This is a genomic window from Rhizobium sp. SYY.PMSO (assembly GCF_046840415.1).
Lineage (GTDB): Bacteria > Pseudomonadota > Alphaproteobacteria > Rhizobiales > Rhizobiaceae > Rhizobium.
In genome coordinates, this window is record NZ_CP177349.1 from 2770001 (window position 1) to 2826472 (window position 56472).

Here is a 56472-nt window from a genome sequence, read left to right on the forward strand (position 1 = left end):
CGCGCTCGCCACCAATCGCCTCGCCAGCGAAAGCTATCCGCCTTTCGATCCCCTTGCGATCTTCTCCGCCGACGAGAACATACCGCCGCCGGCCAACAAGACCGGCGCGATCTACGGGTCCGACGTCGAATCCGAAGTCAGTCTCAAGACGGTTCCCTTTCCCGCCAAGGATATTCCCTTCCAGCTCGCCGGCTCCATGTCGCTCGAAGAGGTCGAGGAGAATGTCCGCTCCAACGGTTCGGTGCTCGCCGATGGCAATACCCAGCTTTCGGCGCTCTATTATGTCGACCCGCGCCGGTTCGCCAACGACGATTCCGATGTCGACCTGACGGCCGGCCTTGCCGCCCGCATCGTCGAGGAGAACATGTCCGTCTCGGCTTCGGAAGCCGTGACCGCGCAGACCGAGGAATTTGCCGACGATATCATAGCCGTTCGCCAGAACACGCCGATCGCCACGGCGCTGACGGGAGCCGGATACCTCAAGGCGGATGCAGACGACATCGCCGCAAAGATCCAGCCGCTCTTCGGCTCGGCCAACGTCGCCGCCGGCGACGTGCTGCGCATCGGCATCCTGCAGAAGGGCGAGCAGGCCAAGATCATCCGCGCCAGCATCTATCGCGGCACCAGCCATCTGCTCACCATCGCACAGAACGACCACGGCGACTTCGTTGCCGGCAGCGCTCCGCCGATGCTCGACGCCATTGCCACCGCCTTCGACAACGATGCCCCCGCCATCTCGGCCGGGCGCGATCTGCCGAGCGTCTATGACGGCATCTACCGCGCAGCACTTTCCTACGGCATGACCAAGGAGATGGTGGCGCAGATCGTCAAGCTGCTCGCCAGCAATGTCGATTTCCAGGCGCAGCTGAAACCGACGGATTCGCTGGAAGCCTTTTTCTCGGTTGCCGACGACAAGGGTCAGGCAACGGCCGATTCCGAACTGCTCTACGTCAATGCCAGGTTCGGCGATAACGTGACGCGCTTCTACCGCTTCGAGGACCCGGCCGATCACTCGATCGACTACTTCGACGAGAACGGCAAGAGCATCCGGCAATTCCTGCTGCGAAACCCCGTTCCCACCGGCATCTTCAAATCCGGCTTCGGCATGCGCCGCCACCCGATCCTCGGCTTCGCCCGCATGCATACCGGCGTCGACTGGGCAGCCCCCCGCGGCACGCCGATCATCGCGGCCGGCAATGGCATCGTCGAAAAGGCGGGCTGGGATTCGGGCGGCTTCGGCAACCAGACGCTCATCCGCCATGCGAACGGCTATGTCTCCTCCTACAATCACCAGAGCGCGATCGCCAAGGGCATCGTCCCGGGTGCCAAGGTGGTTCAGGGGCAGGTGATCGGCTTCATCGGCTCGACAGGTCTCGCGACCGGCCCGCATCTGCACTACGAGCTGATCGTCAACGGCACCAAGGTCGACCCCTTGCGCATTCGCCTCCCTGGCGGCAAGTCGCTCGAAGGCGATGCGCTCGCCAAGTTCCAGGAAGAGCGCAAGCGTATCGATGCGCTGCTCAGCGACGACAAGTCGAAGCAGATCGCCAGCAAGTAGCCGAAACGGCCTGCCGCTTTCGTGATAGTACCTCACCGCTTCGGCAAGAATGATATGTATTCTCAGGCGTCATGAGCCCGCGGGTCAGCGGCGAGGCCCCGCATCGCCACCGCCGACAGCAAAATGGCGGCCCGAAGGCCGCCATCCGCAATGCTATTTGGCCATTCCGGCTCAGGCCGCTTCGTTCACGGCCTGACGCGGGCGGAACAACAACCGGTCCGAGCCGCTGGTGACCCTCACGACGGAACCGTCCGGAATCTGCCCGGAAAGGATCTGCTCGGCGAGCGGATCCTGGACATATTTCTGGATCACCCGCTTCAGAGGCCTTGCGCCATAGACCGGATCGTACCCCTTGTTGGCGAGCCAGTTGCGCGCGTCTTCATCGAGCTCGAGCGTGATCTTGCGCTCCGACAGCAGCTTCAACAGCCGCTCCAGCTGGATATCGACGATCGCGCCCATCTCATCGCGCTTCAGGCGGTGGAACAGGATGATCTCATCGATACGGTTGAGGAATTCGGGCCGGAAATGCGACCGGACCACTTCCATCACCTGCTCGCGTACCTGATCGCTGTCATCGCCGTCCTTCAACTGCGTCAGATATTCGGCGCCCAGGTTGGAGGTCATGATGATCATCGTGTTGCGGAAGTCGACCGTGCGGCCCTGCCCGTCCGTCAAGCGTCCGTCGTCCAGAACCTGGAGCAGGATGTTGAAGACATCGGGATGCGCCTTCTCGATCTCGTCGAACAGCACGACCTGATAGGGCCGGCGGCGGACGGCTTCCGTCAGCGCACCGCCTTCCTCATAGCCGACATAGCCGGGAGGAGCACCGATCAGCCGGGCCACGGAATGCTTCTCCATGTACTCGGACATATCGATACGCACCATGGCCGTATCGTCGTCGAAGAGGAAGCGGGCAAGCGCCTTGGTCAGCTCCGTCTTGCCGACACCGGTCGGGCCGAGGAAGATGAACGAGCCGATCGGCCGGTTCGGATCCTGCAGGCCGGCGCGAGAGCGGCGAACGGCACGCGAGACCGCCTGAACGGCATCGCCCTGACCGACGACCGACTTTGCCAGCTCGTCTTCCATCCTGAGCAGCTTGTCGCGCTCGCCTTCCAGCATCTTGTCCACGGGAATTCCGGTCCAGCGGGAAACGACCTGGGCGATGTTGTCGGCGGTGACGACCTCCTGCACCATGGAATCGCGGGCATTGTCCTGCTCTTCCGCGGCGTGGAGCTCTTTCTCCAGATCGGGGATCACGCCATAGGCAAGCTCGCCGGCACGCTGGAATTCACCCTTGCGCTGGGCGATCGCCAATTCGTTGCGGGCATCGTCGAGCTGCTTCTTCAGATCGGCGGCAAGACCCAGCTTCTGCTTTTCGGCCTGCCAGCGCGCCGTCAGCGCATCGGCTTCCTCTTCCAGCGAGGTAAGTTCGGTCTCCAGCCGCTTCAGCCGATCGGCCGAGGCCTGATCGGTCTCCTTCTTCAACGCTTCGCGCTCGATCTTCAGCTGGATGATGCGGCGGTCGAGCTCATCGAGCTCTTCCGGCTTGGAATCCACCTGCATGCGCAGGCGCGCCGCGGCCTCGTCCATCAGGTCGATGGCCTTGTCCGGCAGGAAGCGGTCGGTGATGTAGCGGTTCGACAGCGTCGCGGCGGCCACCAGCGCCGCATCGGCGATGCGGACCTTGTGATGCTGCTCGTACTTTTCCTTCAGGCCACGCAGGATCGAGATCGTATCCTCGACCGTCGGCTCTTCGACCATGACGGGCTGGAAGCGGCGTGCGAGAGCGGGGTCCTTCTCGACATGCTTGCGGTATTCGTCGAGCGTGGTCGCGCCGACGCAGTGCAGCTCGCCGCGCGCAAGGGCAGGCTTCAGAAGGTTCGACGCATCCATGGCGCCATCGGCCTTGCCGGCACCGACCAGCGTGTGCATCTCATCGATGAACAGGATGATCTCGCCGTTTTCCGACTGCACTTCGTTGAGCACGGCCTTCAGCCGCTCTTCGAACTCGCCGCGGAACTTCGCGCCGGCAATCAGGGCGCCCATGTCGAGCGCCATCAGCTTCTTGTCCTTCAGCGATTCCGGCACGTCGCCATTGACGATGCGCAGCGCCAGGCCTTCGACGATCGCCGTCTTGCCGACGCCGGGCTCGCCGATGAGCACGGGATTGTTCTTGGTGCGGCGGGAGAGAACCTGGATCGTGCGGCGGATTTCGTCGTCGCGGCCGATCACAGGATCGAGCTTGCCTTCGCGAGCCTCGGCGGTGAGGTCACGGGCATATTTCTTCAGGGAATCGAAACCCTGCTCGGCATTGGCGGAGTCCGCCGTGCGGCCCTTGCGGATATCGTTGATGACCTGATTGAGGGCAACGGGCGTTACGCCTGCCTTCTTCAAGCTTGCCGAGGTGGAAGCGGTGGGCTCGATCGCCAAAGCCTGCAAGAGGCGTTCGACGGTGACGAAACTGTCCCCGGCCTTCTTCGCAGCGTCTTCGGCGGTGGCAAACACCTTGGCGAGCGGCTGCGAGAGATAGACCTGACCGTCACCCCCGGAAACCTTCGGCAGCTTGGCAAGAGCGGCATCGTTGGCAAGGCGGGCAGCCTTGGCATCGCCGCCGGCGCGCTCGATCAACGAGGAAGCCATGCCCTGATCGTCGTCCAGCAGCACCTTCAATACATGTTCGGGAGTAAACTGCTGATTGCCCTGTGCAAGCGCATTCGTCTGGGCGGATTGCAGGAAACCGCGCACCCGCTCGGAGTATTTTTCAATATTCATATCTATACCTCCATGAATCGTTCTGCCCTGACCGGCGCAGATCGATGTTCGAGATTGAGCCCCCTCAAGAGGCAGGCCCGCCTTTCCGCCATTGAGATTTGCGGCAAGGCAACTGAGGAGAATATGGGAGGGTATTTGGAGAGTTTAAAGGGCTGCGGAGGGGAAAAAGCGGCGATGATCGTCCCATTCGTATCCGCGGATTTTAGAGATCGCCGCCGCTCCGGAAACGCGACCATCGGTTCGGACAAAAAAAGAAAATGGCGGCATCAAGCCGCCATTTTCGCTACGGTGTCGTACAGGTTTAGCCGTTTCCTCGACGAGGAAGCGCAAAGCCTTATTCCGAGGCGGCTTCCGCCAGAGCCGGAGCCTGGTCCGAAGCGGCTTCGCCCTGACCTTCTCCATCGGCCGCGGCAGCATTGCGGCGCGGCTGGCGACGCGGACGGTTGCCGGTGCTGCGACGGCGCGGTTGGCGCTCCGTGGCAGCCACCGCAGGCGTCTCTTCTTCGATGGCGACTTCGGCCGGAATGCCTTCGATCACCGGCTGGGGGCCGGTTCCGTCGATGACTTCGGGCTCGGGAGCCGGTGCGGCGACGGCCGGCGCAGGCTGCGGGCGAGCCGCGGGCTGGGCCATCTGCGGCTGATCGTCGATCTCCTGCGCATCGATATCGTCGATGTCGCGGTCGGCAGCGTCGCGGTCATTGTAATTGTGGTGCTCGTCGCGCTGATAGCGCTCCTGCATCTGCGCCTGGGCGCTGGCAATGATCCGATTGTAATGCTCGGCATGCTGCAGGTAGTTTTCAGCCATGACGCGGTCGCCGGAGCTCTGCGCATCGCGAGCCAGGGCTGCGTATTTTTCGGCGATATGCTGCGCGGTTCCGCGGATCTTCACGTCGGGACCGGAGCTGTCGTAAGTCCTGGTCAGCGGGTTAGAGCCTTTGCGGTTGAAATTGTTGTTGTTATTTCCACCGCCGCCGCCGTTGTTGTTACCACGCCCCCGACCGCGCTTGTTTTGCTGTCCTGGCCTCATAGATCCTTCACCTGAATTCTCTTCGTTGGGATAAAATCATACACGACACCTGCCGCCGCGGTCTGGACACTCCAGAACCAGGGCCTGCGTGCCGCAAGCAAACTGCGCTTTGGCGCCGGTCTGCCGCTCGACTACGTCAGATTAAACTGATCACGCATTGGGTTATCTTCAACCTTTGACACTCTTACCAAAGAGCGGATCCCCGAGGCTGTCCAAGACAGGCGAATCGTTTCACCCATTCCCAGCCGCCCAACGCGTGAGGGCAACCTATATTGCTTCCTCGGGAAATCCAAGCTTTTTCTTTGCGATAACAACAGGGGTTCCACAAATCTGCTGCACAATGTCGCGTTAATGTTGAAATTCAAACACAAGGACCCGGTCGTTCTGGCCGTAGTCACGAACCGCTTCGACAAGGGAAAATCCTGCTCCTTCAAAAACGGAAGTCACCGTCTCACGCTGATCGTAACCGATCTCCACCCCTATCATGCCGCCCGGGTGCAGAAACCGCGTCGCATCCTTTGCGATCGCCCTATATGCATCCAGCCCATCAAGGCCTCCGTCAAGGGCCGCGGGAGGATCGAAATCCTTTACTTCTGGAGCGAGAGTGGAAATGACACTGGACGCAATATAGGGCGGATTTGAGACAATCACATGAAAACGTTCGTGGATGGCGTCAAACCAGCTGCCATGCGCCGTGCTGAACCGCGCCGCCAGGCCATTTCGCTCAGCGTTCCCGCGAGCAGTTTCCAGCGCCTCGCTGGAAATATCGGAACCGACACCCGTGGCTTGCGGACATTCGCGAAGCAGCGCAAGACAGATGGCTCCGGTTCCCGTTCCTAGATCCAGTATGTGGAGACTGCCAAGCCTCGTTTCAAGGCGCCGCACATGCGGCAGCATCGTATCGACGAGAATTTCGGTATCGGGCCGCGGCTCCAATGTCGCCGCCGAGAGGCGCAAGGGCAGGCCGTAGAACTCCCGCTCGCCAAGAATCCGGTGAACAGGCTCGTGGTCGAGCCGGCGGGCGATCGCGGCCCGCACCGCCGCCTCATCGCCCGGAGAGACAGGCTCGGAACCGCGCGTAACCAGCTCTGTGGAGGAAAGATGCAGGAGACCACAGGCGAGAATACGCGCCTCGGTCGCGGGATCGTCGAGATCGGCCTCGACAAAACGGGCACGCATCTCCTGCAGGAGTCCGGATACCGTCGGCCCCTGCCCGCCGCTCATGCCTGTTCGCCAAGCTGGGCAAGCTGGCTCGCCTGGTAATCCGCCAGGAGCGCATCGACCACCTCGTCGATCTCGCCGACCATCATCCGGTCGAGCTTGTAGAGCGTCAGGTTGATGCGGTGATCGGTGACACGGCCCTGCGGGAAATTGTAGGTGCGGATGCGCTCGGAGCGGTCGCCGGAGCCGACCTGGCTCTTGCGGTCGGCGGACCGCTCGCTGTCGGCGCGCTGGCGCTCCATGTCGAACAGGCGAGAACGCAGCACCTGCATTGCCTTCGCACGGTTCTGGTGCTGCGACTTTTCCGAACTCGTCACCACGATACCCGAGGGAATATGGGTGATGCGCACGGCCGAGTCCGTCGTATTGACGTGCTGGCCGCCGGCGCCCGAAGAGCGCATGGTGTCGATGCGGATATCCTCGGGCCGGATTTCGATATCGATTTCCTCGGCCTCCGGCAGCACGGCGACAGTTGCCGCAGAGGTATGGATACGGCCGCTGGCCTCGGTTTCCGGCACGCGCTGCACGCGATGCACGCCGGATTCGAATTTCAGCCGGGAAAACACACCCTTGCCGCTGATCGTGGCGATGATTTCCTTGAAACCGCCGGCTTCGCCCTCGCTGGCCGAAAGCACGTCCACCTTCCAGCCGTTGCTGGCGGCGAAACGCTCATACATGCGAAAAAGGTCGCCTGCGAAAAGGGCCGCTTCGGAGCCGCCCGTGCCGGCGCGGATTTCGAGGATCGCGCTCTTCTCGTCGGCGGCGTCCTTCGGCAGGAGCTCGATCTGGATATCCTTTTCCAGCGTCTCGATGCGCTCCTTGACCTCGGGCAGTTCCATCTCGGCAAGATCGCGCATCTCGCGGTCGACCGACTTGTCGGAAAGCATGGACTCGAGATCGGCCGCCTCGGCGACAGCCCGCTCGTAGTCGCGGATCCTGGTGACGACCGGCTGCAGTTCGGAATATTCGGAAGCAAGCTTCACATAGACATCCGCGGCCGGACCTGCGGACATGCGCGCCTCGATCTCGCCGAACCGGCGTTCCAACTCGCGCATTTTTTCAATGGGGAGCTTCGCCACCCTGAACTCCAATTCTTCTTATTATGTCTGATGTAGTGCGCATGATCCTGTCCGGAAACCGCTTCGTGTTCTTCGGGATCACGCGCTAAAGGGGAATATTGTGGCTTTCGGCAAAGCTTACAAGAATTTCGCGCATCGAGGCCGTCGGCTGCTTGTCGTTCAGCGCCTCCTCCATGACCGTGGAGAGAGCCTGCAGATCGAGCCCGAGCAGCATCGCCTTGACCGGACCGATCGAGGCCGGCGACATCGAGACCGAACGGAAGCCGATGCCGAGCAGGGCCATGGCCGAGATCGTCTTGCCTGCCAGCTCTCCGCACAGCGTCACCGGCGTCTTGTTGCGCTCGCCGGCGCGCACGATGTCGCGCAGGATGCGCAGGAACGGGCGGTCGAGCGGATCGAAACGATCCGACACGCGGGCGTTGCCGCGATCCACCGCCATCGAAAACTGGAACAGATCGTTGGAGCCGACCGAGACGAAATCGACTTCGGCCATCAACTCGTCCAGCTGCCACAGCAGCGCCGGCACCTCCAGCATCGCGCCGAACTGCAGCTTGCGCGGCAGGCCGTGACCGAAGCGCGAGAGATGCTGCACTTCCTTCTGCAGGAGCTCGCGCACCGCCCTGATCTCGGAGACTTCCGTGACCATCGGCACCATCATCTTCAGCTCGCTGTCGGCCGCGGCCTTCAGCATGGCCCTGAGCTGCGTACGCAGCAGGCCAGGGCGGTCGAGCGATAGACGGATGGCGCGCCAGCCGAGCGCGGGATTCTCTTCCTCATGCGCCCGGAAATAGGGAACGACCTTGTCGCCGCCGATGTCGAGCGTCCGGAAGGTGACGACGCGCCCGCCCGCCTGCTTCATGACGTTGCGATAGAACGCCTCCTGCTCATCCGCCTTCGGCATGGTCGAGGCGATCATGAACTGCAGCTCGGTACGGAACAGGCCGATCCCCTCGGCGCCCGATTCGGCAAGCTGCGGCAAGTCGACCAGCAGCCCGGCATTCATCAGCAGCGAAATGCGCTGCCCGTCCTTCGTGACCGGCTCGACCGAGCGCAAGGCACGGAACTGCTCCTGCCGGCGGGCGCGGAACCGCACCTTCTCCTCATAGGAACGCTGGTGATCGGCCATAGGCCGCAGATGAACATGGCCGCCGTCGCCATCGATGATGACCGGATCGCCGTTTTCCGCCAGCGCGACGATGCCCGTTGCCTGCCCGACGACGGGAATGCCCATGGCGCGCGCGACGATGACGACGTGGCTCGTGACCGCGCCTTCTTCCAGCACCAGGCCCCGGATATTGGCGCGCGGATAATCCAGCAGTTCCGCAGCCCCCATGGCGCGGGCGAAAATGATCGCATCGTTCGGGAAGCCTTCGGCGCTGGTGCGGCCGGAATAGCCGATGAGCTGCCTGAGCAACCTGTTCGCCAGATCCTCGAAATCGTGCATGCGCTCGCGCAGATAGGGATCGGTCAGGCGCATCATGCGCGCCTTGGTATCGCTCTGCACTTTTTCCACCGCCGCTTCGGCGGTCAGACCGTTGCGGACGGCTTCCTCGAGCTTTCTCACCCAACCCTGGTCGTGCGCGAACATCCGGTAGGTTTCCAGCACCTCGCGATGCTCGCCTTCCATGGATACGTCACGGCGCGACAGCATGTCGTCGATCGAAATACGCAGCGAGCCAAGCGCGCCGGCCAGGCGGCCGATTTCCTTGTCGGTATCTTCGTTCAGCAGGTTGGTGACGACGATGCGCGGCTCGTGCAGCACGACATAGCCGAGGCCGATGCCCTCGTTGTAGCTGTCGCCGTCGATAGTGACCGAGCGGGTGAGATCGAGCTCCAGGCCGGGCTTGGTGATCTTCTTCAGCTCGCCGGTGGCGATCATCTCGGCGAGCACCATCGCCGTCGTCTCGAGCGCTTCCAGCTCTTCCTCGCGATAGGTGCGGCTCGCCTTGTTCTGGACGACGAGAACGCCGAGCGAGCGGCCGGTGCGCAAAATCGGCACGCCGAGGAAGGAATGGTAAATCTCTTCGCCGGTTTCCGGCAGGTAGCGGAAAGCGGGATGCGATTGCGCGTCCGAAAGGTTGAGCGGCTGGGCGGAGGCGGCGATCGTGCCGACCAGACCCTGTCCCATCTTCAATTGCGAAAGGTGCACGGCCTCCTTGTTGAGGCCTTCGGTGGCGTAGAGTTCGAGCACGCCGTCGGCGCGCAGCACATAGACCGAGCAAACCTCGGCGACCATGTTGCTGGCAATCTGCCGCACGATTCGGTCAAGGCGCTCCTGCGGCTCCAGCGGCTCCGCCATTAGCTCGCGTAGCCGCTTGAGCAGAACGCGTGGACCGCCGGATAGGTCTCTCATTGCGCCACTAGCTCCCGAATCAAGATGTCATGCCTGTCTTGCCCACGTCAGGGCCGGCCGAAACTCGCCTCCGTCACGGTCCGTCGTCAGCAGTCCTGAATCAACTCTTATCCAGACCGTAGCAGGAATGCAAAGTCCTGACTGCGAGTTCTGCATAAGGACCGTCGATCAGGATGGAAATCTTGATTTCCGACGTCGTAATCGCCTTGATGTTGATGCCTTTTTCGGCAAGTGCCCGGAAAGCGGTCGCAGCCACGCCTGCATGCGAGCGCATGCCGATGCCGATGACCGACACCTTGACCAGGCCTGATTCGCTCTGGACGACGTCGTAGCCGATCTTTTCCTTGTTTTCGCCGAGCACGCGCAGCGCCTTCTCCGCATCGCCGGAAGGAACCGTGAAGGTCATGTCGGTCTTGGAGCCGTCCTCCGAAATGTTCTGGACGATCATGTCGACATTGATGTGGTTTTCGGCCAGCGGCCCGAAGATGGCGGCGGAAACGCCCGGCCGGTCGGCAAGACGGCGCAGCGAGATCTGGGCCTCATCCTTGGCATAGGCAATGCCGGTGACTACTTCCTGTTCCACGATTTCATCCTCGTCACAAATCAGCGTTCCGGGCGGGTTGAGCAGATCGCCCATGCCCGGAGCATCGGGATCCTCGAAAGAAGAGCGCACGAAGGTGCGGACCTTAAAGACCATGGCCAGCTCGACCGAGCGCACCTGCAGCACCTTGGCGCCGAGAGAGGCCATTTCGAGCATTTCCTCGAAAGCGATCTTCTTCAGGCGGCGCGCCTTCGGCTCGATACGGGGATCGGTCGTATAGACGCCGTCGACGTCGGTATAGATGTCGCAGCGGTCGGCCTTGACGGCAGCGGCGATCGCAACGGCCGAGGTGTCGGAGCCGCCACGGCCGAGCGTCGCGATGCGGTTGTCCGGACCGAGGCCCTGGAAACCGGCAACGACGGCGACCTGACCGTCCTTCATGCGGCGGACCATGTCCTCGCCGTCGATGTCGAGAATGCGGGCCGCGCCGTGCGCGTTGTCGGTGCGGATCGGGATCTGCCAGCCCTGCCAGGAGCGGGCGTTGACACCCATGGCCTGCAGCGCGATCGCCAACAGGCCGGAGGTGACTTGCTCACCCGAGGCGACCACGGCGTCATATTCGCGCGCATCGTAGATCGAATGATCGGCACCGGCCACTTTCGGCATGTTCTGTACCCAGCCGACCAGTTCGTTGGTCTTGCCGGACATGGCGGAAACGACGACCGCGACCTCATGGCCGGCATCGACTTCGCGTTTCACATGGCGTGCGACATTCCTGATACGGTCCAGATCCGCGACGGAGGTTCCGCCGAATTTCATCACAATGCGTGCCATGTGCCTCTACCAGTACCCTGTGCCGGGCGGCCGAATGCGGAAAGCCCGACATGCAAAATCGCCCTTCCAGTTCGGTAGCCGGAAAAGCGTGATCCCAATGGGGCCGTCTCTTAGCGAGTTTGTCAGGCGGGTGCAATAGCATCAGCGGCCCGATTCGCCTAAAACTATCCCTTAAAACTCCACTTTCAGACTCGACCAAAGCTTGTCCAGAATGGTGCCTTCCTTGGGGATATTTTGCTTGTTCAGGAAGGTGGCGACGAGCACGCCGCCCTCCGGCCGCCCGGTCGCGACGATCTCGTAGTCCATGACGTCGTTGTCCGTGGTCGTCTCGGCCTTCACGCCCTTCAGCACTGTGCCGCTCGGAAGCGTGCGCTCCGTCGCCTCCTTGGTCATCTTGGCGCCGCCGCTGATGCTTTCCTGCACCATCTGCTGCAGCACGAAATCGGTGATGCCGGTCGGGTTGAGGCCCTTGTATTCCTGTACGACGATGCCGGTGCCGATCGGCGTCAACAATGCATATTGCTGCACGCCGCCGCCAAGATCGGTCTTCGCGACGGTAAACTTGCCATCATGATCGAAGGAAAACTTGCCGCCGGCGAAGGTTACGGATTCGCTGCGCTGCAGTTCCACGGCAAGCTTGCGGCCATCCTTGAGGGTAACGTCGAGCGCATCGCCGGGATTGATGCCGACATTGACGCCATCGATCGTCAGGCGAAACCCCTTGCCGTCTCCGGCGTTTGCATGGCCGACCGCCAGACAGCCAATGGCGATAGCGGTCGCGAGACGGAATGGTCTCATGAGGAACTCCTCTCCAAGCCGGTCGATCGGAATAGATCCCGGTTCTGAAAGTCCATTTTGACAGCCCGGGCGATAGATCGGCCATACGATACCTCCCTGTCAACCTCGGCATCGCAATTCGCGCCTCCCCCGGCGCAATACCCCACAGGTGATCGAAAGCCGCAGCCCTTGACATCGCACGCCGATCGTCCGACTTCACATCTCGGACCAGAAATATCGCCAGCGGTCATCCGAACCGCGGAACGGCGCAAATCACGGAGCAAGCCATGAGCGAAACGGCAAAGAGCACGATCGACCAGAGCGAAGTGGACCGTTTTTCCGCCATGGCGGCCGAATGGTGGAGCCCGACCGGCAAGTTCAAGCCACTGCACAAGTTCAATCCGGTGCGCCTCGCCTATATCCGCGACCGCGCCTGCGAAAACTTCGGCCGAGACCCGAAGAGCAGCCGGCCGCTGGAAGGCCTGCGCGTGCTCGATATCGGCTGCGGCGGCGGCCTCTTGTCCGAGCCGGTGGCCCGCATGGGCGCGAGCGTCGTCGGCGCCGACCCTTCGGAAAAGAACATCGGCATTGCCTCGACGCATGCGAACGCGTCCGGCGTTCCCGTCGACTACCGCGCCGTCACCGCCGAACAGCTGGCCGAGGCCGGCGAGACCTTCGATATCGTGCTGAACATGGAAGTGGTCGAGCACGTCGCCGACGTCGAATTCTTCCTGTCGACCTGCGCGAAAATGGTGCGCCCCGGCGGCTTGATGTTCGTTGCGACCATCAACCGCACCATGAAGGCCGCCGCCCTCGCCATCTTCGCGGCGGAAAACGTGCTGCGCTGGCTGCCGCGCGGAACCCATCAATATGAAAAGCTCGTGCGCCCGGAGGAAATCGAAAAGCCGCTTGCCGCAAACAGCCTCGACATCATCGCCCGCACCGGCGTCTTCTATTCGCCGCTGCAGGACCGCTGGAATCTTTCGAAGGACATGGACGTCAATTATATGCTGCTGGCGAAGCGGCCAAACCTGAGCTGATCGCCCCGATAAGGCGTTAAAACAGGCTTAGACTGCCAATATGAACGGTGCGGGCGGCGTCCGGCTCGTTTGCCGACGCCACGCGACATCAATTGATATCGTCGGGCAGTACGGGAATAGCGGCGATCTCGATACCTTCCTCGACCAATGCTTGCGCCTCGTCCGGCGTCGCCCTGCCGATGATCCCGCGCGCGTCCGCCTCGCCGTAATGGATCTTGCGAGCCTCTTCCGGAAATTTCGTGCCGACGTCCTCGGCATTGGACCTGATGGTCTCGACAGCCTCCTTGAGCTTGACCAGCGCCTCCTTGCGGGCGGCATCCATGGCGAGCGTCTGCATCTCGTCCTTCTTGCGCGCCGTCGAAACCGAGGGTGCCATCAGAAGCTTGGAGATAGTAGCCGAATTGCACACAGGACAGGTCAGAAAACCGCTTGCAACCTGACGGTCGAAATCGGCGCTTTCGGAAAACCAGCCCTCGAATTCGTGGGCATTGTCACAGCTAAGCGAATAACGGATCAAGCAGCGACGCCTCCAGCCGCCGGCGTCGCGATCTTCTCCAGCGAAAATTCGCGCGCATTCTTCAGGTTCGGGATCTTGTCATGAGCTGCTTTCACCGCAGCAACGTCGATGTCGGCGACAATGACCGCCTCACCGCTGCCGCCGGCCGAAGCCAGCACCTTGCCCCAGGGATCGATGATCATCGAATGGCCGAAGGTTTCGCGGCCGTCCTCATGCTTGCCGGCCTGCGCGGCGGCGATGACGAACATGCCGTTTTCGATGGCGCGGGCGCGCAGCAGGATTTCCCAATGCGCCTCGCCGGTCTGCTTCGTGAAGGCGGCGGGCACCGTCATCACCTCGGCGCCGGCAACGGCCTGGGCGCGGAAGAGCTGCGGAAAGCGCACATCGTAGCAGATGGAAAAACCGAGCTCGGCAAAAGGCAATGATACGATGCGCGCTTCCGATCCCGGCCGGTAGGCGGCGCTTTCGCGCCAGCTCTCGCCATTGTCGAGATCGACATCGAACATGTGGATCTTGTCGTAACGGTTGATGAGTTTGCCCTCGGGACCGAAAAGAAGGCCGCGATTGGCGATCTTGCCATCATCGAGCGCAATGGCGGTCGAGCCGATGTGAAGGTATATGCCGAGTTCCTTCGCCAGCTCGGATGCCGTCTTGGCGATGATATCGCTGGCCTCGTCACGCAGGACGGCCCGCAAGGCCGGCCGGTCTTTCTGCACCGCGCCCGTCATCTCGGGCGTCTGCACATAGATCGCACCCTGCGATGCGGCATCGCGCACCAGACGCGCCATGTCGGCCGCGTTCTTCACCGGATCGACGCCGGAGCACATCTGGATGGCGGCAGCCTTGAAGCTCATCGTTTTCTCCCTCGTCAGGACAGGTCAGGCCGACAGCATCGGGTCGAGCTTGCCGGCGCGGTCGAGCGCATGGATATCGTCGCAGCCGCCGACATGCTCGCCGTTGATGAAGATCTGCGGGAAGGTCGAGGCACCCTTCGCCTTGGCGATCATCTCCTGCCGCAGTTCGGGCGAATAGGTTGCGTTGTGTTCGACATAATCGACGCCCTTGGATTCGAGCAGCGATTTCGCGCGGGCGCAATAGCCGCAGAATTCACGCGTGTAGATAACGACGGATGCCATGCTCCACTCCGGAAAAGCCTATATCGATTGTCATATAAGATGGCCGACGACCCTTGCAAAGGTCAAAACCGTGACATCGGCGGCGCCTGCTTTTCTCAGGGCCCGCGTTGCCGCCGCAACCGTTGCGCCGGTGGTATAGACGTCGTCGACCAGAACGATGCGCCGGCCGAACAGATCCGCCGCCCGGTGCTCCGAGACGGCGAAAGCGCCGCGCACATTGTCCTGTCGCGCCTTGGCCCCGAGGCCGACCTGCCGGCTCGTGCGCTTGACGCGCAGGAGCGCCGTCGCCAGCAGCGGCTTTCCCGACAGGCGGGCGACGTGGCGGGCAAGTTCGGCCGCCTGATTGTATTTCCGCGCAAACAGCCGCGCGCGGTGCAGCGGCACCGGAATGATCGCATCGCAGGTCTCGACCATCCCATCGCCGGCGCGCAGCATCCAGCCGGCCATCATCGGCGCGAGATCGGTGCGATCGCGGTATTTCAGGCTGAGAACGAGATCGCGCACGATGCCGTCATGAATGGCGGCGGAGCGCAGGCGGTCGAAGACGGGCGGATCGGCGATGGCCTCGGCGCTGAGAATGCCCTCGCCGAGATCATGGGAGAACGGGCTGCCCAGAACCTCGCAATAGGGCCGTTCGATGAAGCGGATATCGGACCAGCAGGCCGGGCAGAGGCCGCGATGCGCCCCGACCGAAACCCCGCACCCCGGACAGGCGGGCGGATAGACGAGATCGGCAAGCGCCAGCAAGGGCTTCTTCAGCCAGGCACCCAGCATGGATAAGGTGATTTCGTGCCCCATCATTCCCATATGATTGACACTAGCTTTTTCCCGCAGGCTTTGCGAAGGGAAAACACGCATGCCCGACATCTCGCCCAATTGATGATATCGCAGGAAATCGCCATGGAAATCGTGTTCGACCAATCGCTGCTTTCGGCCCGCAAACGACGGGCATTGAGACAGGGCGATCCGAAGGCGGCTTTTCTGCTGGATATTGCCGGGCGCGAACTGGCGGAACGGCTGGCCGTGACCGAGCGCCGTTTCGATGAGGCGGTCGAGCTGCACGGCGCGACCGGCATCGCTGCACGCCTGGCTCTGGCGACCGGCAAGATCGGGCATTTGAGAAGGATGGAAAGCGAGCTGGGCTTTGCCGCTCCCGATGAGACCCTTATCGAGGCACCGCAGGAGGAACTGCCGCTGGAGGCGGATTCCGTCAATCTCGTGCTTTCGCCCCTCAACCTGCATGTCACCAACGACACGCCCGGCGTCTTCATTCAAATCCGCCGGGCGCTGAAGGCGGACGGTCTTTTCCTGGCGGCGATTCCCGGCTCCGGAACGCTGCAGGAATTGCGCGACGTTCTGCTCGCGACCGAGATCGAGCTGACGGGCGGTGCCAGCCCGCGCGTCATCCCCTTTGCCGACGTCCGCGACGTCGGCGGTCTCCTGCAGCGTGCAGGCTTTACCCTGCCCGTCATCGACTCCGAAACCTACACAGTGCGCTATGACAATCTGTTCGCGCTGATGCGCGACCTGCGCGCCATGGGCATGACCAACCCGCTCGTCGACCGCAGCCGCAAGCCGCTGACGCGCGCTTTTTTCCTGCGCGCGGCCGAACTCTATGCCGAACGCTATTCCGATCCGGACGGCCGGATCAGGGCGACGTTCTCGATCATCTACCTGTCAGGCTGGACGCCGCATGAAAGCCAGCAGAAGCCGCTGCGGCCGGGTTCGGCCAAGGCGCGATTGGCCGATGCGCTCAAGGTCGAAGAGCACAAGCTGAAACAATAGAGCGGTTCCGCATCGCACGGATTCGCAAAACCGCTCTATCTCTTTGTTTGTATGCGATTACGGTTTGTATACGATTGCGGGCGGAAAGCCGCTGTGTGCTTTTCCTGGAATTGCTTTAGCCGGCAAGCCACGCCCGGCCCGGTCGCAAGCCCAATCAGTTCTGCGACGCGGCCGAATTTTCCATCGTGTTGGACAGCGTGTTGAACACGCTCGACAGGCTTCCGCCGAAGGCGCCGATGCCGCTGATGATCGCCGCCGACATCAAGGCGGCGATGAGACCATATTCGATGACCGTCGCACCGGTCTTGTCACTGAAAATACGCCTTACGGAACGCATAAGCTCGGAGCTCCCAGCATTGGACAACAGATGAATCCGATGCTCGTCATGGCATCCGGCAGGCTATGCTCATGTACTATTGGCAACCGCTGTCGGCGCCATATCCCTGAACGACGCAGACCGAACCCGGCTCCTGCTGCAGAACGCTGCGGCGGATCGTATAACGCTTGCCGTTTTCCGTCTGCGGGATCGAACCCGTGGTAATATTGTCAATCTCCGGCGCGCTTGCCAGCACGCGAGACTTCGATTTGTCGGAGAGCATCGGCGTAAGAATAAGCGAAAGCGCGACCGCCGCCGTGCCGAACAGCAGAGCGATATTCAACGCGCCCGTCCTGCGCGACGTGGAATAAGACTGCTCTTTCTCCTGAACAGCTTTCCAGAAATCGTCGTCCATTATGTCAAGCCTTCTTCAACGCACCCAACAACTGCTTGATTGAGAGCATTCAATGCCAGAAGGTCATAAACGATCCCTTAATATCCACATGCAAATTAATGAGACGTAAAATTCCGGGACAGTATTCGATTCGCGCTATGGAATTGATTTCATATGGCTAATTTCTATTAACCATATTTGCCGAGTGTCGGTCTCGGACATATGAAATGTTGCGCTGCGGACGCCCATAGGATCCAGCCTGCCGTCCGGCGCCAGCGCTCCTCCCCGAAGACAGCCGGAAGAAGATAAATTATAACGACACACCACAGGATTGAACTTGACGCACGGTCCCCCGATGTGACGTATGAAACGAACGCGGGTAGCATAGATCAGGGGGACGAGTGCATGGCGGGGTTGCTTAAAGTCGCGGGCGGCTTGGTTGTCGGTTTTGCGATCCTGGCCATTGTCGTCACGCTCTTTGCCGGAGGCATGGACAGCCTTCTTGCCGTGTTGCCCGACGCCGTTTCGGGCACGCTTGGCGGCCTGCTGATCATCGCCTTCGGCGTGCTGCTCGAACATCTGGAAACGATCAGCCGACATTCGGCCAGACAGGCAGACCTGTTGACGGAACTACTGCGTCAAACACCGAAGGGGAGCTCTCCTCATCTGGCGTCGAGGGATTCTGCCGCAAAAAGTCTCGATCAGCTGGCGCAATCGAACTTTCGATTCAAGGAAATCTGACATCTGTCGTTTTCGGCGAGGCGCTCGGCCGCCGAAATGGCAATTCTAAAGCAGATCCTGCAGAAACGGGATCAGCGGCTCGTCGGCCGGCGGCATCGGATAGTCGCGCAGGGCCTGCGGCCGCACCCACTTGATCGCCTGCCCTTCCCGGCCATGCGGGATTCCCTCGTAGCGCCGGCAGATGTAGAGCGGCATCAGCAGATGAAAGGTCTCATAGGTATGGCTGGCAAAAGTCAGCGGCGCCAGGCAGGCAATCTTCGTCTGGATTCCGAGCTCTTCCTCAAGCTCGCGCACCAGCGTCTCCTCCGGCGTTTCGCCGGCCTCGACCTTGCCGCCGGGAAACTCCCACAGGCCGGCAAGCGACTTGCCTTCGGGACGCTGGGCCAGAAGAATACGGCCATCGGCATCGATGAGCGCGCAGGCGGCAACGAGAACGATTCTTCGGCCTGCTTCGCTCATGCGTCCCCCGGAGGTTGCCAATAACAATAACGGTAGGCCTCGCGGAAGCCGAAGCCGGCATAGAGTGCCAGTGCCGGCACATTGTCGACGCTGACCTGAAGCCATGCGGCCTTTGCGCTGCGCATCCGCGCCCAACGCAGCGCGGAGGTCAGGATTTCTGCGCCGAGACCCTTGCGCCGGTGCTGCGGCGAAACCGCGACCGACAAAACGCCGGCAAGATCGTTGTCCTGCACGCAAAGGGTCGTCGCCACGGGCCCCGCGTCGTCATTTTCGATGACGAACAGCCCCGATGGCGGCTTGATGCTGCTCACCACTTCGGCCAGCGCCGGCTTCAACGCGGGATCCGCCTCATCGACGATGAGGCTGGCGTCGACAAACCGGCCCACATCATGGCTGGGCAGGTGATCCAGCATATCCGGCAATTCCAGATCGACCAGATCGGCGATCATGACGAGAGTCTCGTCGAACCGCGTCCAGCCGCGCGCCTGCAGGAGGTCGATGAGCTGCGACGAAGCGAGCGGCGTCTCGCGCACCACCATCGGCCTGCCATAGGCCTCGAACTTGCGCTGCGCCTTGGCCAGGCGGATTTCGAGATCGCGATGATCCGAAGGATCGAGCGGCACGACCGAATTCAGCCGCTTCGACGGATGCCCGGCCGTCAGCCGCACCTGCCAGCTGCCATCATATTGCACGGACGAGGCAGGCCAAGCCCGGAAGCCGACAGCTTCGAGCCTGCGTACCAGGGGCAGCTTGTTCATCGTGGAATGCGCATGCATCGGCAGGATATCAGCTCCGGTAGTCGCCGTTGATGGCAACATATTCCTTGGTAAGGTCGCAGGTCCAGACCGTAGCGCGACCGCTGCCGAGCCCGAGATCGACCTTCACAGGAATATCCTGCCGCTTCATGACGTTCGAGGCTGCCTCCTCGGAATAGGAAGCGTCGCGCTCGCCGTTGACCGCGACGCGGACATCGCCGAACCAGATGGCCAGTTTGTCGCGATCCGCCATTTCGCCGGCCTTGCCGACGGCCATGACGACACGGCCCCAATTGGCATCCTCGCCGGCAGCCGCGGTCTTGACCAGCGGCGAATTGGCGATCGACAGCGCGATGCGCTTGGCGGCCGCATCGCTTTCGGCGCCGGTCACGGTGATTTCGAGCATCTTCGTCGCGCCTTCGCCGTCGCGAACGACCTGGATCGCAAGATCCTTCAGCAGTTCGTTCAGTGCCGTGCGGAAGGCGGCAAGCTTCGGATCGTCGGCACGGTCGATGCGTGCCTGCCCGTCGGACGCTGCCGCACCGGTGGCAAACAGCATCAGCGTATCCGAGGTCGAGGTATCGCTGTCGACCGTCATGGAATTGAAGCTCGGGCCGACGCCCTCGGAAAGCAGCGTCTGCAGGACGGAAGAGGAAATATCCGCATCCGTGACGACGAAGGAGAGCATCGTCGCCATGTCGGGCGCGATCATGCCGGCGCCCTTGGCAATGCCGTTGATAGTGACCTTGACGCCGCCGATCTCGGCGCTGCGCGTCGCGACCTTCGGATAGGTATCCGTGGTCATGATCGCCTTGGCGGCCTCGAACCAGAAATCGCTTGTCGCATCCTTCGCCATCGTGTCGAGCACGCCGGCAAATTTGGTGGCATCCAGCGGCTCGCCGATGACGCCGGTGGAGGCAAGGTAAACCTCGTTTTCACCGCAACCGACGGCCGCGGCCGCCGACTTTGCGGTCAATTCCGTCGCCTGACGGCCCTTGAGGCCGGTAAAGGCATTGGCATTGCCGGAATTGACGACGACAGCGCGCGCGCTGCCATGGGCCAGGTTGGCACGGCAGAAATCGACCGGGGCCGAAGGGCACTTCGAACGGGTGAAGACGCCGGCGACGGCGGCCGGCTTGTCGAAGACCATCAGCAGGACGTCGGTCCGGTTCTTGTACTTGATGCCGGCGGACGCCGTGGTCATGCGCACGCCGCGAAGGGCGGGCATGGCCGTGAAGGTTTTGGGTGCGAGCGGAGAAACGGAACCGGACATGAGAGCCACCTGAACGAGCACGATACCGGACGGCATCATGCTCTGCTTCTTTGATTCCGGAGCGGATTCGGATTTCAGGTCGATACGGCCCGAAATCATCCGGCTCCAGTGAAGAGCCCGGAAAATCCGGGCCCTGATGGTTTTGACTGCTGTGACTTACTGCTGCGGCTGGGCGTCGGGCGCTGCCGCACCATCGGCAGGCGCAACGGCATCGTCGGCCGGTGCTGCGTCCTGCTGCTTCTGCGCATCGTCATAGGCCTTGCTGAGCGCCGGGTCGTTGATGACGACCTTGCTGTCCTGCTTGGCCTGGTTCAGGAGTTCAAGATACTTGTCGCGCATGACGAGCTGACGAACCTGATCCTTGACCTGGTCGAACGGCGGAGGAGGAGCGTTGCGCTTGTCTTCGACCTTGATGACGTGCCAGCCGAAATCGGTCTTGACGGGCGTCTTCGTGTAGGTGCCGACCGGAAGCGCGAAAGCCGCGTCCTCGAATTCCTTGACCATGCGGCCATGGCCGAAATAGCCGAGATCGCCGCCGTCGGCCTTGTTCGGGTCGGTCGACTTTTCCTTGGCGAGTTCGGCAAAGTCCTTGCCGGCATCGAGTTCCTTGATGATCGCCTTGGCTTCGTCCTCGGTCTTTACAAGGATGTGACGGGCATGAACTTCTTCCTGCTTCGGCAGCGCGGCGATTTCCTTGTCGTAGCGCGCCTTGACTTCGTCGTCCGTGATCTTGTCGGCGACATGGGCCTTGAAGTAGGCATTGTGCAGCTCGCGATCACGCAGATAGGCCATGTGGGCCTGGAAATCCGGCGTCTGGTCGAGCTTCTCGGCAGCAGCCTTCTGCGACAGCAGCTTCACGTCGATCGAAGCGGAAAGCGCGGCGACCTTCTTCTGGTCGTCCGGAAGCTGGCCGAGCTGCGGATCGAGGTTGGCAATCGCCAGATCGAGTTCGGACTGATGGATTTCGACATCGCCGACCTTGGCGACAACGGGGTCCTTGGCATCGGCCGCGAAGACCGGAGCCTGGAAGGTAACGATTGCGGCGAAAGCAACCGCAGCAGCAAGTTTGTTGTACTTCAACATAAAATAACCCTTCGGTGGTCTCGACCGGCTCGAAGATGTGAATCCGGCGTGAAAAAGCCTTCAGCAGGAGAATGTGGCCTTTCTGTATCGGCCAAATCCCGTTGACATCAATCGACCCCCCTCTTATCTGTCACGCAACCTCGCGTCCAGAACAGTTTCCGGCCGTTTTGTGCTATACTCCCGTTTTTTTGGGAGTGGATAAAGCAGGAAGCGGCAGGATGAAATCTCAGAAAGGACCAGTCACATGGTCAGCCTAGGTGGAATTGCCCGCAAGTTGTTCGGCTCGTCCAACGACCGCCGGGTCAAATCGTTCCAGCCGCAAGTAGCCGCCGTCAATGCGCTCGAGCAGCAGATGCATGCGCTGTCCGATGAAGCTCTGGCCGCCAAGACGGTTGAATTCCGCCAGCAGCTGGCAGACGGCAAGACGCTGGACGATATTCTTGTGCCGGCCTTCGCAGTCGCCCGCGAGGCGTCGCGCCGCGTTCTTGGCATGCGACCTTTTGACGTGCAGCTCATCGGCGGCATGATACTTCATTCCAATGCCATCGCCGAAATGAAGACCGGCGAAGGCAAGACCCTCGTCGCGACGCTGCCGGTCTACCTGAACGCACTGGCCGGCAAGGGCGTGCATGTCGTGACGGTGAACGACTACCTGGCGCAGCGCGACAGCGCCACCATGAGCCGCCTTTACGGCTTCCTCGGCTTGACGACGGGCGTCATCGTCCACGGCCTGTCCGACGAGGAGCGCCACGCAGCCTATGCCTGCGACATCACCTACGGCACCAACAACGAGCTCGGCTTCGACTATCTGCGCGACAACATGAAGTACGACCGCGCCCAGATGGTCCAGCGCGGCCACAACTTCGCGATCGTCGACGAAGTGGACTCGATCCTCATCGACGAAGCGCGTACGCCCCTCATCATCTCCGGTCCGCTTGACGACCGCTCCGACCTCTACAATACGATCGACGCCTTCATTCCGCGCCTGGCGAAGGAAGATTACGAGATCGACGAAAAGCAGCGCTCCGCCAACTTCTCCGAGGAAGGCACGGAAAAGCTCGAAAACATGCTGCGCGAGGCCGGACTGCTGAAGGGTGAATCGCTCTATGACGTCGAAAACGTCGCGATCGTCCATCACATCAACAACGCGCTCAAGGCGCACAAGCTGTTCCAGCGCGACAAGGACTATATCGTCCGCAACGGCGAAGTCGTCATCATCGACGAATTCACCGGCCGCATGATGCCGGGCCGCCGCTATTCGGACGGCCAGCATCAGGCCCTGGAAGCCAAGGAACACGTCCAGATCCAGCCGGAAAACCAGACGCTGGCGCAGATCACCTTCCAGAACTATTTCCGCATGTACGACAAGCTTGCCGGCATGACCGGCACGGCCTCGACGGAAGCGGAAGAATTCGGCAATATCTATGGCCTGGACGTGGTCGAAGTGCCGACCAACCTGCCGATCCAGCGTATCGACGAGGACGACGAGGTCTATCGGACGCATACCGAGAAATACAACGCCATCATCACCGAAATCCTCGACGCCCATAAGCGCGGCCAGCCGGTGCTGGTCGGCACGACGTCGATCGAGAAGTCCGAACTTCTCGCCGATCTCATGCGCAAGCGCGGCTTCTCGGACTTCCAGGTGCTGAACGCCCGCTATCACGAGCAGGAAGCCTATATCGTCGCACAGGCCGGCGTCCCCGGCACCGTGACGATCGCCACCAACATGGCCGGTCGCGGTACCGATATCCAGCTCGGCGGCAACCTGGAAATGCGCGTCGAACGCGAGCTGCACGAGATGGAACCCGGCCCCGAGCGCGATGCGGCCATCGCCAGGATCGCCGAGGAAATCAAGGAATTGAAGCAAAAGGCGCTGGCCGCCGGCGGCCTCTACGTCATCGCCAGCGAACGCCACGAAAGCCGTCGTATCGACAACCAGCTCCGCGGCCGTTCCGGCCGTCAGGGCGACCCGGGCCGCTCGAAATTCTACCTGTCGCTCCAGGACGACCTGATGCGCATCTTCGGCTCCGACCGCATGGACGGCATGCTGCAGAAGCTGGGCCTCAAGGAAGGCGAAGCCATCGTCCATCCCTGGATCAACAAGGCTCTGGAACGCGCCCAGAAGAAGGTCGAAGCCCGAAACTTCGATATCCGCAAGAACGTTCTGAAGTACGACGACGTATTGAACGACCAGCGCAAGGTCATCTTCGAGCAGCGCGTCGAGCTGATGGACGCTACGGACCTCACCGAAACTGTCGGCGACATGCGCCATGAAGTCATCGAGGACCTGGTGTCGCGGCACATCCCCGAGCGCGCCTATGCCGAACAGTGGGACGCCGATGGCCTGAAGACGGCCGTCGCCAACTTCTTCGACCTCGACATGCCGATCCACGACTGGGTCAAGGAAGAAGGCATCGCGGAAGACGATATCCGCGCCCGCCTGACGGAAGCCGCCGACAAGGCGGCCAACGAGAAGGCCGAACGCTTCGGCCCCGAGATCATGACCTATGTCGAGCGCTCCATCGTGCTGCAGACGCTGGACAATCTCTGGCGCGAGCACATCGTCAATCTCGATCACCTGCGCTCCGTTATCGGCTTCCGCGGCTACGCCCAGCGCGATCCGCTGCAGGAATACAAGGCTGAAGCTTTCGAGCTGTTCCAGACGCTGCTGAATAACCTGCGCCAGGCCGTCACCGCCCAGCTTTCGCGCGTCGAGCTCGTGCAGCAGCCGGCGGAGCCGGAAACCCCGCCGATGCAGGCCCGTCATATCGACGCGACCACCGGCGAGGACGAATTCGCGCCGTTCGCTCTTGCAAGCGAAAGCTTCGTGCCGCCGGAAAATCGCGACCCGCAGAACCCTGCCACCTGGGGCCGCGTCGGCCGCAACGAGGCATGCCCCTGCGGCTCGGGCAAGAAGTACAAGCACTGCCACGGCGCCTTCGAAAGCAGCGAGGTCGTGTAAGGCCCGCACGTCGAGAACAATGAACGGAATGCCGCCTCCGGGCGGCATTTTTGTATCCGGACTCCCGGAATGCTGCCCGGCGGAGACAGGCCGCCGCCCCGCGATCCGCTCTCACATGGCGGAATGCGGATCGTCGTTGTAGAGGTGAATCGAATAGCCGGGACCGATGGCCTCCCGCACGCGACCGAACCAGGCCGTGAGCGCGGGATAATCGGTGAGGACGAAACCGCAATCCCCTGCCCTGTGGCCATAGGCATAGACGGCTATGTCGGCGATCGTAAGATCGCCGCGCTCCAGCCCTGCAAGGGCGCGGCGCGCGGCGGTCCGTTTCGCCTCGACCATAGAGCCCTGCAATTCGAGCCGGCCCGTCATCGTCCAGAAGCGCAGCGTGCCGATGACCGGTTCGACGTGATATTGCTCGAAGAACAGCCACTGCATGACCTTGGCGCGCTCGTAGCGGTCGGCTGGCAGAAATCGCGTGTCTTCGGCGACATAGCAGAGGATTGCGTTCGATTCCGCGATCGTGCGCCCGTCCTCCAGTTCGAGAACGGGAATGCCGCCCGCCGGGTTGAGATCGAGAAAGCCTTCCGTGCGCCCCTCGCCTTCGAAAATCGATACCAATCGCGTCTGGTAGGGAATATCGAGCAATCCGAACAGCACCCTGACCTTCCAGCCATTCTGCGACGGCAAGTAGTCGTATAGCGTGAACATGAGGTCCTCCTCCGGCAGCCGACAATATCTGCATGCCGCCGGCCGGCCGGCCACCCGTTTCCTGCGCCGGGGCAAGGAGATACCGACCGACAGCTGTTTTTCCATCAGCGGAGGACAACCCGCAGCCCCGGGGCAGAACCAGTTTTACGTGTTGGAAGAACCTATTCTTAACCCTCCTCTGCCAAGACTACCGCGAGGTTGGGATCATACTTAAAGTATTGCGTATCGATCATGGCGGTCTTTCAAACAGCAGAAAGAATGTTGCCGTCCGCGTTGCGGACAGCGCTGTCGCCGTATCTGCGCAGGATCGGCGCTCTTCTCTCCGGCCGGGATGAAAAGGCTGTCTCGCAGCGCATGGCGCTCATAGCCTTCGCCATCCGCATCGCGGGCGCGGCCCTGGCCTTCCTGTCGCAGATCGTCCTTGCCCGCCTGATGGGCAGATTCGAGTATGGCGTCTTCGTATTCGTCTGGGTGCTGATGATCCTCTTCGGCAATCTCGCCTGCTTCGGCTTTCCGAGCGCCATCATCCGGTTTCTGCCGCAATACGATGCCAGCGGCAATCATGCCGGCATTCGCGGCCTGAATACGGCCGCGCGCCTTTTCGTCCTCGCTGCTTCCGGCATGCTGGCACTGATCGGCGCACTGCTGGTCTACGCCTTTCAGGGGACGATCGAACATTATTACGTCATGCCGATCTTCCTCGGCCTGATTGCCGTGCCGATGATCGCGCTGGGCGATGTTCTGGACGGCACGGCCCGCGCCAAGCATTGGCCGGTCCTGGCCTTGAGCCCGACCTTCCTGATCCGCCCGTCGCTGATACTGCTCTACATGGTGGCTGCGGTCCTCGCAGGCGCGCCGCGCGATGCCGTCACCGCCATGACGGCGGCCCTGGCCGGCGCCTTTACCAGCGTCCTGCTGCAATATCTCGCCGTGACGCTCCGTCTGCGCCGCCATTATCCGAGCGGTGCGAGGGCTATCGAGGTCAATGCCTGGCTCGCCGTTGCCTTTCCGATCTTCCTGGTCGAAGGCGTGGGTTATCTTCTCACCAATTCGGACGTCGTCGTCGTCGGGATATTTCTCAATCCCGATCAGACCGCCATCTATTTCGCCGCCGCCAAGACGATGGCGCTGGTGCACTTCGTCTCCTTCGCCGTCAGGGCCGCGATAGGGCCACGCTTTGCCGCCATCATCGCCGAAGGCGATCGAGGCAAGCTTGCGGCATTCGCAACCGAAGCGACGCGGTGGTCTTTTTTTCCGGCGCTTGCCGTCGGGCTCGCCGTTCTGGCGGCAGGTCAATTCCTGCTCTCGCTGTTCGGCGCCGCCTTCACCGAAGGTCAGATCGTGATGGCGATCCTGCTGGCCGGCATTTTGGCGAGAGCGCTGGTCGGACCCGCCGAAATCCTGCTGACCATGGCAGACAAGCAGATGCTCTGCGTCTACCTCTATGCCACGGCGCTTGCCGCCAATATCGGTCTGAACGTCGCCCTCATCCCGCATCTCGGCATCGAAGGGGCAGCCATTGCCGGCGCGGCCGCCATGGCAATCGAGGCTCTGCTCCTGCACATCGCCGTCCGACGGGCGCTCGGCATTACTCTATTCGCCCTCCTCCGGCGCCCGGCGGCGTCATCGGCAACGAGGGCGCTCTGATCATGGCCCGCCCTCCTTACACCGAAAGCACAGACAGCCAAGTGAACGCCCTGACGCACACGCTCGCAGCGCTGCATTTCGAAACGCCGAAAGCCGAAGCCCGGGTCGAGGTCGGCCGCTCCGGCCGCGAACTCTGCCTCTATCCCGGCAAGCTCGGCTACGAGCTGCAGGACGAACTGGATTTCCTTTCCAACCGCGCCGTGGAACCGAACGTGTTCTTCTCCGGCCGCTTCCTGGCGCCCGCCATGCCGCGCCTCGAGGATCGGCAGGTGCGCCTGGCCCTGATGCGCGACAACAGCAGCACGCGCAGTCGTATCCGGCTGCTGATGCCCTTCACCATAGACAAGCCCGGCTTTGCGATCGGTCCCTCGATCATCCGCATCTGGTCGAACTCCTTCGGCCCGCTCGGCACGCCGCTGCTCGACGCCGAGGACGCCGGCGAAACGCTTGACAATCTCTTCGAAGCCCTCGCCCGGCAGGAACTGCATCTGCCGACCACGCTCGTGCTGCCGGACATGCGCCTGAACGGCCGCTTCGTCCAGATGGCCAAGGCCATCGCCATCGGGCGGAACCTGCCCGTCGGCGTCGCCAATCCCTTCCGGCGCCCGATGCTTCAAAGCAACGACGACGCGCTCGCCTATCTCAAGCGGACGATCTCGAATGCGCACCTGCGCGAAATGCGCCGGCAATGGCGGCTTTTGGAAAACCAGGGCGAGGTCAGCTACAACGTCGCACGTCAGCCCCGCGACGTTCACATCCGCATGGAAGAATTCCTGGCCCTTGAAGCAAGCGGCTGGAAGGGCAAGAAGCGCTCGGCACTCGTCACCGACCGTCATCATGCCGCCTTCGCCCGCGAAGCGATCTCCAACCTCGCGGCCGTCGATGCGGTGCGCATCCACTCCATCGATCTCGACGGCAAGGCCATCGCCTCGATGATCGTGCTGATCATGGGCGGCGAGGCTTACACCTGGAAGACGGCCTATGACGAAGCCTATGCGCGCTTCTCGCCGGGCAAGCTGCTGATGGGCGAATTGACGGAATGGCATCTCGACGATGCCAACGTCGTCCGCTCCGATTCCTGCGCCGTGCCGGATCACCCGATCATGAGCCGCTTCTGGCATGAACGCGAGGACATGGGCACGCTCATCATCGGCCTGACGCCGAACGGCGACCGCGACGTGCGCCAGGTAGCGACACAGCTGCACATGTACCGCAGCACCCGCAACATGGCGAAACTGCTGCGCGAAAAAATCCTGTCGCTTACGAAGCGCTAACTTCGGCGACCGCCCGCTCGCGCAGCAGACGACGGATCACCTTGCCCGATGTCGTCAGCGGCAGGGCGTCGACGAACTCGATCTCGCGCGGATATTCATGCATGGAAAGCCGGGTTTTCACCCATTCGCGGATATCGGCCGCCAGCGCCGCGCTCGGCGCGCGGCCGGGCGCGAGGACGACATAAGCCTTGACGATCTCCGTTCGCACCGCGTCCGGCTTGCCCACCGCGGCGGCAAGCTGCACGGCGGGGTGGCCGCCGAGGCAATCCTCGATCTCGCTCGGCCCGATGCGATAACCCGACGAGGTGATGACGTCGTCGTCGCGGCCGACGAAGGAAATATAGCCGTCGGCATCCTGCCGGCCGATATCGCCGGTCAACAACCAGTCATTGGCGAATTTCGCCGCCGTCGCCGTCTCGTTCTGCCAGTAGCCGAGGAACATCACCGGATCGGGCCGCTTGATGGCGATCTGCCCGCTCTCCCCGACAGGAACTTCGATACCTTCGGCATCGACGATGGCGACGCGATGGCCGGGGACAGCCTTGCCGGTCGCTCCGGCGCGGCTGACGCCGAAGGCCTCGCTGGAAGAAATGACGAAGTTGCACTCCGTCTGGCCGAAGAATTCGTTGACGCTGACGCCGAGCGCCGACCGCGCCCATTCGAACGTTTCGCGGCCGAGCGCCTCGCCGGCCGAGCCGATGGTGCGCAGCTTGAGATCGTAATGCTCCCGCGGATTGTCGATGGCTTTGAGCAGCCGCAGCGCCGTCGGCGGAATGAAGGCATTGCGCACCTCCATTTCGGCCATGATACGAAAGGCTGTGTGCGGATCGAACTTCTGTGCCGGCGAGGAGACGACGGGGACACCGAGCATCAGGCTCGGCAGAAGCGCATTCAGAAGGCCGCCGGCCCAGGCCCAGTCCGACGGCGTCCAGAGCCGGTCTCCGGCCTGCGGAAAACCCTCATGAGCGAACTGCATGCCCGGAATGTGGCCGGGAAGGACGCGGTGGCCATGCAGCACGCCCTTGGGCGGACCGGTCGTCCCCGAGGTGAAGATCATCAATGCCGGATCGTCCGGGCCCGTATCCGCCACATCGAACAGAGGCGGATGCGCAGCCACCAGATCAGCAAAACCGGCAACTCCCTCCTCCGCGCCATCGATGCTGATCACCTGCGCCAGTTCGGGCAGCCGATCCCTGATCGGACGCAGCCTTCGCAGCCCGAAGCGGTTGGTCACGAGCACCGATGCACCGGACGCCTTCAGCCGGTATTCCAGCGCCTCGGCGCCGAACAGCAACGCCAGCGGCAGGGCGATCGCCCCCATCTTGTAGATCGCCACATGCGCCACGACCGTTTCGAAACTCTGCGGCAGCAGCAGCGCTACCCGATCTCCTGCCCCGACGCCGAGCGCGACGAGCGCATTGGCGAAAGAGGCGGAACGATCGCGCAACTCTCCGTAGGTCATGAAAAAGTGATTGCCGTCCGGATTGAAATGCTGGACGCAGACGCGCTCGGGCTCTTGCTCGGCCCAGGCATCACAGACAGCATGTCCTATGTTGAATTTCGCGGGAATCTCCCAGCGAAAGTCGCGATAGAGGGCTTCGTAAGTATCTCGCGGGGGCAATTTCATGCAGAATCCCAGAAAATGGTGCGGTGCAGCTAACACCTGTCGCCCCTGGGGTTCAAGGAAACATTTGAAATTGCCGTCTTCCCCGGCAGGCGAATCGCCTTATTTATTGAAGGATACTTCGAAGCTCTTCATGAACTGACGCACCGATCGGCGGCAAATCTGGCCCGCCGATTTGCCTTGGCGCAATTCCAGGAAAAGTGCACAGCGGTTTTCCGTCCGGAATTGCGTGAAAATAACGAGATGGAGCGGTTTAGAGATTCCACGACGAGCTGAGCCGCTCCAGCCGACGCATGCCCTCCGCCGCCCTCCCGACGGCGGGTCCCATACACCGCATCATCGAATGGACGGAGAATATCGATGGAATATGTAAAGCTCGGCAAGACCGGTCTTGAAGTTTCGCGCATCTGCCTGGGCTGCATGACCTATGGCGACCCCAACAAGGGCACGCATGCCTGGTCGTTGAAGGAGGAGGACAGCCGCCCGCTGCTGCGCCAGGCGATCGAGGCCGGCATCAACTTCCTCGATACGGCCAACACCTACTCCAACGGCTCCTCGGAAGAAATCGTCGGCCGCGCCATCAAGGATTTCGCCCGCCGCGAGGACATCGTGCTCGCCACCAAGGTCTTCAACCGCATGCGGCCGGGCCCGAACGGCGCCGGTCTTTCCCGCAAGGCGATCTTCGACGAAATCGACAACAGCCTGCGCCGCCTCGGCACCGACTATGTCGATCTCTACCAGATCCATCGCTGGGACTATACGACGCCGATCGAGGAAACGCTGGAAGCGCTGCACGATGTCGTCAAGGCCGGCAAGGCCCGCTACATCGGCGCCTCCTCGATGTATTCCTGGCAGTTCGCCAAGGCGATCTACACCTCGCGCCTCAACGGCTGGACGGAATTCATCAGCATGCAGGACCACCTGAACCTGCTCTACCGCGAGGAAGAGCGCGAGATGCTGCCCTTCTGCGAGGACCAGAAGATCGCCGTCATCCCCTGGAGCCCGCTCGCCCGCGGCCGCCTGACCCGCGACTGGGACGAAGCCACGGCCCGCACGCAATCCGACGAGTTCGGCAAGACGCTCTACACCCAGGCGCTCGAAGCCGACCGCAAGATCGTCGATGCCGTCGGCGCTATCGCCAAGGCACGCGGCATCCCGCGCGCGCAGGTCGCGACCGCCTGGATTCTGCAGAAAAGCGCCGTCACCGCGCCGATCGTCGGCGCTTCCAAGCCCGGCCATATCACCGATGCCGTCGCCTCCCTGGAGGTCAAATTGACGCCGGAGGAGATCGAGGCGCTGGAATCACCCTACGTCCCGCACGGAGTTGCCGGATTCAAGTGAGCGAGGATTTGCGGCTGGTCAGGCGAGGCTGATGAAGCTGCGTGCCGCGCGCAGCCCCTCAACCCAACCCTCTCCCCGCTCGCGGCAAGGCTGTCGACTATGGAGCTGATCGGTGCGTCATGTACCTTCTCTCCTCGGGGAGAAGGTGGCCCGAAGGGTCGGATGAGGGGGATCGCTTCGGATCCATCGGCTCCGTGCCCTTGGAAGGCAGCCCCTCATCGGCCTGCAGCACCTTCTCCCCCTTGGGAGAAGGAGTATCGCATTCCATCTGCATCTTCCGAGCCGACGGATGGAGGGCGATCCCGAAACTCCCGAACCGATGCCTTCGCCCCCGCGGCAAATCGCGCAAAAGTGACTTCACAGGTCGGTCACAGTTGAGGCTTAACAGGTCAAGGTTCCCAGCCCCGAGGATGATATCCAATGATCACGGTTCCCTTCGAAGCACGGCGTTTTCAATCGACCGCGGCCTATTATCTGCGCTACCGCATTCCCTACCCGGACCGGCTGATTGCCCGCGTTGCCGAGCGCAGCGGGCTGAAGCGCGGCGACCATGTGCTCGACCTCGGCTGCGGCCCCGGCCAGCTCGGCATCGCCTTCGCGCGGCTGCAGGGCGCGGCCGTCACCGCCATGGACCCGGAGCCGGAAATGCTCGCCGAAGTCGAGGCCGGCGCGCAGAAGGCCGGCGTCGATATCACCATCCGCCAAGGCTCCTCCTACGATCTCGGGCCTGATATCGGCAAATTGCATCTCTGCGTCATGGGCCGCTCCTTCCACTGGATGGACAGGCCGGCAACGCTCGAGGCGCTGGACAGGCTGATCGAACCCGGCGGCGCCGTCGTCCTCTTCCACGACAAGAGCGTTCTGGCCGAGCCGGACTGGCGCGGGATCGTCGAACCGCTGGCGCAGACCTATTCGCCGGAGCGCAATGCCGACCGGCTGCTGCGCAAGAGCAAGGCATGGGCGCCGCACGAGGCGATGCTGCTCGCCTCGCCCTTCCGCAATCTGGAGCGCATCGGCATCGTCTCGGAATATACGAGGGATATCGAGGACATCGTCGGCCGCGTCTTCTCGATGTCGTCTACCTCGCCGCAGGCGCTCGGCGACAAGGCTGCCGATTTCGAGGCCGCACTCCGCGCCGAGCTGCTTGCAGCGGCGCCCGACGGGAAATTCAGGGAGATCGTCGAGGCGAACGGGCTGCTCGCCTTCCGCGATTAGACGCGATCAGCGATTTTCTTCATCCGGCCGGGGCGTCAGCTCCTGCCGGGTCGCCGCAAGGAATTCCTGCGACAGTTCGGCATTGTCCATCGCCCGCGCGAGGATGACGGCGCCCACCATGGCCGAAAGGCTGGCGAAAGCCTTGCGCCGACGCTCCTCCGGCGTTTCGCCGGGAACGATCTCTTCCAGCACCTCGACCAGACCCATCAGGCCGCCGGTGAAGGTGGATTGCATCTCCGGACCGTGCCGGCTGACCTCCTGCGTCAACGCCGCAAAGACACAGCCGGTCGCGTGCTCCACAACGTTGCGATGCGAGAGGTAATGGGCCAGCAGCGCTTCCAGCGGCTGATCGGGCGAACTGGACGCAACGTCTTTCCAGCGCTCCAGCGAGCGCGCCACCAGCGCCTTGCTCGCCTCGCAGGCAAGCTCGTCCTTCGAATCGAAATGGCCATAGAAGCCGCCATGCGTCAGCCCGGCCGCCTTCATGATTTCGGCGACGCCGATGCCGTCAAAACCCTTCTCGCGAAAGAGCTCCCCTGCCACGGCAAGGATCTTCTCGCGATTCTCGGCGAACTTTTCCCGGCTCACTCTCATCAAAAAACTCCATCAGAGCTTCAATAAATCTGTATTGACAATTTATATGATGGCCATCATCAATACGCAACAAATATGATAGCAATCATGTAAATGCCTTTACACAAACGTTCAAGCCGGGAAGGCGGCATGGCGCTAGAAGCGAGTATGGTATCCTGATCCCATCCGCAATCGAGCGCCTTCGCAGCTCCCCGATCCTGACGCCAAGATACGCAACTTTATCGGAACGCACCTCATGGTTTCCACTGCCCTTGCCTCGACGCTTGCCCGGCGCAACATCCATTATGGATGGGTCGTCGTCGGTGCCACCTTCCTCACCATGCTCGTCACGGCCGGCGCCATGGGCGCGCCCGGCGTGCTCATCAAGCCGCTGGAGGATGAGTTCGGCTGGAGCACCTCCTCCATCTCGTCGGCGCTTGCCGTCCGCCTCGTGCTGTTCGGCCTGATGGGTCCCTTCGCCGCCGCCTTCATGAATTATTTCGGCGTTCGCAAGGTCATCGTCTTCGCGCTCGCAACGATCGGCGTCGGCTTCATCGGCTCGCTGTTCATGACGGAGGTCTGGCAGCTGCTGCTGTGTTGGGGCGTCATCGTCGGCTTCGGCACCGGCCTCACCGCCATGGTGCTGGCGGCGACGGTCTCGACCCGCTGGTTCACCAAGCATCGCGGCCTCGTCATCGGCATGCTCTCGGCAAGCTCGGCCACCGGCCAGCTGGTCTTCCTGCCGCTGATGGCGGAGCTGACGACACGCTACGGCTGGCGCGCGACCGTGATTTTCGTCTGCAGCATGATCGTCGTCGCCGCCTTCGTCGTGCTGCTCCTGATGCGCGACCGTCCTTCCGACGTCGACCTGCCGCTGGTCGGCGAAATTCACATCACGCCGCCGCCGCCGGCCACGAAGAACCTGAAGGCCGCGCTCGCCTCGCCCCTGTCGATCCTGAGGGAAGTCTCCACGACCTCCACCTTCTGGATCCTGTTCGCCACCTTCTTCATCTGCGGCCTGTCGACCAACGGCCTGATCCAGACGCATTTCGTCACGCTTTGCGGCGATTTCGGCATCGTGCCGGTCGCGGCCGCAAGCGTGCTCGCCGTCATGGGCATCTTCGATTTCTTCGGCACGATCGGCTCCGGCTGGCTTTCCGACCGCTTCGACAATCGCTGGCTGCTCTTCTGGTATTACGGCCTGCGCGGCCTGTCGCTGGTCTACCTGCCCTTCAGCAACTTCACCTTCTACGGCCTGTCGATCTTCGCCGTCTTCTACGGGCTGGACTGGATCGCCACCGTGCCGCCGACCGTCAAGATCGCCGCCGACCGCTTCGGCCGCGAAAAGGCCGGCCTCGTCTTCGGCTGGGTCTTTGCCGGCCACCAGCTGGGCGCCGCCACCGCCGCCTACGGCGCCGGCCTCACCCGCACGGAGCTCAACACCTACCTGCCCGCCTTCTTCGCCGCCGGCGCCTTCTGCCTGCTCGCCGCGATCCTGGCGATCACCCTGCAAAAATCCGGCTCGACCACCAAGGGCCCGGCCATGGCGCACTGAGCCCCGAGCGACAAAAGCCCATGGCGCCCACCCGCGCCATGGGCCAAACCGCAACCCTGCGGAAACACACGCAATATCTGCCAGCCCCGGCTTGCGCCCCGAGCCGATCACATGCTAGACAGCCGCCTCGTCATGATCCGTTGCCCCATTGGCGGAATTGGTAGACGCGCTCGACTCAAAATCGAGTTTCGAAAGAAGTGCTGGTTCGACTCCGGCATGGGGCACCATATCATCGACACCTCGATCGGCTCGAAGCATGCCGGCTCTCTCGTGGTCCATCAGCTTCGCCAGACATTGGCTTGCACAACCATATCGCTAAAACGTAAAAAGCTTTATCAAGCAATGGTTGATTTCGTCGCGGTTGATGACATACTGCTCTCGAAATCGGGGCCGTTATGAAAATAGCCTATGCTATCCTTGCCATGTTGATTGTCTGCCTCGGTTTTGACGAGGCCGTTTCCGCACCCCGACATCAGGCGGCCCCCGCACGAACATGCTTTGTCGAACTCGGCGATGCTCCAAAACAGGCTTGTCGATTGGTTTATTCCATGCAAGGGCCGCAGCGCCGCCAAATGTTGGTCGGTGCAAAGGCGGCAATCGGCGACTTCAACTTCTCGGGCCTGATAATTGATAGAAATATGTTCAAAGTCACCGGCGTCTACGCGGGACGCCCCCTAAAAGCGTCTGGCCTCTGCAAGCTAACCAGAACGGCAAAAGGCCGCGTCGCGACAGTCGACTGCAAAGCTGAGAGCGAGTTTGGGATCGCACGCATGAAATCGACAGCAGACAATCCGGACGATTGGGATCTGATCGTCGGGAGAATTGTACGGAACGGTTCATCAGCTCAAAAACCGTAATATCTCTATAAAACCCAGGATATACTTCATAAGCGGCGGTTGCGGCGGCACTGCGCCAAATCCCCCCACCATCACGAAAAATTTTGATTTTGTGCGGCTTCCGTCAGCGGGCGACCATTTACAGCCATAATCCTGCCCCCTAAAGGTTTGCGACGCAGCAAGAAGGGGGCCATATGCTTCGTAGACTGTACGACTGGACCATGTCGCTTGCCGGCCGCAAATCGGCGGAGATCTGGTTGGCCGTGATCGCCTTCGTCGAAAGCTCGGTCTTCCTCGTTCCGGCTGATGTCCTGTTCCTGCCGATGTCTCTCGCCAAGCCCGAGCGTGCCTGGCGCTATGCGCTGACGGCGACGGTCGCCTCCGTGCTTGGCGGCATTGCCGGCTGGGCGCTCGGCTATTACGCCTTCGAGACCATCGCCAAGCCGATCCTCGAATTCTACGGCAAACTCGATGCTTTCAACCAGATGAGCGCCGGCATCACCTATGAGTGGATCCTGCTGCTGCTGGTGACGTCGGGCCTGGCGCACCTGCCGCCGATCAAGGTGGTGACGATCCTGTCGGGCGTCGCCCATATCGATCTCGGCCTGTTCATCGTCTCGGCCATCGTCGCGCGCGGCGCGCGCTTCTTCTTCCTGGCCTTCCTGCTGCGCCGTTATGGCGAATCCATCCGCCACTTCATCGAAAAGCGCCTGGGCCAGATCACCATGGCCGCCGCCGCCATTCTCATTGCCCTTTACGGCATCTTCCATTTTGCCCTGGCAAGCTGACCAAGGAGCCCCCAACGCATGTCCACGACTTCGCCCACTTCCCGCGCCGCCCTCGGTTATGGCGCCCTGCTGACGATCGGCATGATCGTCGTCATCGGCTCGGCGCTCGGCTTCCAGTATATCGGCGGCTATATCCCCTGTGCGCTCTGCCTCGATCAGCGCCAACCCTACTACTACGGCATCCCGGTCGCCATCATCGCCGTCCTGACGGCGGTTGCCGGCCTCCCCTCGTGGATCACCCGCGGGCTCCTCATCATCGCGGGCCTGATGATGGTTGTCGGCGGCGGCATCGGCGTCTATCACGCCGGCGTCGAATGGCACTTCTGGGAAGGCCCGACGACCTGCTCGACGACGGCAAGTAGCGTCACCCAGAACGCCGGCGACCTGCTCGGCCAGCTGAACACCATTAAGGGACCGTCCTGCACGGAAGCGGCGCTGCGCATCCTCGGCCTGTCCATGGCCGGCTGGAACGTGATCGCCAGCGTGATTCTCGCGGCCATTGCCTTTTTGGGTGCGAAGAAGACGGCTTGATATTTTCGGGCGAGCGACGGCCCTCTCGTATGCCGCGGCTCTGATACCCCCTCTGTCGCTATCGCGACATCTCCCCCACAAGGGGGGAGATTGCAGGGAGTATGCCGCATGTCTGCAAAAGACAAATAAGCTCAGCGACAGCAGGCGCGATGACAGTTTAAGTCGGGAAAGTACAGAAAGTAACCAATCTCCCCCCTTGTGGGGGAGATGTCCCGAAAGGGACAGAGGGGGTACAACACCCTCCTCACGCACAGTCACCAACCCTTACGGCTGCAGTTCCGAATCCCAGTAGAGATAGTCGAGCCAGCTATCGTGGAGGTAGTTCGGCGGGAACAGGCGGCCGTTGTTGTGCAGGTCCTGCACGGTCGGCTGGTATGGCTTCTGCGCCGGGAACATGCCGGCCTGCTTCGGCAGCTTGCTGCCCTTGCGCAGATTGCATGGCGAACAGGCGGCCACGACATTCTCCCAGGTCGTCTCGCCGCCATGGGCGCGCGGGATGACGTGGTCGAAGGTCAGGTCGTCATGGGAGCCGCAATACTGGCACTCGAACTTGTCGCGCAGGAAGACGTTGAAGCGGGTGAAGGCGGGATTGCGGGACGGCTGCACATAGGTCTTCAGGCATACGACACTCGGCAGCCGCATCGAGAAGCTCGGTGACGACACGCACTGATCGTATTCCGCGATGATGTTCACACGGTCAAGAAAAACCGCCTTGATCGCGTCCTGCCAGGACCAGAGCGACAAGGGATAGTAACTCAGCGGTCTGTAGTCGGCGTTCAGGACGAGCGCCGGCAAGGACTGCGGGGAGACTGCAATCGTCAAGGAACCCTCCTGATCGATTCGGCATCTGCACCTGTATATTAGGCCGGTTGTTACAGGATTGTGAAGTCGAATAAATTCAGTGCATAGGGGCGAATTCGGCGAGACAGCCGACTAAACGACGGGCAGCGCGTCCCGCCGCATTTTCACGGCGTAATAAGCCCAGAAAAGTCGGGCCGCGACGGAGCGCCAGGGCGCCCAAACCGCCGCTTCCCGGGCAATGGCCTTGGCCAGAGGCCTGACCTCATGGCCGAAAGCCATGCCGACGGCCGCCTGCAGCGCCACGTCTCCGGCCGGAAACACATCTGCGTGACCGCCGCAGAACATCAGGTAAACCTCGGCCGTCCAGGGCCCGATTCCCTTGATCTCCATCAGCTCTGAAAGCGCCTTTTCCGGCGATTCGGCGCTGAGCGCATGTAGATCGAGACCGCCCCCGGCAACGGCATCCGCCACACGCGCCAGCGTCTCGTGCTTGATTCGCGAAAGGCCGAAAGTTCGCCATGCCTCCGGCGCAAGGCCAACATAGCCCTCCGCTGTTATCTGCCCCATCCCGGCGATCATCTTTCCCCAGATCGCATCGGCGCTGGCGCGGGAGACGACCTGCGAAACGATGATATGGGCAAGCCCCTCGAAGCCCGGCTCGCGCAGCCGCAAGGGCAAGACGCCAGCCTCTGCGGCAACGGGCCGCAGGCGCGGATCGATCTCCAGGAGAGCCGCCAGCCCCCGTTCGATGTCGCGCTCGTCGCGAATGATCTGCATGGCGTCTCGTAGTCCCCGGTTCAAATTCGTGGCAGAAGAAAGCATGATCGAGATTCCCCGTCAAAAGCCGAAATTCCGTTTCGCCCCGAGCCCCAACGGCCCGCTGCATCTCGGCCACGCATTATCCGCCATCCTCAATCACGACATGGCGGCGAGAGCGGGCGGCGATTTCCTGCTGCGCATCGAAGACATAGATCAGACGCGCTGCACACCCGATTTCGAAGCAGGCATCTACGCCGACCTTTCCTGGCTCGGCCTGCGCTGGCAGGAGCCGGTGCGCCGCCAGTCCGAGCATTTCCCGGCCTATCAACAGGCGTTGGAGACCCTTGTCGACCGCGGCCTCGTCTACCCCGCCTTCCTGACGCGCGGCGAGGTCAAGGCCCGCGTCGCCGCCTTCGAAGCGGACGGCAAGTCTTGGCCGCGCGATCCGGACGGCACGCCGCTCTACCCGCCCGACGACCGCGAGCGCGGCAATGCCGAACGGCAGCGCCTGCTGGCCTCAGGCGTGAAGCACGCCTGGCGTCTCGACATGGAAAAGGCGCTCGCGGTGGCGGGCGAACCGCTGTGCTGGCGGGAAAGCGGGGACGGCGAGAAGGGCCTCATTGCGGCCGATGCCGCATCCTGGGGCGATGTCGTGCTGTCGCGCTCCGACGCACCCTCCAGCTACCATCTTTCGGTCGTCGTCGACGATGCCGTGCAAGGCATCACCCATGTCGTGCGCGGACTTGATCTCTTTCACGCCACCTCGATCCATCGCCTGCTGCAGACGCTGCTCGGCCTGCCGGAGCCTCTCTATCACCATCACCGGTTGCTGCTCGGCAGCGATGGCAGGAAGCTTTCCAAGAGCATGGGCGACACCGGCATCGCCGAATGGCGGCGTCAGGGCCTGTCACCGACGGAACTTCGCCGCCGTATCGGCCTCTGAGTCCGGGGCGGCCTCCCGCGTCGCATCCTGGTTCGTCCGGCTCGCCGTCTTGCCGAACAGCAGCCGCCGCACCCGGAATTTCATCAGCGCCGCATTGATCTCCGCCCCCATGATGAAGATCACGGCCAGCATGTAAAGGAAAATCAGCACGATCATGACGGACGCCAGACCGGCATAGGTGGCGGTGTAATTGGCGAAGGTCGAGAGATAATAGGCAAACAGCAGCGCCCCGACCGACCAGAAGATCAAGGTCAGAAATACGCCGGGGATGACGTCAAACAGCCGCCTGCGCCCGGCAGCTAGCCACAGATGCAGGATCATCAGACCCGCCACCAGCAGGAAGATCGTACCGTAGATCCGCCAGCTGAAGACGATGTCGAGGATATCGGCAAGCTTCGGCAGCCATTGCCGCGTGTAGTTGAGCGCCAGCGGCACCGCGACCAACAGGATGCTGAGGATCGCAAAGATCAGAACCGCGATAAGGACATAGCCAAGGCTGGCGAGGCGATTGAAATACCAGGGCCGGGTTTCGGGCACGCGATAGGCGCGGTTCAGCGAGATGCGCAGCGCCTCGACGCCGTTCGAGGCGAAATAGGCGGCCGCCAGCACGGAGATCGTCAGCAGCCCGCCGCGCGGGATGGTCAGCACCTGCACGACCTGGTCGGCCAAGGGCTTGGCGATCGCCTCCGGCCAGGTATCGAAGATCAGATGCACGGCGGTCGATGAAAACTGGCTGGCGCCGAGAAAACTTGCCAGCGCCGTGCCGAAGATCAGGAAGGGAAAAACCGCCAGCAGCGTCGAAAGCGCCACATGGCTTGCCATGGCGAAGCCGTCGTCCTCGACGAAATGGAACACTGCGTCGTAAATCACTTTGTAGATCGTCCGCAGGGCTGTCGGCATTCCATCTCCGCCTGGCGTCGGCATTTTCATCCGGCTGATACCGCCGGTTGTCGATTGAATCGGGTTCCTGAATATGGGAAACGAGTCCCGATTTGTACAGGAATCATCTTCCCATGACGGAACAACGCATTATCCTGCTGACTGGTTGCTCCTCCGGCATTGGTGCCTATTGCGCCCGGGCGTTGCGGGACGACGGATGGCGCGTCTTCGCGACAGTGAGGAAGGAAGCCGATCTCGCACCGCTTGCCACCGACGGCATCGAAGCGCTTCTTCTGGACTACACCCGGCCCGAGACGATTTCCGCCACAGTCGCTGCGGTGCGCGAGCGCACCGGCGACCGGATCGACGCGCTCTTCAACAACGGCGCCTATGGGCAGCCGGGCGCGGTCGAGGACCTGACGACCGATGTGCTGCGCGAGCAGTTCGAAACGAATTTCTTCGGCTGGCACGAGCTGACGCGCCAGATCCTGCCGCTGATGCGCAAGCAGGGCCACGGCCGCATCGTCAATTGCTCGTCCATTCTCGGTCTCGTTCCCTATCGCTTCCGCGGCGCCTATACCGCCTCGAAATTCGCGCTGGAAGGGCTGACGATCACGCTCAGGATGGAGCTGCAGGACAGCGGCATCCACGTCAGCCTCATCGAGCCCGGCCCGATCGCGACGCGCTTCACCGCCAATGCGCTTGCCAAGATCAACGAGCATATCGACCGGGAAGGCTCGGCGCATGCGGTCGAATACCGCAGGCAATTGCGACGGCTGGACGGCTCCGGCCCGATCAACAAACATAAATTAGGCCCCGAAGCGGTCTATGATGTGCTAAAATCGGCTTTGAATGCTGGAAATCCGCGCCCGCACTATCTGGTAACGACGCCCGCCAAGCAGGGTGTCCTCTTGAAAAGGCTATTGCCGGCCGACCTTTTCTATCGTCTGATGCGCCGGCTGGACTGAAGCAATCCCGGGAAAGTTCATAGCGATTTCCCTCCGGGATAGCGGAAACAATGAAATAGAGCGGTTCGAGGATTTCCTGAAAGGCTGAACCGCTCAAAAGACAAGGATGGAGGAGCCATGTCGACCGTTACCTATGTTGCCGCCATCATTGTCATGGGCCTGGTCGCGATCGTTCTCGTTCGCGGCCTGCTGAACATGATGAAAGGCGACAACCCGAACCTTTCGAACCGGCTGATGCAGCTGCGTGTCCTGCTGCAGGCCGTCGCGGTCATCCTGATCATGCTGACGCTCTGGCTGACGGGCGGCGGTCGCCCTGCCTAGACCAATTCCAGGAGAAGGCGTAGCGGTTTTCCCGTCCGGAATTGCGTAAAAGCAACGGGATAGAGCGTTTCGCGATCCGAAGAAGGGCGAAAAGGCTCTAGCCACAGGAACACGATGGTCAAGCTCAACAAGATCTACACAAAGACCGGCGATGACGGCACGACGGGCCTCGCCACCGGCCCGAGGCGGCTGAAACACGACCTGCGCGTCGAAAGCTACGGCACCGTCGACGAAACGAATTCCGCCATCGGCGTCGCGCGGCTGCATACCGCCGGCATGGCCGATATCGACGCCATGCTGATGCGCATCCAGAACGATCTCTTCGATCTCGGCGCCGATCTCTCGACGCCGGAAACCGATGAACCGCCGGCTTATGAGCCGTTGCGCATCGTCGACCATCAGGTCGAGCGCCTCGAACGGGATATCGACCTGCTCAACGCCGATCTCGAGCCGTTGAAATCCTTCGTTCTGCCGGCTGGCAGCCCGGCCTCCGCCCATCTGCACCTTGCCCGCACCATTGCCCGGCGTGCCGAACGCTTGATGGTGGCGCTGTCGCGTGAGCAGGGCGAGCGCGTGAGCCCGCCGGCGCTGAAATATATCAACCGGCTTTCCGATTTCCTCTTCGTCGCCGCGCGCCATGCCAATCAGCATGGCCGCGCCGATGTGCTGTGGGTTCCCGGCAAGAATCGATAGCTGCACGGACCAATCGCCGAAGGCACACATATTGACGTTGACGTAAACGTTATTTATGCCTTTAAAGCAATTCGTCTCTCAGCGGCGTGGAAGCGTTGTAATTGGGAAAAAAACGCGTATCCATGTCGCCATTCGACAAATGGAATGGCGCTAAGCAGCGCATGTTCTCGGGCGGTCATGTTGAAGGAAGGATTCCATGAAGATACTGGTTCCCGTCAAGCGGGTGGTTGACTACAACGTGAAGATCCGGGTCAAGCCGGATGGATCTGGCGTCGAGCTGTCGAACGTGAAGATGTCGATGAACCCGTTCGACGAGATTTCGGTGGAAGAGGCGCTGCGTCTGAAGGAAGCCGGCAAGGCGGAGGAAGTGGTCGTCGTGTCGATCGGACCTGCCAAGGCCGAGGAGACGTTGAGGACGGCGCTGGCCATGGGGGCCGATCGCGCCATCCTGGTCGAGACCGACGATCAAGTCGAGCCGCTGGCCGTCGCCAAGATCCTCAAGGGTGTGGCCGACGCCGAACAGCCGGGCCTCATCATCGTCGGCAAGCAGGCGATCGACGACGATTCCAACCAGACCGGCCAGATGCTGGCGGCCTTGCTCGGCACGGCGCAGGCCACCTTCGCCTCGAAGATCGAGATCGGCGACGGTTCGGCCAAGGTCACGCGCGAAGTCGATGGCGGCCTGCAGACGATCGAGGTCAAGCTTCCGGCCGTCGTCACGTCGGACCTGCGCCTGAACGAGCCGCGCTATGCCTCGCTGCCGAACATCATGAAGGCCAAGAAGAAGCCGCTCGACAAGACGTCGCCCGCAAACTTCGGCGTGTCGACGGAGCCGCGGCTGAAGGTGCTGAAGACCGAGGAGCCGTCGGGCCGCAAGGCGGGCGTCAAGGTAGGCTCGGTCGCCGAGCTGGTCGAGAAGCTTAAAGTCGAAGCCGGCGTGCTTTAATCCGGTCCGAACGAGGAGTTAGACATCATGGCCATTCTTCTTCTGGCTGATCACGACAATGAACATCTCTCCGACCAGACCGCCAAGGCGCTGACGGCGGCCTCCAAGATCGGTTCCGACGTGCATGTGCTTGTCGCAGGCGCGGGCGCCAAGGCGGCGGCTGAGCAGGCTGCCAAGCTTGCCGGCGTCTCCAAGGTGCTGGTTGCCGAGGATGCGAGCCTTGCCAACAATCTGGCCGAGCCCCTTTCGGCGCTGATCGTGTCGCTCGCCGGGTCCTACGACACCATCCTTGGCGCGGCCACCTCGGTCGGCAAGAACGTGCTGCCGCGCGTGGCCGCCCTGCTCGATGTCGCCCAGGTCTCGGAAATCATCGAAGTGGTCTCTGCCGACACCTTCAAGCGGCCGATCTATGCCGGCAACGCCATCCAGACGGTGCAGTCGACCGATGCCACGAAGGTCATCACCGTGCGCACGGCCTCGTTCGCCTCTGCCGCGGAAGGCGGCTCGGCTGCGATCGAGACGGTGTCGGCGGCTGCCGATCCGGCGCTATCCACCTTCGTCGGCGATGCCTTGTCCTCTTCGGATCGTCCGGAGCTGACCTCGGCGAAGATCATCATCTCGGGCGGCCGTGCGCTGGGCTCTGCCGAGAAGTTCAAGGAAGTCATCCTGCCGGTTGCCGACAAGCTCGGGGCCGCCGTCGGCGCCTCGCGCGCCGCCGTCGATGCCGGCTATGCGCCGAACGACTGGCAGGTGGGGCAGACGGGCAAGGTGGTGGCACCGCAGCTCTATATCGCCTGCGGCATCTCCGGCGCCATCCAGCATCTGGCCGGCATGAAAGATAGCAAGGTCATCGTCGCCATCAACAAGGACGAGGATGCCCCGATCTTCCAGATCGCAGACTACGGCCTCGTCGCAGATCTCTTCGAAGCCCTGCCGGAGCTGCAAAAGGCATTGTGAACGCTTCGATTGGGTTTCTCGCAGTTGCGAGACACTGGAAAATCGTCTCTTATAGGTCTATCAATCTTTGCCGGGCTAGAAATGGCCCGGCAAATTTGTGGTTAAGAGCATAGCGCATCGCCAGGAGCGCGCCGGGGAGTTGGCAATGAGTTCGCTGAAGACGATCGGTATTATCGGCGCAGGCCAGATGGGCTGCGGCATAGCCCATGTATCCGCGATGGCCGGTTACAAGGTTCATATCTACGATCTGGCGCAGGATCGCATCGAAAGCGGCCTTGCCACCATCAACGGCAATCTTGCCCGCCAGGTGTCCTCCGGCAAGATGACGGATGAAGAGCGCAAGAGCGCTCTCGCGCGCATCACCGGCTCCTCCGACCTCAACGACCTCGCCCAGGTCGACCTCGCCATCGAGGCTGCCACGGAAGACGAAAGCGTCAAGCGCAAGATCTATGCGCAGGTGTGTCCGGTGCTGAAGCCGGAAGCGATCCTCGCAACCAACACCTCCTCGCTGTCGATCACCCGCCTCGCTTCCGCCACCGATCGCCCCGAGCGCTTCATGGGCATCCACTTCATGAACCCGGTCCCGGTCATGAAGCTGGTCGAGCTGGTACGCGGCATCGCCACCGAAGAGTCGACTTTCTCCGCCGCCAAGGACTACGTTTCCTCACTGGAAAAGACCATTACCGTCGCCGAGGACTTCCCCGCCTTCATCGTCAACCGCATCCTGCTGCCGATGATCAACGAGGCGATCTACACGCTCTATGAAGGCGTCGGCACCGTCGATGCCATCGATACCGCCATGCGCCTCGGCGCCAACCACCCGATGGGCCCCCTGCAACTCGCCGACTTCATCGGCCTGGATACCTGCCTGTCGATCATGCAGGTCCTGCACGACGGCCTCGCCGATTCGAAATATCGTCCCTGCCCGCTGCTGGTGAAATATGTCGAAGCCGGCTGGCTCGGCCGCAAATCCGGCCGCGGCTTCTACGACTACCGCGGCGAAGTGCCGGTTCCGACACGGTAATTTTTGCGGTGGCCTCCGGGCCGACCCTCCTGGTTCGAGGCCCTACCGCCGCCGCTACGCTCTGGCGCCAGCTTACCTCACCATGAGGGCGGGACAAAGCCATCCGCCGACCGAACGGATGGTGTTGAAAATGGCGGAAGTTTCATCAAGCATAATAGGTCAGCCCTTACCCTGAGGTGGGAGCGTAGCGACCCTCGAAGGGCGAGGCGGATGATCGAGCAAAGAGACAGCTCAAATCCCCGCAGCCGCCTTCACCAGGTTCTTGGCGTCCTCGCTGTCCCAGGCGGCCGGGCCGTTCATGGCTGACAGCAGGCAACCCTTGCCGTCGATGAGCAGCGTCACGGGCAGGCCGAAGGCGAGGCCCTGCTTTTTCAGCACGTTGAACACGCCCATGGTATTGTCACGGTAATAGCCGAGCTTGTCGATCGCATATTCCGTACGGAAGGCTTTCGGCTTTTCCTCGTCGCCGGTGTCGATGTTGATGGCGACCACCTCGAACTTGTCGTTGCCGGTGCTCTTTTCGAGCGCGTTCAGCGCCGGCATTTCCTCGCGGCACGGCACGCACCACGTCGCCCAGACGTTGAGCAGCACGGTCTTGCCGGCGAAATTGCCGATCGACAACGGCTGGCCCTCGGCACCCTTGAAAGAGACATCCTTCAGCGAAATCGGCGCCGGCGGCAGGCTCATGGCGGCAACCTGGCCCTTGGTGAAGGGGGTCAGCGCCGCGGCGCGATCCTTGGCCGATCCGCATTGATCGGCGGAGGCCGTTTCACCAATGCCATTGCCATACCCCGCCTCCTTCACGTATACCGCTGCCGCGCCGGCAATGACCCCAGCGACGGCGGCGAGCAGAACGAGTTTCATGGACGGCAGACCGAACGGCTTCTTTGCTGTCATTACATTCTCCAGGTGGGCATCTCATGACTGACGGCACGGACACCAAATCCTCCAACCAGATGTGGGGCGGGCGTTTCGCTTCCGGCCCCGCGGCGATCATGGAGGAGATAAATGCCTCGATCGGTTTCGACAAGAAGCTGTTTGCACAGGATATCCGCGGCTCAATCGCGCATGCAAGCATGCTCGCCCATCAAGGCATCATTTCAACCGAGGATAAAGACAAGATCGTTCACGGCCTGAACACGATCCTGTCAGAGATCGAGAGCGGCAATTTCGAGTTCTCCCGCCGTCTCGAAGACATTCACATGAACATCGAGGCACGGCTTGCGACCTTGATCGGCCCGGCTGCCGGACGCCTGCACACCGCCCGCTCGCGCAACGACCAGGTGGCGCTCGATTTCCGCCTCTGGGTGAAGGAAGAGCTGCAGAAGTGCGAACAGGCGCTGACCGGGCTGATTGCCGCCTTCCTCGACCGTGCCGAAGAACATGCCGAAACCGTCATGCCGGGCTTCACGCATCTGCAAACCGCGCAGCCCGTCACCTTCGGCCATCATTGCATGGCCTATGTCGAGATGTTCGGCCGCGACCGTTCGCGCGTGCGCCACGCCATCGAACATATGGACGAATCGCCGATCGGCGCGGCAGCTCTTGCCGGCACCGGGTTCCCGATCGACCGCCACATGACGGCCACCGCACTCGGCTTCCGCGAGCCGACCCGCAATTCGATCGACACCGTCTCCGACCGCGATTTCGCGCTCGAATTCCTGTCGATTGCCGCCATATCAGGCATGCATCTGTCGCGGCTGGCCGAGGAAATCGTCATCTGGTCGACGCCGCAATTCGGCTTCGTGCGCCTTTCGGACTCCTTCTCCACCGGCTCCTCCATCATGCCGCAGAAGAAGAACCCGGATGCCGCCGAGCTCGTTCGCGCCAAGACCGGCCGCATCAACGGCTCGCTGGTGGCGCTGCTGACCATCATGAAGGGCCTGCCGCTCGCCTATTCCAAGGACATGCAGGAAGACAAGGAACAGGTGTTCGATGCCGCCGAAAGCCTGGAACTGGCGATTGCCGCCATGACCGGCATGATGCGCGACATGACGATCAACACCGCCCGCATGAAGGCCGCTGCCGGCTCCGGCTACTCCACCGCCACCGATCTTGCCGACTGGCTGGTGCGCGAGGCGGGACTGCCGTTCCGCGATGCCCATCACGTAACGGGGCGTGCCGTGGCGCTTGCCGAAAGCAAATCCTGCGAACTGGCGGAGCTATCGCTGGAAGACCTGCAGGGGATCCACCCTGCCATCACCGAAAAGATCTTCGACGTGCTGACGGTCGAAGCCTCGGTCGCCAGTCGCAAGAGCTTCGGCGGCACGGCGCCGTCCGAGGTGCGCAAGCAGATCGCCTTCTGGCGCGGCCGCAACTGAGACGACACGAAACGCACTCAAACAATCGGGGTGCACAAGCGCGGGAAACTTCGCTAAGAAGAGTGACTTTCGCGCTGGAACCGGATGATTTCAGGTCGTTTCGACCTGAAATCATCCGGTTCCAAAATCAAAGAAGTCGGGCATGATGCCGTCCGCAAACCGCTCGCACTTTTCGTCATCATGCTCCAGTCGCCCAAGAGGATTTCGATGCAGATCAACATGCCGCATATCGTCCGCCTGACCGTCGTGCTTTCGGTCGTCGGCCTTGCCGTCGTCGGATGTGGCCGCAAAGGCGATCTCGATCCGCCGAGCGCATCGGCGACCAAGGGCGGCGACGTCAGCAAGCCGACCAAGCAGCCGGGCACCGAAGACAAGAAGTTCTTCCTCGATCCGCTTCTCTAATTAGGCATTCGCCGTGAACCATTTTCAGTATCGCGACGGCATCCTTTACGCCGAGGATGTTCCGGTTCCCGAGATCGCCAAGGCGGTCGGCACGCCTTTCTACGTCTATTCGACGGCAACGCTTGAGCGCCACTACCGCGTCTTCGCGGAAGCCTTCGGCGATGTCGATGCCATGGTCTGCTATGCCATGAAGGCCAACTCCAACCAGGCGGTGCTGAAAACGCTCGGCCGGCTCGGCGCCGGCGTCGACGTCGTTTCCGTAGGCGAGCTCAGCCGCGCACTGGCAGCCGGCATTCCCGCAAACCGCATCATGTTCTCCGGCGTCGGCAAGACGGCACAGGAAATGGACGTGGCGCTGGAAGCCGGCATCTACTGCTTCAACGTCGAATCCGAGCCGGAACTGGAAGTACTGAACCAGCGCGCCATCCGCGCCGGCAAGGTGGCGCCCGTTTCCTTCCGCATCAATCCGGACGTCGATGCCCGCACGCATGCGAAGATCTCGACCGGCAAGAAGGAAAACAAGTTCGGCATTTCCTGGGAGCGCGCGCGCGCCGTCTACGACCGCGCCGCCAGCCTGCCGGGCATCGAGGTCACCGGCATCGACATGCATATCGGCAGCCAGATCACCGAGCTGCAGCCGTTCGACGATGCCTTCAAGCTGCTGCGCGATCTCGTGGAGACGCTGCGCGGCGACGGCCACGACATTCATCACGTCGATATCGGCGGCGGTCTCGGCATCCCCTACCGCGACGACAACAATCCGCCGCCGCTGCCGGACGCCTATGCACAGATCGTCAAGAACCAGCTGCGCGGCCTCAACTGCAGGATCGTCACCGAGCCCGGCCGCCTGATCGTCGGCAATGCCGGCATTCTGGTGACGGAAGTCATCTATGTGAAGGATGGCGGCAACAAGAGCTTCGTCATCGTCGACGGCGCCATGAACGATCTGATCCGCCCGACGCTTTACGAGGCCTATCACGAGATCCGACCGGTTGCGCTCGCCGATGCCAACACCGCGCGCATCAAGGCCGACGTCGTCGGCCCGGTCTGCGAAACGGGCGATTACCTGGCGCTCGACCGCGAGATGGCGATGCCGAAGCCGGGCGATCTCCTTGCCGTCGGCTCCGCCGGCGCCTATGGCGCCGTGCAGGCCGGCACCTACAACAGCCGGCTTCTGGTTCCGGAAGTGCTGGTCAAGGGCAACGAGTTCCATGTCATCCGCCCGCGCGGAACTTATGAACAGCTGATCGCGCTGGACTCGGTTCCGGCCTGGCTTGAGGGATAAGCCGTTTTCAGCGATGAGTTTGAGACAGGATGGACGGAAAATCCGCCCTGTCCGATGGATCACGTTTCGGCGAAGTCCGGTGAAAAAACGGCCTTTCATGCCGGTTGCCCTCGTCTTCGCCATAAAGAATGTTATCTTTGATCGAGTGGCGTCTCGCCGGGCGCCGAGCGCAGGCGTGTGGGACGCTGCGCCATCCCCAATGGGCCGCCGGAGCCGGATGATTTTAGATCGAACCGATCCGAAATCTGAATCCGCTCTAGAATCAAAGAAGTAGAGCATGATGCCGTCCGAAAACCGCCTGCACTTTTCGGCATCATGCTCCAGAGCGTTTGCGCTTTTCTTCGAATCGCGAAGACGCTCGAGCCTTTTGTTATTACGCAGTTCCGAACGGAAAACCGCTGCGCAGTTTTCCTGGAATTGCTCTAGCCATCAACGTCAGATCGGGAGAAGACCGGACCGATGACCAGCCCCAGCAACCCCAAGAAGGGCGCTTTCGCCACCCGTCCGGCGTTGGCGCGCATGGTTGCGGTCAAGCGCTTCTTTGCCCGGATCGTGCTGGTCTTGGAGCAGCTCCTGCCGCGGATACTGCTGCCGGCCTCCATTCTTGCGCTGTTCCTGTCTGCTGCCTGGTTCGGGATTTTCCGCGTTGCGCCGGATATTCTCCGCTTCGCGATGCTTGCCGCCTTCGCCGCCGGTTTCATCGTTTCGCTCTATCCGCTGCGTCGCCTGCGCTGGCCGGGCATCGGCGAGGCCGACCGGCTGCTGGAGGAGCGAAACGGCCTAGCGCATCAACCTGTCACGGTGCAGGAAGACGAGCCGGCGCTCGACACGCCTTTTGCCCGTGCGCTCTGGCGCGAACATCAGACGCGCATGGCGGAGCGCATTGCCGCGCTGGATGCCGGGCTGCCCAGGCCGGATATCGCGCGTTACGACCGCTTCGCGCTGCGCGCCATCCCGGCATTGCTGCTGGTGACGGCCTTCAGCTTCTCCATGTCGAACGGCGGCGGCTCGCTAAGCGACGCGTTCACCGCGCCAACATCCACTTCGAGCAATCCGGATGTCCGCGTCGACGCCTGGGTGACGCCGCCCTATTATACCAGCGAAGCGCCGATCTATCTGACCGGCAACGTTGCCAAAGCCGGCGACAATCTCAACGTACCCCAGTTCTCCGAGCTGACGGTGCGCGTCTCGGGTGCTTCGACGGACGAGAAAGTGTTGTTCCAGGCGACCGGCAGCGACAAGGGCGTTGCAATTCCCGAGCAGGCTGCCGATGCCGACAAGCTGGGCCCCGCCGGCGCAAACCCGGCTGCCCCCCCCACGGCCGCACCGGCTGCAAATGCTGGCGGGACCACGCCGGCTGCCGATGGAATGGTCGCCCGCACCCACGTCCTCAAGCTCGACAAGGGCGGCGAACTGACCGTCAACGGCCGTTCATGGTCCTTCAACGTCGTGGTCGACAAGCCGCCGGAGATTACCTTCGACGGCATTCCGCACGCGACGACCAGCGGTGCGCTCGAACTCGGTTTCCGGGTCAAGGATGATTATGGCGTCGAGGAGGCATATGCCGAAATCGTGCCGGTCGAATCCGATTCCGCCGCAAAGCCGCTCTATGGCCTGCCCGAATACAAGCTGGAAATTCCGCGCCGTGATCGCCGCAACGGCAAGGGTCTGGCAAGCCACGATCTGACGCAGGATCCGCTTGCCGGCAAGCGTGTTCGCATCACTCTCGTCGCGAAGGATGGCGCAGGCCAGACCGGCCGCAGCGCGCCCTATGAGATGGTGCTGCCTTCGCGCAATTTCAGCCAGCCGCTCGCCGCCGCCGTTGCGGAAGAACGTCAGGTCTTCGCACTCGATACCCGCAAGATGCCGGAGGCGATCGAGCTGAACAAGTCGCTGACCATCCGGCCTGAAGAGACGATACCCGACCTCGGAAACTTTCTGGCGATAAAGTCCGCCTTGACGCGCATGAAACTCGCAAGCGGCGATACGGCGTTGAAGGATACGGCCGATTATCTCTGGCAGATCGCGCTCGGCATGGAAGATGCACAGCTGACGGATGCGGAAAAGGCCCTGCGCGACGCCCAGCAGAAGCTTTCCGACGCATTGCAGCGCAACGCGTCCGACGCCGAGATCAAAAAGCTGACGGACGAGCTGCGCAAAGCGATGAATGCCTATATGAAGGAGCTGGCCGAACGCATGCGCAACATGCCGGCCCAGCCCAACCAGCGCTCCGCCAACATCCTGCGCCAGCAGGACCTGCAGCGCATGATGGACCAGATCGAAAATCTCGCCCGCTCCGGCAATCGTCAGGCCGCGCAGCAGATGCTTTCCGAGCTGCAGCAGCTGATGAACAGCCTTCAGGCCGGCAAGCCGCAGCCCGGACAGCAGCAGAACCAGGCGGCGAATGACAAGATGCGCGAGCAGATGGACAAGCTCGGCCGCATCATGCGCGATCAGCAGAAGCTGATGGACCAGACCTTCAAGTTCGATCAGGCCATGCGCGACCGCATGCAGCGCGGCGATCCCAACGAGGATGGCGATGGCCTGATGGATCAGCCGCTGCCTGGCCTGAACGACCCCATGCGGCCGGATATGGGCCAGCGGAATCAGGGCCAACAGGATAAGCAGCAGGACCAGAAGGGCAACGATCCGACAAACGGCATGACCGCCGATCAGCTGCGCGATGCGCTGAAGCAACTGCGTCAACAGCAGGACGATCTAGGCAAACAGCTCGGCGAACTCCAGAAGAACCTGGGCTCGCTGGGTATGAAGCCGAACCAGAATTACGGCAAGGCACAGCAGGAGATGAAGGGCGCCTCAGGCCAGCTTGCCGAGGGCAACGGCGAAGGCGCCGTGCAGGGACAGGGACGTGCGCTGGACGCCCTGCGCAAGGGCACCCGCGAGATGATGAACCAGCTCATGGCCCAGATGCAGCAGGGTCAAGGCCAGGGTCAGGGGCAAATGCCGGGACAGATGGGCCAGGGAGGCCAGAATGGGCGCGATCCGCTCGGCCGGGGGCGCAATGACAGTAGTTTCGGGGATAATCCCGATAACAATATGGTTCCGGATATCATCAAGGCCCAGCGCGCCCGCGAAATTCTAGACGCCATTCGCGAACGGCTGAGCAACAATCCTACATTCAATGAAGAACGACGTTATCTGGAGCGCCTGCTGAATCTGGCGCAATAAACCGGATGCAACGGCTCAGGCCGCCAGCGCGCGGGCGACGGCCTTGCGGATTTCAGGCAATGCGAAGGGCTTGGCGACGACGTCTACGATCTTTTCCATCAGGTCGTCGGCGCGCTCGCGCTGCTCCGCATAGCCGGTCATCAGCAGGATCTTCATTCCCGGGCAGGTCGAATGCGCCTGATGGGCAAGCTCGATGCCGTCCATCACCGGCATGCGGATATCCGACAGCAGGAGGTCGTAGCCGCCCAGCTTCAGCTTCTCCAGGCCTTCCGCGCCGTCAGCCGCCTCCTCGGTCTCGTGACCGTCCAGGCGTAGCGCGCGGGCGACGAAGGTGCGAAGGGAATCTTCGTCTTCCGTGATCAGAATTTTTGCCATGGTCCTTGCTCCGTGGTCCGTCATGTTCCGCGACCGAAATCACCAGAATTCCGTTTGCGATAGGTAAACGGCGGACAGGCGATTAGGCTCCGTGGTTAACGAGTCGTCATCGTTGAAGCAAAATGGAACAGGCGGGCACACCGCCTGCAAGAACCGGGATTAACCTGAATCGCGAGAAACAAACGAATGGAGCAGCCGGCGGTTCCGCGAGGCGCGGAACGACTTTAGACAGCGTCACCCGTAACGACGCCGACGAACGGCAGTTCGCGGAAGGCGTAGGCGACATCCATGCCATAGCCGACGACGAAATAATCGGGGCATTCGAAACCGACGTAATCGGCTTCCAGCTCTTCCTGGCGCTTGACGCTCTTGTCCAGCAGCACGGCCAGCGTAACGTTGCGGGCGCCGCGCTCATAGAGCAGTTCCTTGGCGAAACGAAGCGTGCGGCCCGATTCCAGGATATCGTCGATCAGCAGGACATCGCGATCCTTCACGTCGCTGTCGATGTCCTTGACGATGCGAACGCCCTGGGAAACCGTGCCGGCGCCGTAGCTGGAAAGAGTGATGAATTCGACCTCGGGCGCGAGCCCGGTCTCATGCAGCGCGCGCAACAGGTCCGCCGCGAAAATGAACGAGCCCTTGAGAACTGCGATGACGAGGAGATCTTTCGTCGGCCCCTTGGCGATTTCCTTCGCCAGGGCCTGATTGCGCTCGGCAATCTGCTCGGCAGTGAAAAGCGGCTCGATATTCTTCCCGCGTACGACAGGCATTGATTGGTATGCTCCATGGCTGCGCGGCCCATGGCCGCCGATCAAGCCTTAGCCCGTAGCACAATCAACAGGCCCGACACACCCCCTAAGGCATGAAGGAAAGCCGAACATCCGGCGTTTTTCCACCGGGATGCTGCAATCGCGTCGAGAATCCGCGGCTTTCGTGCGGCCCGAGGCGGTCGATCGGCGTGTCCACGATGACGCTCCTCACCAGCTGATCGCCGGCGAAGAGATCGGCCCGCACCTGCGGAATGGAAAGCGTGGCGCCGCTGTCGTTTTCGATGATGCCGTTCAGCTTCAACACGCGCAGGCCGTTCTCGTCACGCGGCGTCAGCGTCACATGAGAGAATTGCAGCGGTTCGTCCGCCGCCTCGGCCGGCGCGCGGGAGAAGCCGGAAAACCCGCCGGAAATGCCGAAGATCAATATCGCAAGCGCGACGATGAGCGCCACGAAACTGCGCCGCGACGCCTGCTGCAAAACGTCTTCGATGCAGCGCAGAACGGACAGCATCCGCGAGACGGCCGTCTTGCGCGTTACCGGCTGCGGCCGCGATGGGGAGCGTCCGCCATAGCGCATGTTGACAGCGGATGCGGCTCTTCCGCGCGGGCCGGAGACGGTCACGAATTCGGCATCGACGATATCGGGCTTCGGTGGCACGAAACGATGCGTCTGGCCCACACCCGACCCGCGTTCGGGCGGAATAAGGTCATAAACCAGTCCCGCCTGCTGTTGACGGTGGCGAAAAGCGCCCATGACGACCTTCCTTTGCGGTGATCCACATGGTTTCGACGCCCGTTGCCAATCTGGGCATTGAAACGAATCCTGCCCAGTCGTAAATTTTAATGGTTAATGCTTCGCAAAGATCGCCATGAATGGGGCGCCTTTCCAGAAAAATTTACCGGCTGTTAACGCCATTGGTTAACAAGTCGCCTGATTGAACACTGCGGAAGACTGGACTGCCCGTTGATTCACTTTGAGAACGTCGGTTTGCGCTACGGCATGGGTCCGGAAATCCTCCGCGACCTGAGCTTCGACATACCGAGGAAGTCGTTCCAGTTCCTGACCGGCCCTTCCGGCGCCGGCAAGACGACGCTGCTGCGGCTGCTCTTCATGTCGCTGCAGCCGACCCGTGGGCTGATCCGCATGTTCGACCGGGAGATTTCGTCGATCCCGCGCAACGAGCTGCCGCTGCTGCGCCGCCGCGTTGGCATCGTCTTCCAGGATTTCCGGCTGCTCGAGCATCTTACGACCTACGAAAACGTCGCCCTCCCCCTGCGCGTGCGCGGCAAGGACGAAAGCTCCTATCGCACCGACGTATTGGAGCTGTTGAAATGGGTCGGCCTCGGCGAGCGCATCAATGTGCTGCCGCCGGTTCTCTCGGGCGGCGAAAAGCAGCGTGCCGCCATTGCGCGCGCCCTCATCGACCGCCCGGAAATCCTGCTCGCCGACGAGCCGACGGGCAATGTCGACCCGCCGATGGCGCGTCGCCTGCTCAACCTGTTTCTGGAGCTCAACCGGCTCGGCACCGCGGTCGTCATCGCCACGCACGATCTCGGCCTGATGGACCAGATCGAAGCCAGGCGCATGATCCTATCCGGGGGGCATCTCGAAATCTATGACTGAGCCCGGCCCCCGCAGAACCAACCCGAGCCCCAGGGCTCCGCAGGCAAGACAAGCGCCCGCAACGCCGGCGGAGCGCAAGCGGCCGGAAATGCGCGTGCGGCCGACCGGCCCGATCGTGCCCTCCTCCAATATTCAGGGCAATGCGCTGATCGTCGTCATCGCCATCATGGCCTTTCTCGCCTGCCTGACGCTTGGCGCGGTCAGCATGGTGCGGGCAACGGCTGCGAGCTGGGAAAGCCAGATTTCCCGCGAGATCACCATCCAGGTCAAGCCGGACGATAACCTCGACATGGAAAAGACGCTTGCCAGCGCCCGCGATATCGCGCTCAGCTTCGTCGGCACCAAGTCCGGCCAGATCGTCGACGAGGCCGCCACCGCGCGCCTGCTCGAGCCGTGGCTCGGCGCCGGCCTCGATATCAAGGAACTGCCCGTTCCCCGCCTCGTCATCATCACCATCGACGAAACGCATCCGCCTGACTTCGAGGCCATGCGCAGCCTGCTCAAGGCGCAGATCCCGCAGGCGACGCTGGACGACCACCGCACCTGGGTCGACCGCCTCGTCTCCATGGCGCATACGACCGTTCTGATCGGCACCGGCGTCCTGCTGCTGGTCTTCACCGCCATGGTCCTGACCGTGGTCTTCGCCACGCGCGGCGCGCTCTCGGGCAATCGCCACATCGTCGAGGTATTGCATTTCGTCGGCGCCGAAAGCACCTTCGTCGCCAATGAATTCCAGAAGCATTTCCTGAAGATCAGCCTCAAGGGATCGGCGGCCGGCAGCGCGCTGGCCGCCCTGTTCTTCGCCACCGCCGGCCTCCTGCAAAGCCACACGATCGCCACGCCGCAGACCGATCAGGCAACGGCGCTTTTCGGAACCTTCTCCGTCGGCGCGCTCGGCTACCTCGGCATCCTCGCCACCATGATCATCATCGCGCTGCTGACCACTCTCACGGCGCGCTTCACCGTGATGCGCACGATTTACGAGATCGATCTGATCCGCTCCGACCCCGGAAGGACGGACAGTGTCCCAAGTTGATGCCGTGGCGATGTTTTTTTACCGTTCGCCAGCCCGTTCCTTGCCGCAATTGTCGTATAGTACCGAATCATGAGCATGGATCTGACGACTCGCAAGACCGTGAGTTCGCAGGCGCTGCGGGTGCGAACCCGCGGCGACGGACCTGTGCGACGCAGCCTCTTCCGGCGTTTCCTGCGCTGGGGCGGCTTCGGGTTCATCATCTTCGTCGCCATCATTTTCGGCGGCTTCCTGCATTTTGCCGATTCGATCACCACCTTGAAACCGCCGCCGGACCCGAAGGCCGATGCCATCGTGGTGCTGACGGGCGGCTATCAGCGGATCGATCAGGCCGTCGAGTTGCTGCGCACCGGCGCGGGCAACCGCCTGCTGATCTCGGGCGTGCATCCGACCACGACGCCGTCGCAGATCCGCAAGCTGACGCAAAGCCCCGCCAATCTGTTCAACTGCTGCGTGGATGT

At 62.2% G+C, this 56472-nt stretch carries 54 protein-coding genes and 1 tRNA gene (2 of these 55 only partly in view); 28 read left to right on the forward strand and 27 right to left on the reverse strand.

Annotation, left to right across the window (positions count from 1 at the left end):
• A protein-coding gene (locus ACJJVH_RS13495; RefSeq protein WP_112803061.1) for a M23 family metallopeptidase crosses the window boundary here: on the forward strand, positions 1-1558 show its 3' portion. Its footprint begins 383 nt before the window's first position; 1558 of the gene's 1941 nt are visible here — the last part of the coding sequence; its start codon lies off the left edge, out of view; the stop codon is at positions 1556-1558.
• A gap of 171 nt (positions 1559-1729) precedes the next feature.
• On the opposite strand, the gene clpB is transcribed toward ACJJVH_RS13495, so the two are convergent.
• The 7 genes from clpB to ACJJVH_RS13530 all read right to left on the reverse strand — a co-directional run bounded on the left by clpB (position 1730) and on the right by ACJJVH_RS13530 (position 12183).
• Complete coding sequence (gene clpB, locus ACJJVH_RS13500; RefSeq protein ID WP_412064139.1) at positions 1730-4330, reverse strand: ATP-dependent chaperone ClpB; 2601 nt, start codon at positions 4328-4330, stop codon at positions 1730-1732.
• A gap of 334 nt (positions 4331-4664) precedes the next feature.
• Positions 4665-5357, reverse strand: coding sequence for a DUF4167 domain-containing protein (locus ACJJVH_RS13505; protein ID WP_412064140.1), 693 nt, complete (start codon positions 5355-5357; stop codon positions 4665-4667).
• Between the two features lie 348 nt (positions 5358-5705).
• Positions 5706-6581 carry a peptide chain release factor N(5)-glutamine methyltransferase gene (gene prmC, locus ACJJVH_RS13510; protein ID WP_113372137.1) on the reverse strand — a complete coding sequence of 292 codons (876 nt, stop codon included), beginning with the start codon at positions 6579-6581 and terminating at the stop codon, positions 5706-5708.
• Positions 6578-7657, reverse strand: coding sequence for a peptide chain release factor 1 (prfA, locus tag ACJJVH_RS13515; RefSeq protein ID WP_112802997.1), 1080 nt, complete (start codon positions 7655-7657; stop codon positions 6578-6580). The genes prmC and prfA overlap by 4 nt, the downstream gene beginning before the upstream one ends.
• A gap of 85 nt (positions 7658-7742) precedes the next feature.
• Positions 7743-10010, reverse strand: a complete 2268-nt coding sequence (gene ptsP / locus ACJJVH_RS13520; protein WP_112802999.1) for a phosphoenolpyruvate--protein phosphotransferase — start codon at positions 10008-10010, stop codon at positions 7743-7745.
• A 100-nt stretch (positions 10011-10110) separates the two neighbouring features.
• Complete coding sequence (locus tag ACJJVH_RS13525) at positions 10111-11385, reverse strand: aspartate kinase (protein ID WP_112803001.1); 1275 nt, start codon at positions 11383-11385, stop codon at positions 10111-10113.
• Between the two features lie 171 nt (positions 11386-11556).
• A complete protein-coding gene (locus ACJJVH_RS13530) occupies positions 11557-12183 on the reverse strand; it encodes a hypothetical protein (protein WP_112803003.1) in 627 nt (208 codons plus the stop codon).
• 266 nt (positions 12184-12449) lie between these two features.
• Here ACJJVH_RS13530 and ubiG point away from each other — a divergent pair, with 266 nt between their 5' ends.
• Entirely contained in the window at positions 12450-13202 is a 753-nt protein-coding gene (gene ubiG, locus ACJJVH_RS13535) for a bifunctional 2-polyprenyl-6-hydroxyphenol methylase/3-demethylubiquinol 3-O-methyltransferase UbiG (RefSeq protein ID WP_113372135.1), read from the forward strand.
• Positions 13203-13290: 88 nt separating this feature from the next.
• Here the strand turns inward: ubiG and ACJJVH_RS13540 are convergent, their stop codons facing one another.
• Genes ACJJVH_RS13540 through ACJJVH_RS13555 form a run of 4 tightly spaced genes read right to left on the reverse strand, consistent with a single transcriptional unit; the run spans position 13291 to position 15662 of the window.
• Entirely contained in the window at positions 13291-13719 is a 429-nt protein-coding gene (locus ACJJVH_RS13540) for a DUF1178 family protein (protein ID WP_412064141.1), read from the reverse strand.
• Positions 13716-14573 carry a carbon-nitrogen hydrolase family protein gene (locus ACJJVH_RS13545; RefSeq protein WP_113386218.1) on the reverse strand — a complete coding sequence of 286 codons (858 nt, stop codon included), beginning with the start codon at positions 14571-14573 and terminating at the stop codon, positions 13716-13718. Before ACJJVH_RS13545 ends, ACJJVH_RS13540 begins: the two co-directional genes overlap by 4 nt.
• 24 nt (positions 14574-14597) lie before the next feature.
• Positions 14598-14855 carry a glutaredoxin 3 gene (gene grxC, locus ACJJVH_RS13550; RefSeq protein ID WP_112803011.1) on the reverse strand — a complete coding sequence of 86 codons (258 nt, stop codon included), beginning with the start codon at positions 14853-14855 and terminating at the stop codon, positions 14598-14600.
• 30 nt (positions 14856-14885) lie between these two features.
• Entirely contained in the window at positions 14886-15662 is a 777-nt protein-coding gene (locus tag ACJJVH_RS13555) for a ComF family protein (RefSeq protein ID WP_412065170.1), read from the reverse strand.
• 93 nt (positions 15663-15755) lie between these two features.
• Between ACJJVH_RS13555 and ACJJVH_RS13560 the strand changes: the two genes are divergently transcribed.
• Positions 15756-16640 carry a methyltransferase domain-containing protein gene (locus tag ACJJVH_RS13560; protein WP_113394120.1) on the forward strand — a complete coding sequence of 295 codons (885 nt, stop codon included), beginning with the start codon at positions 15756-15758 and terminating at the stop codon, positions 16638-16640.
• Positions 16641-16794: 154 nt separating this feature from the next.
• Here ACJJVH_RS13560 and ACJJVH_RS13565 read toward each other — a convergent pair whose 3' ends face one another.
• A complete protein-coding gene (locus tag ACJJVH_RS13565) occupies positions 16795-16977 on the reverse strand; it encodes a Flp family type IVb pilin (RefSeq protein WP_112803015.1) in 183 nt (60 codons plus the stop codon).
• Between the two features lie 76 nt (positions 16978-17053).
• Positions 17054-17371, reverse strand: coding sequence for a hypothetical protein (locus tag ACJJVH_RS13570; RefSeq protein WP_112803017.1), 318 nt, complete (start codon positions 17369-17371; stop codon positions 17054-17056).
• A 336-nt stretch (positions 17372-17707) separates the two neighbouring features.
• Between ACJJVH_RS13570 and ACJJVH_RS13575 the strand changes: the two genes are divergently transcribed.
• A complete protein-coding gene (locus tag ACJJVH_RS13575) occupies positions 17708-18091 on the forward strand; it encodes a hypothetical protein (protein WP_412064142.1) in 384 nt (127 codons plus the stop codon).
• Between the two features lie 45 nt (positions 18092-18136).
• On the opposite strand, the gene mutT is transcribed toward ACJJVH_RS13575, so the two are convergent.
• The 4 genes from mutT to ACJJVH_RS13595 form a co-directional block, all read right to left on the reverse strand.
• A complete protein-coding gene (gene mutT / locus ACJJVH_RS13580; protein WP_112803020.1) occupies positions 18137-18550 on the reverse strand; it encodes an 8-oxo-dGTP diphosphatase MutT in 414 nt (137 codons plus the stop codon).
• Entirely contained in the window at positions 18547-19368 is an 822-nt protein-coding gene (locus ACJJVH_RS13585) for a GNAT family N-acetyltransferase (RefSeq protein ID WP_412064143.1), read from the reverse strand. Before ACJJVH_RS13585 ends, mutT begins: the two co-directional genes overlap by 4 nt.
• A complete protein-coding gene (gene argJ, locus ACJJVH_RS13590) occupies positions 19337-20578 on the reverse strand; it encodes a bifunctional glutamate N-acetyltransferase/amino-acid acetyltransferase ArgJ (protein ID WP_113361040.1) in 1242 nt (413 codons plus the stop codon). Before argJ ends, ACJJVH_RS13585 begins: the two co-directional genes overlap by 32 nt.
• A gap of 156 nt (positions 20579-20734) precedes the next feature.
• A complete protein-coding gene (locus ACJJVH_RS13595) occupies positions 20735-21661 on the reverse strand; it encodes a peptidylprolyl isomerase (RefSeq protein ID WP_112803024.1) in 927 nt (308 codons plus the stop codon).
• Between the two features lie 244 nt (positions 21662-21905).
• Here ACJJVH_RS13595 and secA point away from each other — a divergent pair, with 244 nt between their 5' ends.
• A complete protein-coding gene (secA, locus tag ACJJVH_RS13600; RefSeq protein WP_113503863.1) occupies positions 21906-24626 on the forward strand; it encodes a preprotein translocase subunit SecA in 2721 nt (906 codons plus the stop codon).
• 111 nt (positions 24627-24737) lie between these two features.
• On the opposite strand, the gene ACJJVH_RS13605 is transcribed toward secA, so the two are convergent.
• Entirely contained in the window at positions 24738-25337 is a 600-nt protein-coding gene (locus ACJJVH_RS13605) for a glutathione S-transferase family protein (protein WP_412064144.1), read from the reverse strand.
• Between the two features lie 231 nt (positions 25338-25568).
• Here ACJJVH_RS13605 and ACJJVH_RS13610 point away from each other — a divergent pair, with 231 nt between their 5' ends.
• Together ACJJVH_RS13610 and ACJJVH_RS13615 are read left to right on the forward strand one after the other, a co-directional pair.
• Positions 25569-26984, forward strand: coding sequence for a lipopolysaccharide biosynthesis protein (locus ACJJVH_RS13610; RefSeq protein ID WP_412064145.1), 1416 nt, complete (start codon positions 25569-25571; stop codon positions 26982-26984).
• Positions 26985-26986: 2 nt separating this feature from the next.
• Complete coding sequence (locus ACJJVH_RS13615; protein ID WP_412064146.1) at positions 26987-28258, forward strand: GNAT family N-acetyltransferase; 1272 nt, start codon at positions 26987-26989, stop codon at positions 28256-28258.
• Here the strand turns inward: ACJJVH_RS13615 and ACJJVH_RS13620 are convergent.
• A complete protein-coding gene (locus tag ACJJVH_RS13620; protein WP_412064147.1) occupies positions 28245-29885 on the reverse strand; it encodes an AMP-binding protein in 1641 nt (546 codons plus the stop codon). The two genes, ACJJVH_RS13615 and ACJJVH_RS13620, sit on opposite strands and share 14 nt — an antisense overlap.
• A gap of 357 nt (positions 29886-30242) precedes the next feature.
• Here ACJJVH_RS13620 and ACJJVH_RS13625 point away from each other — a divergent pair, with 357 nt between their 5' ends.
• Together ACJJVH_RS13625 and ACJJVH_RS13630 are read left to right on the forward strand one after the other, a co-directional pair.
• The gene (locus ACJJVH_RS13625) at positions 30243-31223 is read left to right on the forward strand and encodes an aldo/keto reductase (protein WP_113386225.1); all 981 of its coding nucleotides are present in this window, start codon (positions 30243-30245) and stop codon (positions 31221-31223) included.
• A 420-nt stretch (positions 31224-31643) separates the two neighbouring features.
• On the forward strand, positions 31644-32438 hold the full coding sequence (locus ACJJVH_RS13630; RefSeq protein ID WP_113406306.1) for a class I SAM-dependent methyltransferase: 795 nt from the start codon (positions 31644-31646) through the stop codon (positions 32436-32438).
• Between the two features lie 6 nt (positions 32439-32444).
• On the opposite strand, the gene ACJJVH_RS13635 is transcribed toward ACJJVH_RS13630, so the two are convergent.
• Complete coding sequence (locus tag ACJJVH_RS13635) at positions 32445-33032, reverse strand: TetR/AcrR family transcriptional regulator (protein ID WP_113361005.1); 588 nt, start codon at positions 33030-33032, stop codon at positions 32445-32447.
• Between the two features lie 235 nt (positions 33033-33267).
• Between ACJJVH_RS13635 and ACJJVH_RS13640 the strand changes: the two genes are divergently transcribed.
• From ACJJVH_RS13640 to ACJJVH_RS13660, 5 genes are all read left to right on the forward strand, one after another.
• Positions 33268-34566, forward strand: a complete 1299-nt coding sequence (locus ACJJVH_RS13640) for an MFS transporter (RefSeq protein WP_112803042.1) — start codon at positions 33268-33270, stop codon at positions 34564-34566.
• Between the two features lie 142 nt (positions 34567-34708).
• Positions 34709-34793, forward strand: a tRNA-Leu gene (locus ACJJVH_RS13645).
• A gap of 168 nt (positions 34794-34961) precedes the next feature.
• Positions 34962-35423 (forward strand): hypothetical protein, encoded by a 462-nt coding sequence (locus ACJJVH_RS13650; RefSeq protein WP_412064148.1) that lies wholly within the window; start codon positions 34962-34964, stop codon positions 35421-35423.
• Positions 35424-35596: 173 nt separating this feature from the next.
• Positions 35597-36190 carry a YqaA family protein gene (locus tag ACJJVH_RS13655; RefSeq protein ID WP_113436892.1) on the forward strand — a complete coding sequence of 198 codons (594 nt, stop codon included), beginning with the start codon at positions 35597-35599 and terminating at the stop codon, positions 36188-36190.
• Between the two features lie 18 nt (positions 36191-36208).
• Positions 36209-36721: a disulfide bond formation protein B gene (locus ACJJVH_RS13660; protein WP_412064149.1), complete on the forward strand. Its 513-nt coding sequence runs from the start codon at positions 36209-36211 to the stop codon at positions 36719-36721.
• Positions 36722-36985: 264 nt separating this feature from the next.
• Here the strand turns inward: ACJJVH_RS13660 and ACJJVH_RS13665 are convergent, their stop codons facing one another.
• Both ACJJVH_RS13665 and ACJJVH_RS13670 read right to left on the reverse strand, forming a co-directional pair.
• Complete coding sequence (locus ACJJVH_RS13665) at positions 36986-37543, reverse strand: HNH endonuclease (protein ID WP_015341304.1); 558 nt, start codon at positions 37541-37543, stop codon at positions 36986-36988.
• Positions 37544-37654: 111 nt separating this feature from the next.
• The gene (locus ACJJVH_RS13670; protein ID WP_112803052.1) at positions 37655-38299 is read right to left on the reverse strand and encodes a DNA-3-methyladenine glycosylase family protein; all 645 of its coding nucleotides are present in this window, start codon (positions 38297-38299) and stop codon (positions 37655-37657) included.
• A gap of 43 nt (positions 38300-38342) precedes the next feature.
• On the opposite strand from ACJJVH_RS13670, the gene gluQRS reads away from it, so the two are divergent.
• Positions 38343-39224 carry a tRNA glutamyl-Q(34) synthetase GluQRS gene (gluQRS, locus tag ACJJVH_RS13675; protein ID WP_412064150.1) on the forward strand — a complete coding sequence of 294 codons (882 nt, stop codon included), beginning with the start codon at positions 38343-38345 and terminating at the stop codon, positions 39222-39224.
• Here the strand turns inward: gluQRS and ACJJVH_RS13680 are convergent.
• Positions 39189-40124 carry a YihY/virulence factor BrkB family protein gene (locus ACJJVH_RS13680; RefSeq protein WP_412064151.1) on the reverse strand — a complete coding sequence of 312 codons (936 nt, stop codon included), beginning with the start codon at positions 40122-40124 and terminating at the stop codon, positions 39189-39191. The genes gluQRS and ACJJVH_RS13680 overlap by 36 nt on opposite strands.
• A gap of 113 nt (positions 40125-40237) precedes the next feature.
• Between ACJJVH_RS13680 and ACJJVH_RS13685 the strand changes: the two genes are divergently transcribed.
• From ACJJVH_RS13685 to ACJJVH_RS13710, 6 genes are all read left to right on the forward strand, one after another.
• On the forward strand, positions 40238-41071 hold the full coding sequence (locus tag ACJJVH_RS13685) for an SDR family oxidoreductase (RefSeq protein WP_112803056.1): 834 nt from the start codon (positions 40238-40240) through the stop codon (positions 41069-41071).
• A gap of 117 nt (positions 41072-41188) precedes the next feature.
• Positions 41189-41392 carry a twin transmembrane helix small protein gene (locus ACJJVH_RS13690; RefSeq protein ID WP_047630776.1) on the forward strand — a complete coding sequence of 68 codons (204 nt, stop codon included), beginning with the start codon at positions 41189-41191 and terminating at the stop codon, positions 41390-41392.
• A gap of 114 nt (positions 41393-41506) precedes the next feature.
• Complete coding sequence (locus tag ACJJVH_RS13695) at positions 41507-42085, forward strand: cob(I)yrinic acid a,c-diamide adenosyltransferase (RefSeq protein WP_412064152.1); 579 nt, start codon at positions 41507-41509, stop codon at positions 42083-42085.
• A 196-nt stretch (positions 42086-42281) separates the two neighbouring features.
• Positions 42282-43031 (forward strand): electron transfer flavoprotein subunit beta/FixA family protein, encoded by a 750-nt coding sequence (locus ACJJVH_RS13700; protein WP_112804333.1) that lies wholly within the window; start codon positions 42282-42284, stop codon positions 43029-43031.
• A gap of 27 nt (positions 43032-43058) precedes the next feature.
• Positions 43059-43988 (forward strand): electron transfer flavoprotein subunit alpha/FixB family protein, encoded by a 930-nt coding sequence (locus ACJJVH_RS13705; RefSeq protein ID WP_412064153.1) that lies wholly within the window; start codon positions 43059-43061, stop codon positions 43986-43988.
• 145 nt (positions 43989-44133) lie between these two features.
• Positions 44134-45012 (forward strand): 3-hydroxybutyryl-CoA dehydrogenase, encoded by an 879-nt coding sequence (locus tag ACJJVH_RS13710; RefSeq protein WP_112804093.1) that lies wholly within the window; start codon positions 44134-44136, stop codon positions 45010-45012.
• A 231-nt stretch (positions 45013-45243) separates the two neighbouring features.
• Here ACJJVH_RS13710 and tlpA read toward each other — a convergent pair whose 3' ends face one another.
• The gene (gene tlpA, locus ACJJVH_RS13715) at positions 45244-45909 is read right to left on the reverse strand and encodes a thiol:disulfide interchange protein TlpA (RefSeq protein WP_112804094.1); all 666 of its coding nucleotides are present in this window, start codon (positions 45907-45909) and stop codon (positions 45244-45246) included.
• Between the two features lie 23 nt (positions 45910-45932).
• Between tlpA and argH the strand changes: the two genes are divergently transcribed.
• The 4 genes from argH to ACJJVH_RS13735 all read left to right on the forward strand — a co-directional run bounded on the left by argH (position 45933) and on the right by ACJJVH_RS13735 (position 52209).
• A complete protein-coding gene (argH, locus tag ACJJVH_RS13720; RefSeq protein WP_112804095.1) occupies positions 45933-47333 on the forward strand; it encodes an argininosuccinate lyase in 1401 nt (466 codons plus the stop codon).
• Positions 47334-47540: 207 nt separating this feature from the next.
• Positions 47541-47735 (forward strand): LPS translocon maturation chaperone LptM, encoded by a 195-nt coding sequence (lptM, locus tag ACJJVH_RS13725; protein WP_112804130.1) that lies wholly within the window; start codon positions 47541-47543, stop codon positions 47733-47735.
• 13 nt (positions 47736-47748) lie between these two features.
• Positions 47749-49020 carry a diaminopimelate decarboxylase gene (gene lysA / locus ACJJVH_RS13730; protein ID WP_412064154.1) on the forward strand — a complete coding sequence of 424 codons (1272 nt, stop codon included), beginning with the start codon at positions 47749-47751 and terminating at the stop codon, positions 49018-49020.
• A 459-nt stretch (positions 49021-49479) separates the two neighbouring features.
• A complete protein-coding gene (locus tag ACJJVH_RS13735; RefSeq protein ID WP_412064155.1) occupies positions 49480-52209 on the forward strand; it encodes a TIGR02302 family protein in 2730 nt (909 codons plus the stop codon).
• 15 nt (positions 52210-52224) lie between these two features.
• Here the strand turns inward: ACJJVH_RS13735 and ACJJVH_RS13740 are convergent, their stop codons facing one another.
• The 3 genes from ACJJVH_RS13740 to ACJJVH_RS13750 form a co-directional block, all read right to left on the reverse strand.
• Positions 52225-52584: a response regulator gene (locus ACJJVH_RS13740; RefSeq protein ID WP_112804131.1), complete on the reverse strand. Its 360-nt coding sequence runs from the start codon at positions 52582-52584 to the stop codon at positions 52225-52227.
• Between the two features lie 224 nt (positions 52585-52808).
• A complete protein-coding gene (gene hpt, locus ACJJVH_RS13745) occupies positions 52809-53354 on the reverse strand; it encodes a hypoxanthine phosphoribosyltransferase (RefSeq protein WP_112804098.1) in 546 nt (181 codons plus the stop codon).
• A gap of 85 nt (positions 53355-53439) precedes the next feature.
• Positions 53440-54108: a hypothetical protein gene (locus tag ACJJVH_RS13750; RefSeq protein WP_412064156.1), complete on the reverse strand. Its 669-nt coding sequence runs from the start codon at positions 54106-54108 to the stop codon at positions 53440-53442.
• Positions 54109-54318: 210 nt separating this feature from the next.
• Here ACJJVH_RS13750 and ftsE point away from each other — a divergent pair, with 210 nt between their 5' ends.
• From ftsE to ACJJVH_RS13765, 3 genes are all read left to right on the forward strand, one after another.
• Positions 54319-54978, forward strand: a complete 660-nt coding sequence (gene ftsE / locus ACJJVH_RS13755; RefSeq protein ID WP_112804100.1) for a cell division ATP-binding protein FtsE — start codon at positions 54319-54321, stop codon at positions 54976-54978.
• Positions 54971-56014: a cell division protein FtsX gene (locus ACJJVH_RS13760; protein WP_412064157.1), complete on the forward strand. Its 1044-nt coding sequence runs from the start codon at positions 54971-54973 to the stop codon at positions 56012-56014. Before ftsE ends, ACJJVH_RS13760 begins: the two co-directional genes overlap by 8 nt.
• Before the next feature lie 69 nt (positions 56015-56083).
• Positions 56084-56472 carry the 5' portion of a YdcF family protein gene (locus ACJJVH_RS13765; RefSeq protein WP_112804101.1) on the forward strand. It continues 334 nt past the right edge of the window, so 389 of the gene's 723 nt are visible here — the first part of the coding sequence; the start codon lies at positions 56084-56086; the stop codon falls past the right edge of the window.

Coding starts and splice junctions, on each gene's coding strand:
- ACJJVH_RS13680 (WP_412064151.1), bottom strand. CDS start 40,124: ATGCCGACAGCCCTGCGGACGATCTACAAAGTGATTTACGACGCAGTG.
- ACJJVH_RS13695 (WP_412064152.1), top strand. CDS start 41,507: ATGGTCAAGCTCAACAAGATCTACACAAAGACCGGCGATGACGGCACG.
- ubiG (WP_113372135.1), top strand. CDS start 12,450: ATGAGCGAAACGGCAAAGAGCACGATCGACCAGAGCGAAGTGGACCGT.
- ACJJVH_RS13565 (WP_112803015.1), bottom strand. CDS start 16,977: ATGCGTTCCGTAAGGCGTATTTTCAGTGACAAGACCGGTGCGACGGTC.
- ACJJVH_RS13625 (WP_113386225.1), top strand. CDS start 30,243: ATGGAATATGTAAAGCTCGGCAAGACCGGTCTTGAAGTTTCGCGCATC.
- gluQRS (WP_412064150.1), top strand. CDS start 38,343: ATGATCGAGATTCCCCGTCAAAAGCCGAAATTCCGTTTCGCCCCGAGC.
- ACJJVH_RS13545 (WP_113386218.1), bottom strand. CDS start 14,573: ATGAGCTTCAAGGCTGCCGCCATCCAGATGTGCTCCGGCGTCGATCCG.
- ACJJVH_RS13685 (WP_112803056.1), top strand. CDS start 40,238: ATGACGGAACAACGCATTATCCTGCTGACTGGTTGCTCCTCCGGCATT.
- ACJJVH_RS13670 (WP_112803052.1), bottom strand. CDS start 38,299: ATGCAGATCATTCGCGACGAGCGCGACATCGAACGGGGGCTGGCGGCT.
- ACJJVH_RS13705 (WP_412064153.1), top strand. CDS start 43,059: ATGGCCATTCTTCTTCTGGCTGATCACGACAATGAACATCTCTCCGAC.
- hpt (WP_112804098.1), bottom strand. CDS start 53,354: ATGCCTGTCGTACGCGGGAAGAATATCGAGCCGCTTTTCACTGCCGAG.
- ACJJVH_RS13750 (WP_412064156.1), bottom strand. CDS start 54,108: ATGGGCGCTTTTCGCCACCGTCAACAGCAGGCGGGACTGGTTTATGAC.
- ACJJVH_RS13605 (WP_412064144.1), bottom strand. CDS start 25,337: ATGTTCACGCTATACGACTACTTGCCGTCGCAGAATGGCTGGAAGGTC.
- grxC (WP_112803011.1), bottom strand. CDS start 14,855: ATGGCATCCGTCGTTATCTACACGCGTGAATTCTGCGGCTATTGCGCC.
- ACJJVH_RS13700 (WP_112804333.1), top strand. CDS start 42,282: ATGAAGATACTGGTTCCCGTCAAGCGGGTGGTTGACTACAACGTGAAG.
- ACJJVH_RS13655 (WP_113436892.1), top strand. CDS start 35,597: ATGCTTCGTAGACTGTACGACTGGACCATGTCGCTTGCCGGCCGCAAA.
- ACJJVH_RS13620 (WP_412064147.1), bottom strand. CDS start 29,885: ATGAAATTGCCCCCGCGAGATACTTACGAAGCCCTCTATCGCGACTTT.
- ACJJVH_RS13690 (WP_047630776.1), top strand. CDS start 41,189: ATGTCGACCGTTACCTATGTTGCCGCCATCATTGTCATGGGCCTGGTC.
- ACJJVH_RS13615 (WP_412064146.1), top strand. CDS start 26,987: ATGGCCCGCCCTCCTTACACCGAAAGCACAGACAGCCAAGTGAACGCC.
- ACJJVH_RS13595 (WP_112803024.1), bottom strand. CDS start 21,661: ATGTTGAAGTACAACAAACTTGCTGCTGCGGTTGCTTTCGCCGCAATC.
- tlpA (WP_112804094.1), bottom strand. CDS start 45,909: ATGACAGCAAAGAAGCCGTTCGGTCTGCCGTCCATGAAACTCGTTCTG.
- ACJJVH_RS13570 (WP_112803017.1), bottom strand. CDS start 17,371: ATGGACGACGATTTCTGGAAAGCTGTTCAGGAGAAAGAGCAGTCTTAT.
- ptsP (WP_112802999.1), bottom strand. CDS start 10,010: ATGAGAGACCTATCCGGCGGTCCACGCGTTCTGCTCAAGCGGCTACGC.
- lptM (WP_112804130.1), top strand. CDS start 47,541: ATGCAGATCAACATGCCGCATATCGTCCGCCTGACCGTCGTGCTTTCG.
- ACJJVH_RS13525 (WP_112803001.1), bottom strand. CDS start 11,385: ATGGCACGCATTGTGATGAAATTCGGCGGAACCTCCGTCGCGGATCTG.
- mutT (WP_112803020.1), bottom strand. CDS start 18,550: ATGAGCGAAGCAGGCCGAAGAATCGTTCTCGTTGCCGCCTGCGCGCTC.
- ACJJVH_RS13505 (WP_412064140.1), bottom strand. CDS start 5,357: ATGAGGCCAGGACAGCAAAACAAGCGCGGTCGGGGGCGTGGTAACAAC.
- ACJJVH_RS13585 (WP_412064143.1), bottom strand. CDS start 19,368: ATGTTGCCATCAACGGCGACTACCGGAGCTGATATCCTGCCGATGCAT.
- ACJJVH_RS13660 (WP_412064149.1), top strand. CDS start 36,209: ATGTCCACGACTTCGCCCACTTCCCGCGCCGCCCTCGGTTATGGCGCC.
- ACJJVH_RS13610 (WP_412064145.1), top strand. CDS start 25,569: ATGGCGGTCTTTCAAACAGCAGAAAGAATGTTGCCGTCCGCGTTGCGG.
- ACJJVH_RS13630 (WP_113406306.1), top strand. CDS start 31,644: ATGATCACGGTTCCCTTCGAAGCACGGCGTTTTCAATCGACCGCGGCC.
- ACJJVH_RS13650 (WP_412064148.1), top strand. CDS start 34,962: ATGAAAATAGCCTATGCTATCCTTGCCATGTTGATTGTCTGCCTCGGT.
- ACJJVH_RS13760 (WP_412064157.1), top strand. CDS start 54,971: ATGACTGAGCCCGGCCCCCGCAGAACCAACCCGAGCCCCAGGGCTCCG.
- argJ (WP_113361040.1), bottom strand. CDS start 20,578: ATGTCCGGTTCCGTTTCTCCGCTCGCACCCAAAACCTTCACGGCCATG.
- ACJJVH_RS13735 (WP_412064155.1), top strand. CDS start 49,480: ATGACCAGCCCCAGCAACCCCAAGAAGGGCGCTTTCGCCACCCGTCCG.
- argH (WP_112804095.1), top strand. CDS start 45,933: ATGACTGACGGCACGGACACCAAATCCTCCAACCAGATGTGGGGCGGG.
- ACJJVH_RS13635 (WP_113361005.1), bottom strand. CDS start 33,032: ATGAGAGTGAGCCGGGAAAAGTTCGCCGAGAATCGCGAGAAGATCCTT.
- clpB (WP_412064139.1), bottom strand. CDS start 4,330: ATGAATATTGAAAAATACTCCGAGCGGGTGCGCGGTTTCCTGCAATCC.
- ACJJVH_RS13560 (WP_113394120.1), top strand. CDS start 15,756: ATGGAAATCGTGTTCGACCAATCGCTGCTTTCGGCCCGCAAACGACGG.
- prmC (WP_113372137.1), bottom strand. CDS start 6,581: ATGAGCGGCGGGCAGGGGCCGACGGTATCCGGACTCCTGCAGGAGATG.
- ACJJVH_RS13640 (WP_112803042.1), top strand. CDS start 33,268: ATGGTTTCCACTGCCCTTGCCTCGACGCTTGCCCGGCGCAACATCCAT.
- ACJJVH_RS13530 (WP_112803003.1), bottom strand. CDS start 12,183: ATGAGACCATTCCGTCTCGCGACCGCTATCGCCATTGGCTGTCTGGCG.
- ACJJVH_RS13555 (WP_412065170.1), bottom strand. CDS start 15,662: ATGGGAATGATGGGGCACGAAATCACCTTATCCATGCTGGGTGCCTGG.
- ACJJVH_RS13740 (WP_112804131.1), bottom strand. CDS start 52,584: ATGGCAAAAATTCTGATCACGGAAGACGAAGATTCCCTTCGCACCTTC.
- secA (WP_113503863.1), top strand. CDS start 21,906: ATGGTCAGCCTAGGTGGAATTGCCCGCAAGTTGTTCGGCTCGTCCAAC.
- ACJJVH_RS13710 (WP_112804093.1), top strand. CDS start 44,134: ATGAGTTCGCTGAAGACGATCGGTATTATCGGCGCAGGCCAGATGGGC.